The organism is Pelagibius sp. 7325, assembly GCF_037652055.1.
In the GTDB taxonomy this organism is placed as follows: domain Bacteria; phylum Pseudomonadota; class Alphaproteobacteria; order Kiloniellales; family Kiloniellaceae; genus Pelagibius.
Genome location: NZ_JBBKAH010000012.1, coordinates 1 through 55,036, shown reverse-complemented (window position 1 = coordinate 55,036; position 55,036 = coordinate 1). Strand labels below are relative to the sequence as shown.

Sequence of the window (55,036 nt, the reverse complement as noted above, 5' to 3'; positions counted from 1 at the left end):
AGGAAACCATCCGGCGCAACGTGAAGAAGCTCGCCGGGCGTGGCCTGGTGCGCAAGGTGCACGGCGGCGTCTACCTACCCGATGCAGTGCAGGAAGCGCCCTTTGCCCAGCGCATGGACGAGAACCCGGACGCCAAACGTCTGATCGCCGCGCAGCTGGCGCGCATGATCAAGAACGGCGACTCGCTGATCCTCGACATCGGCTCGACCACCGCCTACGTCGCCCGTGCGCTGCGCGGTCATCACGATCTTTTCGTGGTGACCAATTCCGTCGCCGCCGCCCAGATGCTGGCGACCCGCAACAACAACCGCGTCTTCATGGCCGGCGGCGAGCTGCGCGCTCACGACGCCGGTGCCTTCGGGCGCGAGGCGATCGCCTTCGTGCGCCAGTTCTCGGTGCAGTACGCCATCCTCTCGGCCGCCGCCATCGACGCCGAGGCCGGCTTCATGCTGTTCGACCTGCAGGAGGCGGAATTCTCGCGCGAGATCATCCAGCACGCCGAGCGCTCCATCGTGGCTGCCGACGCCACAAAATTCGGCCGCCGCGCGCCGGTGCGCGTCGAAAAGCCCGGCGTCATCGATACCCTGGTGACCGACGCGGCGCCGCCGCCCGACATCGCTGGCTTCCTCGGCGAGGCGGGGGTCAAGATCGTGGTGGCGGAGAAACAACCCCGCTGAGTTCCTCTTCAAAAGACCGTTCCGACAGATGCCTTCCCCGATGAGTGCCCTTTCCGCCGCCGACCTTCTGCAGGCCGCCCGCGACGTCTCCGCCGCGGCGCTCGACAAGCCACTGCGCTACTTCCGGAGCGGCTTTGCCGTGGAGCAGAAAGCCGACGAGAGTCCGGTGACCATCGCCGACCGCGAGACCGAGGCCGCCCTGCGCGCCGCCATCGCCGCGCGCTTTCCGGACCACGGCATCCTGGGCGAGGAGTACGGCAGCCAAGGCCTGGAGCGCGACATCGTCTGGGTCATCGACCCCATCGACGGTACCAAGTCCTTCATCTCCGGCTCGCCGCTCTTCGGCATGCTCATTGCCGTGCTAAGAGCGGGCGAGCCGGTCGCCGGGATCATCCGCATGCCGGCGCTGGGCGAATGCTACGGTGGCGCGGCGGGCGGGGGCAGCGACCGCGACGGCACGCCGATCGCCTGCCGCAAAGGCGTGCCGTTGAAAAAGGCTTTCCTCTGCATCAACGAGGCCAATGGGCTCATGGCCGACCATCCCGCTGTGTTCCAGCGGCTGATGCAGACCGGGGCCTACCAGCGTCTGACCTACGACTGCTATCCCTATGCCCAGCTCGCCTCCGGCCAGATCGACGCGGTGGTCGACTACAACCTGCAGCCCTACGACTACCTGCCGGTGGTGCCGGTGGTCGAGGGTGCCGGCGGCGTCATCACCGACTGGCAGGGTGAGGCGCTGACGCTGAGGTCCGACGGCCGTGTGGCCGCCAGCGCCAGCGCGGAGCTCCACAAGGAACTGTTGGAGACCCTTGCGGGTTGACAGTTGGGTGCCTTCGGGCGCCGGTGAAAACTCCGTGTTCCCTCGCGCCCTCTGCGGCATACTGGTGCCATGCCTTTCGATCAGGATAAGCTCATAGACAGGATTTCAGCGCGACCGCCGACCGAGGGCTGGCTCTACTTCCGCCGCTTCCTGAAGCATCCGGCGCGGCTCGCCTCGCTCACGCCTTCGTCCCAGGCCCTGAGCCGGGCGGTCGCCCAGCAGGTGCGCCGTGGCAAGGACGAGTATGTCGTCGAACTCGGCTGCGGCACCGGCGCCATCACCCGCGCGCTGCTTGCGGCCGGCGTGCCGCCCGAGCGGCTCATCGCTGTCGACGTCGATGCCGAACTGCTGGCGGTGCTGCGCGAGGAATTCGCGGATATCACCGTGCTGGAATGCGACGCGGCCAAACTCACCAAGCATCTGCCGCCGGCCATCGTCGGCAAGGTCGGCACGGTGATCTGCGGCATTCCCATCTCATTGCTGCCGCGCCCGCAGCAGCGCGCGCTGATCGACGAGATGTTCGCGCTGATGCCGCCGGGCCGGCGCTTCCTCGCCTACACCCACCGTCAGACATCACCATTGCCGCGGCGGGAATTGGGACTGGCGGGCGAGCGCCTCGCACGCACCCTGCGCAACCTGCCGCCGGCCTCGGTCTGGGGATATGCGCCGAGGAACAAAGCCTAGGCGGAAGTATCTGCTGCAAGGGGCGCACAAGCGCTGCCACTTTCTCCACCGTCATCCTCGCACTTGTGGCGAGGATCCATGGCAGAAGCAGGGCACCCCGCAGTGCCATGGACCCTCGGGTCAAGCCCGAGGGTGACAGTAGAGAGATTGGCGATGCTTGAGCATGCCCCACAGAAGGCAGTGCTCCGCTACCCCGCCTTCACCGCCGCCACGTGCCCCGCGAAAGCCGGGTCTTGCATCAGGGCCTTGCAGCGTTCGAAGCGGTTCACCGCATAGGCCCAGAAGTCGTCGGCCGGATTGCCGTTGGCATGCTGGATGAGGCCCCAGAGCGTCCACAGCAGGTCGCACAGGGCCTTGTAGATGACCATGCGGCCCGTCTCGGCGGCCGTCGGCGCGCCGCCACAGTAGGCCTCCATCATCTCGCGGTCCTGCGCTGCGTCGAAAGCGGCCTCCACCGAGAGGTCGCCGAGGTCCCACAGAGGATCGTTCATGCCGGAATACTCCCAGTCGACGATCCACATCGTCTCGCCGTCGTCGAGGAAGTTCTCGCACAGCGGATCGCAGTGGCAAGGCGCCAGCGCGGCGGGATGGGCGTCCAGCGCCGCGCGCACCGGCTGCGCCGCCTCGACCACGGCGTGATAGCCTTCCGGCAGTTCGGCCTTGGCCTTGTCGAGAAGGTTGAGATAGTCGTCGATCATGGCAAAGAGCTCGAAGCGGAAGCGGAATTCCTTGCCGCAGCCGTGCATCTGCTTCAATGCCCGCGCGGCGCGCGCCGGCGAACCCTTCCGCGTTGCGAATTGCTCCGGCGACATGGTGACGATGCCGGCGATGAAGCGGGTCATCATGACGCCGCTCGCCGCGTCGCCGTAGATCACCTCGGCGGAAACGCCGGCCTCGGCCGCCACGCGGGCATTGTGCAGCTCGACCTCCCGGTCGATGTAGTCCTCGGTGCCTTTGCCCGGAATGCGCAGGATGAACTGACGCCCGCCGCCGAAGTCCACTTTGTAGACCAGGTTGGTGAGCCCGCCCTGGCGCTCCAGCGCGAACTCGCCCTCGCGCGTCGCTTCGAAACCGGGAATGGTCCACAGCACCTCCAGCACCCGCCGCTTGTCGCCGGTCTCCCCCGTCATGACACCCCCATCGGTCATGCCTGCCCCCTTCTCGTTGATTAATGGCTCAGGCTTTCAGCCGCTCATTATCAGGATCATACAGCGGTCCGGCGACCCGCGCCGCCCGATAGTGCTCGCCGAAGGCCTCGACGTCGAAATTGCTTTCCGCCGCCAGCTCCTTCGGCAGGTAGCCGTAGAGCACTGTCTTGCCGACGGTGGTGCCGAAGCCGCCGCTGGAGACCAGGCCCACCACCTTGCCGTCCTTCAGGATGGTCTCGCCGCCGAAGACCGGCATGGCCTCCGCCACCGTGAAGGTGCAAAGGCTGCGCGCCACGCCCTCAGCCTTCTGCTTTTCCAGCACGGCGCGGCCGACGAAGTCGCCCTTGGACCTCAGATGCACGCGGAAGCCGAGCCCGGCCTCGTAGGGGCTGTAGTCCGGCGTCACGTCCGCGCTCCAGTAGACGTAGCCCTTCTCCAGCCTGAGGCTCTCGATGGCGCGGTAGCCGACATCGCGGATGCCGTGGGGCTCGCCCGCCGCGCGCAGGGTCTCGTAGACATGCGCGCCAAATTCCGTCGGCACGTGCAGTTCCCAGCCCAGCTCGCCGACATAGCCGATGCGGATCGCCAGCACCGGCGCGGCGCCGATGGTGATCTGCCGCGCCGTGGCGAAGGGAAAGGCTTCATTGGAGACGTCATCCTCGGCCACGGCCTCTAGCACCTCGCGGGCCTTGGGGCCGCAGAGGTTGATGACCGCCCTCCCCGAGGTCACCTCGATGAGAAAGGCGTCCTCCGAGAGTTGGCTCTCGATCCAGTGCGCGTCGTGCACGCCGAAGCCGGAGCCGGTGACGATGTAGAAGTGGTTCTCACCCAGGCGCGTCACGGTCAGGTCCGCCTCGACGCCGCCGCGCTCGTTGCACAGCTGGGTGTAGATGACCGACCCTACGGGCTTGTCCATGTTGGAAACGGCGAGGCGTTGGATCGCCGTCAGCGCGCCGGGCCCGCGCAGCTCGAACTTGGAGAAGCTCGACTGGTCGATGAGGGCGACGCCCTCGCGCACCGCCCGATGCTCCTCGGCAACGTAGGGCTTCCAGTTCTGCTTGGTGAAACCGGGTTTGTCGACGGGCTCGACGCCCGCCGGCGCGAACCAGTTGGGCCGCTCCCAGCCGTTCTTGGAGCCGTAGACGGCACCCCGAGCCTTCAGGATCTCGTAGAGCGGGCTGCGGCGGATGCCGCGCGCCACCGCGCTCTCCTGGCCGGGATAGCGCATCTTGTAGTGATGGGCGTAGTGCTCGACCGCGCGCGGATACATGAAGGCACGCGTGCCGCTGAGGAAGCTGAAGCGCCGGATGTCCAGCGGCCAGAGATCGAGGCTCGGGCGACCCTCCAGGATCCATTCGGCCATGATGGCCCCCGCCCCGCCGCCGGCGGCGATGCCGTAGAGGAAGCCGGTGGCGACGAAGAGGTTGTCGAGCTCCGGCGCCTTGCCCATGACGAAGTCGCCGTCGGCCGAGTAGGGGATCGGGCCGTTGATCAGCTGGCGCACGCCGACGCTGTTGACCACCGGGGTCACCTGCCCCGCGTAGGTGGCCAGCGGCTCGAAGCGGTCGAAGTTCTCCGGCAGCAGCTGACGGGCGAACGCGCCGGGAATGCCCCTGTCCCCGAAGGGGACCGTGTCGTCCTCGTAGCCGCCGATCACCAGGCGCCCGGCGTCCTGCTTGTAATAGACGAGACGGTCGGGGTCGCGCAGCGTCGGCAGGTCCTTGGGCATGTCGGGGATCGGCTCGGTCACCAGGTACTGATGCTCCACCGCGCAGGCCGGCACATTGACGCCCAGTTTCTTGCCGAGCTCGCGGCTCCACATGCCGGCGGCCAGCACCACGGTCTCGCCGGCATAGACGCCGTTATCGGTCTGCACCGCGGTGATGCGACCGTCGACCACGGTGGCATCCAGCACCTGGGTGCCCTGGACGATCTTCACCCCCTGGCGCCGCGCGCCGGCGGCGATGGCCTGGCAGAGGCTGGCCGGATCGACCTGCCCGTCGGTCGGGATGAAAGCGGCGCCCAGCACGCCGGTGGGATCGATCAGCGGGAACAGTTCGTAGGCCTCGCGCGCGGAGATCACCTGCATCTCCAGGCCGAAGCTGCGCGCCATGGTGGCCAGGCGCTTTACCTCCAGCATGCGGTCGGGCGAACAGGCCAGGCGCAGGCTGCCGACCTGCTTCCAGTCGATCGCCTGGCCGGTCTCGGCCTCCAGCCGGTCGTACAGCTCGACCGAGCGCTGCAGCATGCGGGTGGTATTGCGGGAGGAACGGAGTTGGCCGACGAGGCCCGCCGCGTGCCAGGTGGCGCCTTCGGTCAGCGACGCCTTTTCCAGCAGAACAATGTCTTTCTCACCGGCCTTGGCGAGATGGTAGGCGATGGAGCAGCCGATGATGCCGCCGCCGATGATGAGAAACCTGCACTGGGTACTGCTCGACACGTCCCGGGCCCCTGAAAGAAACGACCCGAAAACTCTGCCGAAGAAACCACATTAGTCAACAATAAGTATGTGGATTTGTGGAATTAGCCCCCAACCTTCATAAGCGTCCTTACAGCCTCGCGAGGAAATTGAGGTAACGGCCGAAACGGCCGGTCAGGCGCAGCGGCGCGTCGGTGACCGCCAGGCAGATGCAATCCTCTCCTTCGTCGGCGATCGGCTTATGATCGATCGAAGCATCGGCGATGGCCAGGTCGCCGCGCCGATAGTGCCCCGTATCGTCGGAGAAGCCGCCCGTCAGCAGCAGGGTGTACTCCGCGCCCTCGTGGGTGTGCTGCGGCAGCGCCGCCCCCGCCTTCACCCGCAGCAGGCGGGTGCGGATACCCGGGAACCCCGTGAGCAGCGCAACCTCGCCGACACCGCCGCGGTTCTTCCACGGCAGGGTGTCGAGATCGCTTTCCAGATAGTCGCCCAGCGGCAGCGGCACGCGCGGGTCCGTCCGGCCGCCGCAGGGCAGCGGCGCGACGGCTTCCAGGCTTTCCGGCACCTCCAGGCGCGCCAGCGCGCGGTCCAGCGCCTCCTCGGCCAGCGGCTCGCCCTCCAGAGCGTCGAACAGGGCGCCGCCCAGCGCCTCGAGGCGCGCGACCTCGCCCTGGCACGCGCGGCACAGCGAGACGTGGCTCGCCACCAGGAGGGCGACCGGCTCCGGCAACGCGCCGGAGGCATAGTCCATGAGCAGTTCGGACCCGGGATGATAGGCGGGCATCACTCGTCTTCCTTCAGCATCTGTCGCAGTTTGTGCATCGCCAGGCGGATCCGCGATTTCACCGTGCCCAGCGGCAGGTCCAGTTCCTCGGCAATGACGCCATGCGACTTGTCCTCGAAATAAGCCAGCCGCAACAACTGCGACTGGGTCTCCGGCAGGCGGGCGACCGCCCGGCGCAGGTCGCCCTCCCGCCGCCGCTCGGCCAGACTCTCGTCGGCCGACGGCTCGGCCTCAGCCTGGAGGCTCGGATCCTCAGCGTCGAAGGCCGGGCGCGCCTCGCGGCGCATCATATCTATGCGCCGATTGCGCGCGATCGTGAAGATCCACGTGCTGGCCGACGCTTTGCGGCGGTCGAACTGGGCGGCGCGGCGCCATACCGTCAGCATCACGTCCTGCGCCAGGTCCTCGGCCACCTGAGTTTCGGCACCCCTGCGCCGCGCGAAGGCCTTGACCCGCGGTGCGAAGGCCGCGAACAGCCGCTTGAAGGCCTCGCGGTCCTGACGTCTGGCGATCGCCTCGACGAGATCGTCCGGAACACAGTCCGGCAACGGATCCTCCGGTACCCGGGGCGGCCACCTGCGTCCTTGCGCATTGCTGGCACCCAATCCAGCCAGGGCGATGCCGGGTCCGGTCTCAAGGCCTGCGCTTTGCTCGAAGCTCATCGCGGCTCCCACTGGTTGCTGGTCCTGTCTACGCACCCCGGTGCGGCCTGGATCACTCTTTGCACCCCCTGGCGGAGTTCTGCGCCTCGATACCCCGGAGATCCGCCCGAATCAGGCTTTTTTCGGTGATCCAGGCGGTCCGCCCCCCCGTATCAAGGTCGTGATATCCCCAGGCCGCGGGGCGCCTGGGGCGGGGGACCCGCCAGCCCCCGGCGCCTTGCCAGCACCTTGCCAGCAACTTGAGGGAACCATCGAACGCATGAGAATCGCTGTTGTAGGTGCCGGCATCGCCGGTCTCGGTGCGGCCTGGGCGCTGTCCGGCCGGCATCGGGTCACCGTTTTCGAGGAAGCCGATTACCTGGGCGGCCACGCCAACACCCGGACGATCGCGGTGGACGGACAAAGCCTGCCGGTCGACACCGGCTTCATCGTCTACAACGAAGCGAACTACCCCCAACTCACCAAGCTGTTCGAGCATATCGGCGTCGCCAGCGAAGCCAGCGACATGTCGTTTTCCGTCTCTCTCGACAATGGCGCCATCGAATACGAAGGCTCGGCGCGCGGCCTGCTAGTGCAGCCGAGCAACCTGCTGCGCCCGTCGCATCTGATGATGCTGCGCGACCTGCTGCGCTTCTACCGCAGCGCCCCGGCGCTGCTCGACGATCCGGCGGCCGGCGACCCCAGCCTCGGCGACTACCTCGCCGTCGGCGGCTACTCGCGCGCCTTCGCCGAGCAGCATATCCTGCCCATGGGCGCGGCGATCTGGTCCTCGACGCTGGAGCGCATGCGCGACTTTCCGGCGCGCAGCTTCGTGCGCTTCTTCGTCAACCACCGCCTCTTCGACCTCGGCCGGCGCCCGTCGTGGCGCAGCGTCAGCGGCGGCAGCCGCGCGTACGTGCGCCGGCTGAGCGCCAGCTTCGCCAACCGGGTCCGCGTGAAGTCGCCGGTCACCAGCCTGCGCCGCACCCCCAGCGGCGTGGTGCTGCGCAGCCCCTACGGCGGCGAGGAGGCTTTCGATCACGTCATCCTGGCGACCCACGCCGACCAGGCCCTGCGCATCCTCGGCGACGACGCCAGCCTCGGCGAGCGGGAGGTCCTCGGCGCCTTCCGTTACCAGGAGAACCTGGCCGTGCTGCACAGCGACACCGCGCTGATGCCGCGCCGCCGCAAGGCCTGGGCGAGCTGGAACTACCTGACGGCGGGCAATTCGCGCGGCGGCGGCGCCAGCGTTTGCGTCAGCTATTGGATGAACCGGCTGCAGAACCTGCCGACGCAGACGCCGGTCATCGTTACCCTCAACCCGCTGCGCGCGCCGGCGCCTGAAAAAACCTACGCCGAGTTCGTTTACGACCATCCGCAGTTCGATGCCGCGGCGCTCGCCGCGCAGCAGCGGCTGCCGCACATCCAGGGTGAACGCCGCACCTGGTTCTGCGGCAGCTACTGCGGCAACGGCTTCCACGAAGACGGCCTGCAGGCGGGTCTCGCGGTCGCCGGCGCCCTCGGCGCGACCTGGCCCTGGGCCGATACGGTGGTGCCCGCCAGTCCGGCCGCGCACATCGTGCAGCCCTTCGAACCGCCTCTCGCCGCGGAGTAGCTCTTGGTTACCCCGGCAGCCCCTTCCCCGTCAGCGACACCGTCCGCACTCTACTTCGGCAAGGTGATGCACCGCCGGCTGCGCCCCTTCGTGCATGCCTTCACCTACCGGGTTTTCTCGCTCTACCTCGACCTCGACAGCCTGGCGGAGGACAGCCGCCGGCTGCGCCTCTTCTCGCACAACCGCTGGAACCTCTTCAGCCTCCACGACCGCGATCACGGCGCGCGCGACGGCAGCGCGCTGAAGCCCTGGATCGAGCGCCATCTCGCCGCTGCCGGAATCGACACCGCCGGCGGACCGGTGCGCCTGCTGTGCTTCCCGCGCGTGCTCGGCTACGTCTTCAATCCGCTGTCGATCTGGTTTTGCTACCACGCCGACGGCGGGCTGCGCGCGGTGCTCTACGAGGTGCGCAACACCTTCGGCGGAAAGCACGGCTACCTGGTGCCGCTGGCTGCCGACCACCCCAGCGGAACGCCGATCGTCCAGGGCGCCGACAAGAACTTCTACGTCTCGCCGTTCATCGTCATGGAACAGCACTACGTCTTCCGCCTGGCCGAGCCCGGCGAGCGGCTCGCCGTCACCATCCGCCAGGGCGGCCCGCAGGGCGCACAGCTGGTCGCGCGGCACAGCGGCCGGCGCCGCGCGCTCAGCGACCGCACGCTGCTGCTGGCCTTTCTGGCCTATCCGCTGATGACGCTGAAGGTCATTGCGGCGATCCACTGGCAGGCGCTGCGGCTATGGCTGAAGGGTGCGCGCCTCCAGCCGCGTCCCCCGGCCCCGAGCGAAGAAGTCACGCTGGTGCCCCAAGCGGCGATTCGACACGCGGCCGAGTGATCGGCCCTTCCCTTCCCACCTTGCAGGACCAAAGAGGCAGGACCGACATCCGATGCAGGCAAGAACGACAATCGCGCAGCATACTGACCGCAGCCGCGGCGGCCTCGCCGAGAGCTTCGCCCTGGCCCTGGCGGCGCGTCTCAGTCACGGCCAGCTCACCCTGCATCTGCCCGACGGGCACACCCGAGTCTTCACCGGTGAAGCCGGCGGCCCGGCGGCGGAGATCGCTCTGCGCAGCCCGCGCGTCTTCCGCCGGCTGCTGAGCGGTGGTGAGCTCGGTCTGGCCGAGGCCTACATGGACGGCGACTGGGAGTCGCCGGACCTCACGGCGCTGATCACTCTCGGCGCCTTGAACGAGGAAGTTCTGGAGCACACCCTGGCCGGCAATCTCTGGGGCCGTCTGGCGAGCCAGGCGATTCACGCCCTGCGGCCGAATTCGCGGCGTGGCTCGCGGCGCAACATCGCCGCCCACTATGATCTCGGCAACGACTTCTATGCCGCCTGGCTCGACCCCAGCATGACCTATTCGGCCGGCCTCTTCACCGGCCCCGGCGACGACGCGCTGGCAGCGGCGCAGACCCGCAAGTACCGGCGCATGGCCGAACTGGCCGGGATCACCGCGGACCACCACGTCCTCGAGATCGGCTGCGGCTGGGGCGGCTTCTGCACCTGGGCCGCCGCCGCCATCGGCTGCCGCGTCACCGCGATCACCATCTCCAAGGCGCAGCACGCCTATACCCGGCAGCGCGTTCGCGCCGCCGGCCTTGCGGACAAAGTCGACGTCCGCCTGCAGGACTACAGGGACCTCACCGGCAGCTTCGATTCCATCGTCTCCATCGAAATGCTGGAGGCCGTCGGCGAGGCCTATTGGCCCCTCTACTTCCGCCAGCTGCGCGAGCGGCTGCGCCCCGGCGGACGGGCCGCGCTGCAGGTCATCACCATCGCCGACGAACGCTTTGACAGCTACCGCGGCGGCGTCGATTTCATCCAGCGCTACATCTTCCCGGGCGGCATGCTGCCTTCGCCCGCCGTGCTGCGTGGCCTGACGGCAGAGGCCGGCCTGGGTGTCGCGCGGGTCGGCCGCCACGGCGCCGACTACGCACAGACCCTGGCGCTCTGGCGCGCGCGCTTCGAGCACGCCTGGCCGGGCATCGCCGCCACGGCAGGCGGCCGCTTCGACGAGCGTTTCCATCGGATGTGGCGCTACTACCTGGCCTACTGCGAAGCCGGCTTCGGCATCGGCCGCGTCGACCTGCTGCACCTGAGCCTCGCGCGCGAGGCGGCGCCCGGCGCATGACGGCGGCGGCGGACGGGCGGACTCTCAGCCGCACGATCCTGCTCGCCTACGGGCTGCCCGGTCTGCCGCTGGCCGCCGTTCTGCTGCCGCTCTTCGTCTACCTGCCGACCTTCTATGCCGAAACCCTGGGGCTCGGCTTCGCCGTGGTCGGCAGTCTGCTGCTGATCGCGCGACTCACCGACGTGGTGACCGACCCGCTGGTCGGGGCGCTCTCCGACCGTTTCGGCTGGCCGCTGGGCCGCAGGCGAAGCTGGATGATCCTCGGCGTGCCCCTGCTGCTGCTCGCCGCGCACCGCCTCTTTCTGCCGCCGCCGGACGCCGGCGGCGGCTACCTGCTGCTGTGGACCGTGCTGATCTACCTCGGCGCCACCCTGGTCCAGCTGCCCTACAGCGCCTGGGGTGCCGAAATCTCCGGCGACTACAACCAGCGCAGCCGGATCTCGGCCGCCCGCGAGGGCTTCGTCGTCGTAGGCACCCTGCTTGCCGCCGGCCTGCCGGCGCTGCTCGGCAGCGGCCCCCAAGAGGCCATGGCGGTGATCGGCTGGGTCTTGATCTGCGTATTACCTATAGCGGTCGGTCTTGCCGTTGCCGTTGTCCCTGAGGGGCCCCAGCACCGGCAGCGTCCGCTCGCTTGGCGCCAAGGCTGGCCGGTGCTGTACCGCAACCGGCCCTTCCGGCGGCTGCTGGGGGCCTACTTTCTGAACAGCATCGCCAACGGCCTGCCGGCAACGCTGTTCCTGCTGTATGTGAACCATGTCCTGGAGAGCGAGTCTTGGTCCGGTTTTCTGCTGCTCGTCTACTTCGCCTGCGGTGTCGCCGCCATCCCTCTGTGGCTGAAGGCCAGCGCGCAGTGGGGCAAGCACAGGGCCTGGATCGCGGCGATGCTGCTGGCGACGGCGGTCTTCGCTCTGGTTCCCCTGCTGGGGCCCGGCGACCACTGGTGGTTCCTGGCCATCTGTGTCGTGACCGGCATCGCCCTTGGCGCCGACCTGACGCTGCCCGCCTCCATGCAGGCAGACGTGGTGGACCTCGACACGCTGAAAAGCGGCCGCACGCGGACCGGCATCTTCTTCGCTCTGTGGGGCATCGCGACCAAACTGGCCCTGGCGCTGGCGGTCGGCATCGCCTTCCCGCTGCTCGAGATCGCCGGCTTCCGGGCCGAGGCACCGACACAGACGCCCGCCGCCCTGCTCGCCCTCGCCCTGCTCTACAGCCTGGTTCCGGCCGCGTTCAAACTCGGCGCCATCGCGCTCTTTGCGGGTTATCCGATTACCGCGTCGCGCCAGCAGCGCATCCGCCGGCTGATCGCCGCGCGCAACGCCAAGGCTGAAGGAGGGGCGCTGCCATGATGCGCTGTGCCGCACTGCTGATTTCGATGATCATACTGACGGGGTGCATCGGCATGAAACCCGACGACTTTGCCGGCCGCGAGCCGCGCTTTCTGATCGAGGAATACTTCGCCGGCAAGACCCGGGCCTGGGGCATCTTTCAGGATCGCTTCGGCACCCTGCGCCGTCAGTTCGTCGTTGACATCGACGGCAGCTGGGACGGCGAGACGCTGACCCTGGTGGAAGATTTTGTCTACGACGACGGCGAGACCGAACAGCGCACCTGGACCATCCGCAAGACCGACGCGCACAGCTACGAGGGGCGTGCCGACGGTGTTATCGGCATGGCCGAAGGCGAGAGTTACGGCAACGTGCTGAACTGGCGCTACCGCTTTGCCCTCAAGGTCGGCGATAGTACCTGGAACGTGCATTTCGACGACTGGATGTTCCTGCAGGACGACGGGGTGATGATCAACCGCGCCGACGTCTCGAAGTTTGGCATCGCGCTGGGCGAGGTCACCATCGCGTTCAGCAAGGATCCGGCGACCACCGGCAAGGCGGCCTCCACGCCGGCGCTGCACGGCGCCCTGCCCTAATCGACCGAAAGGCGCCGCTTGACGAAACCGATCAGGCTGCGCAGCACGGGGATCTTCTCGTAGACCTTCCCGGCGTCCCAGAAGTCGCGGTGCGCGATCACCCGGCCGGCGGCATCGAAATCGACGGCGCTCATGCCCTCGAAGCGCAGGGGCCGGCCGCCCGGCCCCCTGGCGGAAAAGGACCAGCGCAGATAGAGACACTCGCCCGCCAGCGCCTTTCCGGTCACCACGAACTCGGGCTGACCGACATCGTCGAACATCTTGGCCATCACCCGGCGGTAGCCGGCAACACCGGTGACGTCGTTGAAGGGATCGCAGAAGTGCACCTCCGGCGCGCAGAGTTCCTCCAGCCGCTCCAGCGTCGCCGGTGTCATGGTCTCCAGGAAGACGATGTAGCGCTCCGCCGCTGCCGATACCGCGGTCATGTTCGCTCCTGCGGCAGCATGCGACTGGTCACCGCGAAGGCGAGCGGCGCCGGCAGACAGCGCAGCAGCTTCATGATCCACACCAGGCGGCGTGGAAAGGCGATCTCGAAGCGGTCGGAGCGCAACCCCTTGAAGAAGGCCTCGGCGGCGTCCTCCGGCTCCATGAGGAACGGCATCGGGAACGGGTTCCTGTCGGTCAGGGGCGTGCGCACGAAGCCCGGGTTGACGATCTGCACGGCGATTCCGCTGGGCGCCAGCTCGACGCGCAGCGCCTCGGCCAGGTTGATCAGGCCGGCCTTTGTCATGCCGTAAGCGGCGGCGGTCGGCAGGCCGCGGTAGCCGGCAACCGAGGCGACGATGGCGACGCGACCGCGCCGCCGCGCCAGCATCGGCGGCAACACGGCGGCCAGGCAGTTTACCGTGCCCATCAGGTTGACCTCGACCAGTTTGCGGAAATCCTCGACCTTCAGCGCCCTCGGATCGACCGGCTGGTGGGTGCCGGCGTTCAGCACCGCCTGCCCGATCGGGCCCAGCTCCGCCTCGATGCGGGCCACTGCGGCGCGTGTCGCCTCGGCGTCCTCGATGTCGAGCGGCACCGCGTGGAGACTTCCGGGGCCCGCACATTTTCCGGCCAAGGCGTCCAGCTTGTCGGCGCTGCGCGCGGAAAGTGCCACGGATTGACCGTCCCGCGCCAGGCGGCCGGCCAGCGCAGCGCCGAGGCCGGAACTCGCGCCGGTGATCCAGACGGTTCCGCTCAACCCGGAGCCCCTGCGGCATCCGTTGTGGGACGGCGGAGGTAGCTGACGGTGGCGCCGCGTGCCGTGAAGGCGATATTCACCCATTCGCCCGTGGCGGCGTACCACAAGTCAAGGTCGAGGTCGCCGGAAAGGCGGTAGCGCCGCGCCGTCTTGCCGCCGTCCAAGCGCTCTTCGCCCAGCAAGCGGGACTCCACCGCCAGCAGGCGGCCGTGCTGGCTGTCGAGCAGTCGGGTCTGTTCGACGGTGCGCGGGTTCCAATAGCTGGTCGGCAGGGTGTCCGCCGGCGCCTGGAAGTCGCCGCCGCTGCCGGTCACCCGCAGGACGCCGCCTTCGGCCCGCGCCGAGACGGTGTAGCGCTGACCGTCGTCGTCGGTCTCACTCTCGAGGGACAGCAGCCGCCCATCCTGCCAGACCTCACGGTTGCGGTGGCTGTAGGCGAACAACGGGATAAAAGCCAGATTGACGGCGATGTCGATGTCGATGTCGACCTCCAGGCGTTCACCAGCGCGGCGGAAGACCACGTGGTGGCCGCCGATCGAGGAGCCGTCGCGGCGAATGTCGAAGGCGAGGTCCCCTGCCGACGGCACGGCAGCACCCCAAGCCCGCAACGGCCGAACCGCCGACAGGGCGCCGCCGGCCAGCAGCGCCGTGATGAAAGCGCGCCGGTTCCATGTCAGGGAGGTAGGCAGTCCGGACCGCATGCGTCGTCTCCCATTCCGCACCAGGGGTGTGACTGACGGTGATACGGCGATAAAGCGGCTTTGGATCACTAAAGGCCGGGGAAACCGCCGGCGGTCAGGGACGCACCAGCGTCCAGCCCTCCTCGGACAGCGCCAGCAGGTGGGCAACGCCCGTCTGGACGATCTCGGCACCCTCGATCAGGGGCGGTGCCTCGCCCTCGTTGCGGGCCATGGTGTCGAGGGTATTGCCGCAGGCCTGGAAGGTGACGTTCACCATGCTCAGCATGAAATTCTCCAGGCGCTTGCGCACCGGCGAGGTGTCGGCGCGCAGCATGTGCAGGCCGTCGTTGTAGGCGACGACCTGGATCTCAACTTCCTCGCCGATGGCGCTGTAGTGGCGCGATACGTTGGCGGCGACGTCCAGGACGCCGTTCATCTTCGCCATGTCGCTTTCGCTGATGTAGAGCGCCAGGCGGTGATAGCCGTCGGAGACCTGCGCCTGGGCCTGCGGGAGCAGCGCGCCGGCCGCCAGCAGCACGGCCAGAACCATCGATCTCAAATGTCGCAGCATTTACCTCTCCTCGCCGGGTGACGCCCCCCTCCCGAGGGCGCGGGCGGATCCTACGACAGGACGGGCGCGGCGCGAAGCGCGATGCGGCTCACATCTGGGTGACGGCCGGAGGGCGGGCGCCCGGCTCAGTCGACCGCGCCCACGCCCTGGTCCTCGTTGTCCGCATCCGGCGTCACGTCCAGCACCGCCGCACGCTTGGTGATCTTCACCGGCCCCGGCTTGCAGTCCGTCATGCAGGGCTCGGTCTTGGCGGCGTAGTGCGCCTCTTCCTCGCGGTCGTCCATGAAGAAGTTCTCCTCGTTGGGCAGGCGCACCGAGGTGAAGTTCTCCTTGGACAGCTCGAAATCCTCGTCGGTCACGATGTCGTTGAGATACAGCAGATAGGCCGTGATCGCATAGACATCGTCGTCGCTCAGCGAGCGGGCGTCACCGAAGGGCATGGCGCGGCGCACGTAGTCGTAAACCGTCGACAGATAGGGCCAGTAGGAGCCGATGGTCTTCACCGGCCGGTCGGCCTTCAGGGTGTCCTGCCCCCCGGCCAGCACCGGCCAGCGGTCGCGGCCCTCGCCGAAGTCACCGTGGCAGACGGCGCACTGCTCGGCGAAGATCGTCTCTCCTTCGGCCACCGTGCCGCGGCCTTCCGGCAGGCCGGTTCCGTCCGGGCGCACGTCGATGTTCCAGGCGGCGATTTCCTCGGGCGTCGCCTCGCGGCCCAGGTGGAAGACACCGTGGTCCGGCAGCGGAGCGTTTTTTGCATCGGCCGGCGCGGCCACGACGGCGGCCTGCTGCGCAGGCGCGGCCTCCGCGGGCGCGGCCGCCGCCGGCTGCGCGCCGGCGGAAAACGTCTTCAGGTAGGCGATGACGTCGGCGCGCTCGTCCTCCTTCTTGAGGCCGGCGAAGCTCATCCGGTTGCCCTTGATGTAGTCCCTGGGCTTTTCCAGGTAATCGTGCAGCGTCTCTTCGCTCCACACCACACCGCCCTCACCGGCCTCGACCATGGCCTTGGAGTACTTGAACCCATCCACCGTGCCGGCGGGGCGCCCGATCAGCGCGTTCAACTCCGGGCCGACCTTGTGCTTTGCGCCCTCGCCCACCGCGTGGCAGGCCGCGCACTTCTTGAACACCTTCTCGCCCTCGCCGGCATCGCCCTCGGCCGCGGCCGAGGCGACGGGAATCATCAGGGCCAGGCTTGCCGCCGTGGCGAGCTTAAGAAACTTCGACATTCTCGACCGTCCCGTTCGCCTGCACATACCAGGTCTGAATCCCGTTGTTGTGATAAATCGAGTTCTCACCGCGGGCCAGGCGCAGCGCGTCCTTCGTCGGCTGGACATAGCCGTGCTCGTCGATGGCGCGCGACTGCAGCAGCATCTCCGAGCCGTCCCAATCGATATCGAGATAGAAGCGGTGCAGCGCCTTCGACAGGCTGGGCCCGTCGATCCGCGCGGTCTTCCAGTTGCGCCCGCCATCGGTGGAAACGTCGACCCGCTTGATGGTGCCGTTGCCCGACCACGCGAGGCCGGAGATCACCAGCGGCCCGCGCCCATGGGTGACCGGCGCCTGCGGGCTGGGGCTGGTGATGACGGACTTTACGTCCATCACCCAGGTAAAGCGCCGCGCCTTGCCGTTGGCCAGCAGGTCGGTGTACTTCGAGGTCTCCTCGCGGTGATGCCAGGGCTCATCGCCGACTTCGAGGCGACGCAGCCACTTGACCCACATGTTGCCTTCCCAGCCGGGCACCACGAGGCGCAGGGGATAGCCCTGCTCGGGGCGCAGCGCCTCGCCGTTCATCTTGAACGCGACCATGCAGTCGTCGAGTGCCTTTTCCATCGGGATCGAACGCGTCATCGCCGACGCGTCGGCGCCTTCGGCCAGCAGCCACTTGCTGTTGGACTTGACGCCGGCTTCCTCCAGCAGTGTCCGCAGGGGAACGCCGGTGTAGACCACGCAGTGGACCATGCCGTGGGTGAACTGGCAGCCGTTCAGCTGCGCGCCGCGCCACTCCATGCCGGAATTCGCCGCGCACTCCAGGAAGTAGACGCGGTTCTCACGCGGGAAGCGTTTGATATCCTCCATGGTGAAGATCAGCGGCTTGTCGACCAGGCCCTCGATCATCAGCCGGTGGTCGGCCGGGCTGATCTCCGCAGTGCCACCGTGGTGACGCTCGAAGCAGAGGCCGTTCGGCGTGATGATGCCGTCCAGCTCGTGCAGCGGCGTGAAGTTCACCGAGGAGACCGGATCGGCGGTCAGCCACGGCACGTCGCGGCGCACCACCTCGGCCTCGAACTGCGAGGGCGTGCCGTAGGGCTTCGCATCGACGCCGTCGCCGAGATAGCGGTTCCAGTCCTGCACCTGCGTGATCAGGGGATCGCCGCCGGCGGCGGCCGCCGGCCGTGCCGCCAGGCCGCTCAGTGCCGCCCCGGCGCCGGCCGCGAGGCCCGCGGTCAGCAGCCGGCGCCGCGCCGGATCGGCAACGGTGGCCGTCGACTGCGCTGTCTTGACGGGTGTCTTGTTCCTGCCGGTTACGCTCGACATTCATCTGCTCCGAAGTGTCTGATTCGATCGTAAGCGCGAAAGCGCGCCTTGAACGTCAGCCGGCCACCTTGACCGACTGGTTTTCCTCCACGTGAACGTTCGGGTGCTTCTGCAGGTGCGCCTCGACGACGTCCCAGATCGGCGGACCTTCGGTACCTTCGTTTACCGAGGCCCAGCCGGCGACCACGTAGTCGCGGGCGGGATCGACCGCCTCGCCGGTGGCCAGCAGCGTCATCTCGGAGATACGCGAGCCGATTTCGGCGGTGGGATCGATCCGGTAACCCATGCCGCCGACACGCACCATGTCGCCGCCCTGCTGGTAGTAGGGATCGGGATTGAACAAGTTGTCGGCGACGTCCTCCAGGATCTCCTTGATCAGCTGACCGTTCATAGTCGAGCGATAGGCCTCCGGGTAGGTCATCGAGCAGGCGTTGTGCACGTCCTCGACGGTGATCGCCTGGCCCGGCAGCAAAGAGGTGCCCCAGCGGAAGCCCGGCGACAGCGCGATCTCGGCGTCACGCTCGGCGATCAGCGCCTGGCAGATCAGGTCGTCGAAAGTGCCGTTGAAGTTGCCGCGGCGGTACAGCAGCGAGTCGGTGCGGCCGAGTTCGCGCTTCAGTTCGTCTTCGTAGGGCGCGCGCAGCCGGTCGATCAGGCCGGCGACCTCGGGGTCCGGCGTGATGACGTCGGAGAACACCGGGATCAGGCGGTACTTCCAGCCCCTGACCGCGCCGCCGGCGACGTCGAGGTCGAGGCGCGAGACGAACTTGCCGTTAGAGCCCGAGGCGATCAGCATCGTCTTGCCCACCAAGACGGGCTCCGGCAGGGCGTCGTGGGTGTGGCCTGTGAGGATCACGTCGATGCCTTCGACGCGGCCGGCCAGCTTGCGGTCGACGTCGAAGCCGTTGTGCGACAGCAGCACGACGATCTCGGCACCCTCGGCCCGCGCGGCGGCGACGTTCTTCACCACCTCCTCCTCGCGGATGCCGAAGCTCCAGTTCGGGATCATCCAGCGCGGGTTGGCGATCGGGGTGTAGGGGAAGGCCTGGCCGAGGATGGCGATCTTCACGCCGCCGCGCTCGAAGATCTCGTAGGCCTTGAAAGCGGGTTCCATCCACTCGTCGTCGAAGATGTTGCCGGCGAGCAGCGGAAACTGCAGGGAGTCGACGATCTCCTTCACCCGGTCGGTGCCGTAGGTGAACTCCCAATGCGCCGTCATGGCGTCGCAGCCCAGCGCGTGCATGATGTCGACCATGTCCTGGCCGGCGGTCTCGTTGGCGGTATAGCTGCCTTGCCAGGTGTCGCCGCCGTCGAGGAACAGGGTCTTGTCCTCGCCGCGCTCGGCGCGCACCCGCTTCACGATGGTGGCGACGCGGTCGAGGCCGCCCATCTTTCCGTAAGCCTTGGCCAGCGAGGCGAAGTCCACCGAGGTCAGCGCATAGGCATCAGGGCTGCCCGGCTTCAGATTGAACATCTTGAGGAAGTCGGCGCCGGTCACATGGGGCGGCAGGCCCTGGACCTCGCCGACCCCGAGGTTGATCGACGGTTCGCGGAAGTAGAGCGGCTTCACCTGGGCGTGGATGTCGGTCACGTGCAGCAGCGTGACGTTGCCGAAGTCCTCGGCGGCCAGAAGGTCCTCTTCGCTCAGCGCCTGCTGCGCGGCGACCTGGCTCCAGCGACCCTGCATTCCCGGCCCGAAGATCGTCGCCAGGGCCACCGAAGCGGTCAGGAAGTCACGTCTCGAGAACATAATAATCCTCTCCTCCTGTCCGCGCAGTCACGCCGGCGGACAGGACCTTCTGATGCCAAAAAGAGAATTTACGGAACCGGCGGCGGCCCTGCGCCGCCGGCCCGTTACCAACTACTGCCTGACGGCCGGTGTCTCGATCGACAGGCCGGTGCCGCGCCAGGTCACATAGACTTCAAGCGCCATCAGTTCGTCCGAGAAAGCCGCCGGGAACGAGGCCCGGGTATCGCGGATGCAACCGCGGAAACGGTTGTGCAGCGAGACCATGTTGGCCTGCTTCAGGCGATAGGTCGGAAAGCCGTTTACGTTGCCCTGGCTGAGGTGATCGGCGCGAATGTACTTGCCGTTGCTTTCCTCGTGGCAGCTGGCACAGGCCAGGTTCAGCTGTCCGTAGCGGGTGTAGTAGATCTCTTTACCCTGCTCCCACCAGCTCTGCAGATCGCCCTGGCTGAGGTCGACCTGCATCGGCTGCCCCAGGGACTGGTGCTTGACGTAGGTCGTCAGCGCCTTCTGGTCGGCCGCGTCGAACTTGTAGGGCTCGGCCTTCATGTTGTTCACGCGGCACTTGTCGATCTGCAGCTCGATGTTGATCGGCCGCTTCGCGTCGGCATCCCATTTAGGATAGGTCGCGCCGACGCCCGCCATGGTCTCCGCCGCGTCGCCATGGCAGGAAGCGCAGGACTTGCCGGCCTCGCCTTCCACGGTGTTCCAGATCTCCTGGCCGCGGTCGACGTACAGCATCGCGGGGTTCGCGAAGCTGTCGGCTTCCAGCGCTCGTGTCTCGGGCGTGCGGTACAGCCAGCCCGACAGCACCTCGTCGAAGGGATGCCCCTCCGGCGCCTTGGTGCGCGTGATCATCTTCTTTTCGCCGTCGATGACGAGCTCGTCATCCACCGGCTCGGCCCAGACCGCCGAGACAGCCATCCCGGTGGCGGTCACGGCGGCGGCAGCCACCATCATCAGTCTTTTGCTCAACACGTTCCCTCCCGTTTTGTGCCCTGCCCCGGTTCGCCGGGGCGGGCCGCCTGGCGGCTTCGCTTCCGCCTTATTTGACCTCGATGGCCTGCTCGTGGGTGTAGGTCTCGCCATTGTCGTCCGCCCAGGCGAACGTGAAGGTCCCGCTTTCCATCACCTTGGCGGTGAACTCGAAGTAGGGGTTGGCCGAGATCGCCGGTTCGATGTCGCAGGAGAACACGGGCTTGCCGTTGAACTCGCAGGTGAACTTGTTGATGATCTGCCGCGGGATGACGTTGCCGCTGCTGTCCTTGCGCTGGCCGGACTCCATGGTGTGGCTGATCAGCGTCTTGATGGTAATCACCTCGCCGGCGGCAGCCGACTTGGGCACTTTCACACGGGGCTTTGGCGCTGCCATTTTCGTATTCCTCGTTGATTCGGTCGTTGGTCTGTCAGGGGCGCGCGCTGGATCAGCCGCCGCAGCCGCCGATCGTGACCTTGACCTGCTTCTTGTCCATGAACACGGAGCCGTCGCTCATCTTCGCGACCGCCACCACGTTCTGAGTCCTGGCCAGGCGCATGCGCGTGGTCGCGGTGGCCTCGCCGCTCATTGGCGTGAAATTGAACGTCGCGACGGCCGGGTTCGGGTTGCCGTCGGCCAGCAGGGTGACCGATTCCACGTAGGAGGCATCGGTCATTTCGCTTTCGACGGAGACCGTGATCGGAACGGTGTTGCCGTTCTCGGCAATCTCCGGGGCGGTCAGAGTGATCTTCCCGCTGGCCGGGGCCTTGCCGCCGGTGAACTCCATCAGCATCTTCTCGGTGGCTGCCTCGTCGGCGCGCGCGGCCTTCAGGCCGGGGCCGAGCGCCACAAAGGCCATGGCTCCGGCAGAGAGCCCCAGCGCCTGGCGTCGTGTCACTTGCATCTCATGTTCTCCAGTTGAGCTTAAATGCGTCACTTAAGCGTGGCGAGATAGGCGACGATCGACTCGACCTGCTCGGCGGTCAGGATCGTCTTGCCCTGAAAATCCTCGGCGACATCCTTGCCGACATCCAGCGAGTAGAAGCCGGGCATCACCGTCTGTTCACCGAATACGGCCTTGGAGTTGACGACGATGGCGCGCAGCTCCTCGGGCGACCAGCGCTCGGCAACGCCGTCCAGCGGCGGGCCGACCTCGCCGTGGAACAGCTGATCGCTCAAATCGGAATTGGCGTGGCACGCCAGGCAATTGCCCAGCTTGCGGTCGGCGAAGACCTTGCGGCCCTCGGCCGCATTGGCAGCCGCGTCGGAAACCGGCTGCGCCAGCTTCCCGTCCGCGATCTTCACGTCGCCGGGCGGAACGTCCTTGGCCCCCGCTGTTGTGACCCCGGCGGCGGTGATCCCCGCACAGAGCGCGGCCGCGGCAAGCGTTAGTCGTGCTGCAATCATGGGCGTTTTCCTCTCCTCTCCCCCCTGCCTGATGGCAGCGGTTGTTTTATGGCACTTTAGCGGCTGGCCGCACTTCATTCAATGCATAAATTGCAATTCTTGAATGTATTAACGGACCAGCGACGAAACACCAGGCATTCCAGCCTCTTGCGAGACTTTCCTCCCTCGCTCTAGTCAGTGTTCGGCACGCCGGCGGCCTGGCGTTCGCGAATCCGCCGCGCGTGATAGCGTTGGAAATCCTCATCCGTGTCGTAGAGCTTCTCCCTCACCCAGGTGAACATATCGAGGAAGGTGCCTTTCTGAAAGGCGCCCGGCATGGCGGCCACCGCCGCCTGGCGGGCGTCCAGCGCGCCGTCCGCCTGCTGGGGCAGGAACAGGATGGTCGGCGTGAAGGCGATGCCCCACTTGCGCGCCGCCGTCTTCTCGGTCAGCACCTCGCCGTCCAGGTCGACCACTTCTTCGTCGCCGTAGAGGTTGTACTGCACCATCTTGTAGTTGGCCTTGATGTAGTCGCGCACCTCCGGGTCGCTGAGGATCTCCTCATGCACCTTCTTGCAGTAGATGCAGCCACGCTGCTCGATGATGATGGCGAGGCGCTTACCCTCCTCCTCGGCCGCGGCGATGTCTTCCTTCATGTCGCGGAAGGTGATGGAGAACCAGTCCTCCTTGTGCAGGCCGTCGTCGCCCAGGGTGGCGGACCAGGCCGAAGCGGCCGGCCCAGCCGCGACAGGAAGGCAAAAAGCGAGAACCAGAAGCAGACGTTTCAGCATGGGGTCGTCTCCTTATCCGATCGTTTGAAAGACTGGGAAGGTATCCAGCAGCCAGTAGGCGATCTCCGCCATCTGGCCGGTCATGAACAGGATGCCCGTCAGCACCAGGATGCCGCCCATTGCCATCTCCACCTTGTGCATGTGGCGCTTGAAACGCCGCGCCCAGTCGAGGAAGCGGGTCGCGAAGACGGCGGCCAGCAGGAAGGGCAGCCCGATGCCGAGAGAATATACCGCAAGCAGCAGGGCGCCGCGCCCGGCGGTCCCCTCGGCGCCGGCGACGAAGAGGATGGCCGCCAGCACCGGGCCGACGCAGGGCGTCCAGCCGAAGGCGAAGGCCAGGCCCATGACGTAGGCGCCGGCGAGGCCCGCCGGGCGGCGGTTCACCTGCACCCGGGCCTCGCGGTAGAACAGCGCGATGCGGAAGACGCCGAGGAAATGCAGACCCATGACGATGATCAGCGCACCGGCGATGATCGACAGGATATCGAAGTAGCGGGCGATCGACTGGCCGATGACGCTGGCGGTGGCGCCCAGCGCGACGAAGACCGTGGTGAAGCCCAGCACGAATCCGACGGCGGCGAGAATCAGCTGGCGCGTCGACTCGGCGCCGCGGTCCTCGTTCTGCAGTTCGTCGAAGCTGAGGCCAGCCAGATAGGCCATGTAGGGCGGCACGATGGGCAGCACGCAAGGAGAGACGAAGGACAGCAGCCCCGCCAGGAAGGCGCCGCCGATGGAGACGTCGAACATGTCAGCTGTGCTTTCGGGCGGACGGCCGGACGGCGGGCATTTTAGGACCTGAACTCCCCTTCTCACCGGTCTGATCGCCGGGTTTGCAATACATGCATTAATTCATATATATTACTACGATTCAATCGGGATTTATCACCCGGGATTCATGTCGAGGCCACCATGGGTTTGACGAAGCCATTGCAGTTCCTCTTTCTCAGCCTGGCGCTGGGCCTTGCGGCGGCGAGCCTTGCCGCGCCGCGAGCGATGGCGGCCGAGTTGATCATGCTGGAGCGCCCCGGCTGCGCCTGGTGCCTGCGCTGGAACCAGGAGGTCGCACCGGAATACGCCAAGACCGCCGAGGGCCGGCAGGCGCCGCTGCGCCGCGTCGACGTGACTCAGCCCTGGCCGGCCGACCTGGCGGACGTCGCCACGGATCGCTATACGCCGACCTTCATCGTCGTGGAGAACGGTAGAGAGATCGCGCGGCTGCGCGGCTATCCCGGCGAGGATTTCTTCTGGCCGCTGCTGGCCGAGATGTTGACCAAGCTGGCGCCCCAGGACGGCTAGACCGAACGGATAGTCCGATTTCAGTGCGTCGTGTATAGTCGGCGCCGGATCACGGCCAGAGAAATCACTGGCAGAGAACAAGACGAAGACAGGACGACGGATCCGCAGATGGTCGATCTCACTCCCTCGCGTCGGGCTCCAGAGGCAAAGGATATCGACATCCTCATGGAGCAGGCCCGCAAGGCCGGCGACCTGATGAAGGCGCTTTCGCACGAAAGCCGCCTGCTGATCCTCTGCATCCTGGTCAAGGGCGAGAAATCGGTTTCGGAACTCGAGGAGATCATGAACATGCCGCAGGCGGCGGTGTCCCAGCAGCTCGCGCGCCTGCGCTTCGACCGTCTGGTCGCCACGCGGCGCGACGGCCGCATGGTCTACTACTCGATCGCCAACGACGAAGTGAAGCAGCTCGTGGAGATGCTCTACGAATTCTTCTGCAAGCCGGCACTGGAGGCAAGCCGCAAACCATAAGCGGCCCATAAGCAGTCGGGCGCGACCCTCGCGACCCGTGATCGAAGGGAGGAGTCGATGGAAGACATCGGCTGGCTGATGCCCCTCGCCGGTGGATTGACCGGCATTGCCATCGGCGCAGCGGCGCGGGCCGACCGCTTCTGCACGCTGGCCGCACTGGAGCGCCACTGGTACGCCAACGACAGCAGCGGCCTGCGCAGCTGGGTGCTGGCCGCCACGGTGGCGATCATCGCCACCCAGGCGCTGTTGCTGACCGGCGCGATCGACCTGCAGCGCTCCTTCTACCTCAGCCCCAACTTCGGCTGGACCGGCGCCATCCTCGGCGGCATCGCTTTCGGCTTCGGCATGGCATTGGTCGGCACCTGCGGCTTCGGCGCGCTGGTGCGCCTGGGCGGTGGCAGCCTGCGCTCTCTCATCGTGCTCATCGTACTCGGCCTTTCGGCGCTGGCCGCCCAGCGCGGCGTCATCGCGCAGCTCCGCGTCGAGGTCGTCGACAACCTCGCCCTCGACCTCGGCTTCGCCGGCGACCAGTCGCTCGGCAGCCTGGTCTCCGCCGCGGTCGGCGCCGACGCGCGCCTGCCGGTCGCCGTGCTGGTGGCCGGCCTGCTGCTGCTGTGGGTCTTCGCCTCTGCGTCCTACCGCCGCAAGGTCGGCCATATCGCCACCGCCTGTGTCATCGGCCTCGGCATCACCGTCGGCTGGATCGTCACCTTCTGGGGTGCGCGCCATGCCTTCGAGCCGGTGCAGCTGGAAGCCGGCTCCTTTGTCGTGCCCGTCGGCGACACGCTGATGCAGGCGATCACCTATACCGGCGTGCTGCCCGACTACGGCGTCGGCCTGGTCATCGGCGTCGCCGTCGGCGCCGCACTGGTCGCCTGGCGCAAGAAGGACGTGCGCTGGGAGGCCTGCGACGACGCGCGCGAGCTGGGCCGCCACATTGTCGGCGCTTTCCTGATGGGCACCGGCGGCGTCTTCGCCATGGGCTGCACCATCGGCCAGGGCGTCAGCGCCGCCTCGGTGCTGGCGGTCTCGGCGCCGGTGGTCGCGGTCTCCATCGCCTTCGGCGCGCGGCTCGGCCTCGCCTACCTGCTGGAGGGCTCGGTGTGGAGCGTGTTGCGCCTGCACCATCACAAGTCGGCCGAGTAACACGTTCATGGGGCCTCGCGGCAGCGCCGCGGGAAGGGATCAGCGGAACCAAGGACGGCGGCGCGACGCTGCCGCAGCAATGAAAATACGAGAGGGAGAACGCGCGTGAAGAACATCCGACAGCTGGCCCTGGCCCCTGCCCTGAGCCTGGGCCTTCTCGCCACCGGTGGTGGCACCGCCAGCGCCCAGGAAGAGGCGCTGGTAACTTTCCAGGTCATGAAGCCGGAGATCGCCGTCAAGCTGGCGCAGGCCGCCATGGAGGATTGCCGCGGCAAGGGCGCGCAGGTCGCCGTCGCCGTGGTCGACCGCTTCGGGGTTCTGCAGATGATGCTGCGCGACCGCTTCGCTGGGCCGCACACGCCGGAAACCGCGCGCCGCAAGGCCTGGACCGCCGTCAGCTTCCGCACCGATACCCTGACCCTCAGCGGCACCACCGCGCCGGGCAGCGAGGCCTACGGCGCCAACTTCATCACCGAGGCGCTGATGCTGGGCGGCGGCGTGCCGGTCGAGGCGCACGGCAGCCTGGTCGGTGCCGTCGGCATCTCCGGCGCGCCCGGCGGCGACATGGATGACGAATGCGCCCGCGCCGGCATCGAGGCCGTGGCGGCGGATCTGGCGTTCTAATTCGCGGAAAACGGGACTCACCCTTCGAGACGGGCCTGTCGGCCCTCCTCAGGGTGAGGCCCTTCTCACTCTGCATTCATCCTGAGGAGGCTGCGCAGCAGCCGTCTCGAAGGATGGGCACCAGGCTCAAGCCGCCGACGTTGCCGCCGGCCTCAACCCGCCGGTCTTCTCGATGAAGGCGGCGATCTCCGGCACCCCCTTGCCCGCCTTCACCTGCGCGAAGACGAAGGGGCGTTCGCCGCGCATCTTCTTCGCGTCACGGTCCATCACCTCCAGGCTTGCCCCCACCAGGGGCGCGAGGTCGGTCTTGTTGATGACCAGCAGATCGGAGCGGGTGATGCCGGGGCCGCCCTTGCGCGGGATCTTGTCGCCGGCGGAAACGTCGATCACGTAGATGGTGATGTCGGCCAGCTCCGGGCTGAAGGTTGCGGCGAGGTTGTCGCCGCCGCTTTCGATCAGCACGAGGTCCAGCTTCGGAAAACGCTCACGCATCTCGGCGACGGCGGCAAGGTTGATGGACGCATCCTCGCGGATCGCCGTATGCGGGCAGCCGCCGGTCTCCACGCCCATGATGCGCTCCGGCGGCAGGGCGCCCGAGCGGGTCAGGAACTCGGCATCCTCGCGGGTGTAGATGTCATTGGTGATCGCGGCGATATCGTAGCGCGGCGCCAGCGTCTTGCAGAGCGCGTCCATGAGGGCCGTCTTGCCGGAGCCGACGGGCCCGCCGATGCCCACGCGCAGGGGGCCTGAGGTGGACGGTCCAGAAGTAGTCATGAGCGGAACAGCCTCGTGTACTGGGTTTCGTGTTTCATGGCGGCGAGATCGGCCAGCAGCGCCGAGCCGCCGAGATCTTCCAACGGCGTGACGAGTGCCGCCGCGGCTGTCTCGACCACCGCCGGCTCCAGTGCCGCCACCACCTGCTGGCCGGCACGCTGGCCAAGCGGAATGAGCCTGACGCCCGCCGAGACCAGATTGCCGGCGAAGCCGTGCAGATAGGCGTTGAGGCTGGGCGCCAGCGCGAGGCCGTGGCCGGCGGCGGCCACCGCCACCACCACCGGATAGGCCAGCAGCCCGTCCCAGGCTGTCAGCAGACGGTCCAGCGCGTCGCAGGGCCAGGCATCCATTGTCGCCTCGGCAAAGGCGCGGCCCTGCGCCGTGGTTTCCAGGTGCCGCTCCGACGACGCGGCGAAGGCAGCCGCCAGTTCAGCGATTGCCGCCAACGCCGCCGGACGGAGGGCCGCCTCGCCTGCCGCATCGTGGGCATGACGGAACAAGATCGCGTCATTGCGGCCGGAACCGTAGCGCAGCAGATCGGCCAGCCAAACCCGCAGCGCGGCGGCATCGGTCACCGTGCCGTCCTCCACCGCGTACTCCAGGCCGTGCGAATAGCTGAAGGCACCGACCGGATAGCCCGGCGACAGCCAGGTCATCAGGCGATAGAGCCCGGCTTCCCCCAAGCTCTTGTCCACGAGCCCCTCAGTCATGGTGGTGGTGCCCATGGTGGCCATGGCCGTGTTCGTGCTCATGACCTTGCGTCCTGCCGTGGCCGTAGGCGCCGCCTTCGGGGTTAAAGGGCGCTTCGATGAGCTCGCTACGCGCGCCCATCTTCTGCAGCATGTCGAGGATCACGTGGTCCTCGCGGATCCTCAGGGCATCCTCCAGGATCTCGGTCGGCAGGTGCCTGTTGCCGAGGTGCCAGGCGATGCGCACCAGCGGCAGGCCCGCGCCCGCGCGCACCTCGATGAGCCGCTCCGGCGCAGCCTTCACCGCGACGACGCCGCCGTCCTCCAGCGCCAGCGCGTCGCCATCGGCCAGCGCCACCGCCTCCGGCAGGTCGAGCAGGAAGTCGAGGCCCGCCTCGCCGTGCATGACGATGCGGCGGCGGTGGCGGGCGTCGAAGTCCAGCACCACGCAGTCACGCGGTGCTGCGGCTTCCCAACTGCCGGCCGGCTTTACTTCGGTCGCGCGCAGCATAGCTCCCCCTGTCGTCCCGGGGCTTGATGCCGGGGCCCCAGCCGGGTTGAAGCAAGGCCTTGCGTCCTGGACATCATGCCTGCTCCTCAGAACAGAAAATACCGCTGCGCCATCGGCAGCACGTCCGCCGGTTCGCAGGTCAAGAGCTGGCCGTCGGCGCGCACTTCGTAGGTCTCCGGGTCGACTTCGATCTTGGGCGTGTAGGCGTTCAGCACCATGTCCTTCTTGGTCACTTTGCGGATGCCGGAGACCGCCATCACCTGGCGGTTGAGGCCCAGCTGGCGGCCGACGTCGGCCTCCGCCGCGGCCTTGGAGACGAAGGTGACGGCGCTGGACGTCATCGCCTTGCCGAAGCCGCCGAACATCGGGCGGTAGTGCACCGGCTGCGGCGTCGGGATCGAGGCGTTGGGGTCACCCATGGCGGCCGCGGCAATGGTGCCGCACTTCAGCACGATGTCCGGCTTCACGCCGAAGAACATCGGCTTCCACAGCACCAGATCGGCCAGCTTGCCGACTTCGATGGAGCCCACGGCGTGGGCGATGCCGTGGGTGATCGCCGGGTTGATGGTGTACTTGGCGATGTAGCGGCGGACCCGGAAGTTGTCGTTGTCACCCGTCTCTTCGCGCAGCCGCCCGCGCTGCTTCTTCATCTTGTCGGCGGTCTGCCAGGTGCGGATCAGCACCTCGCCGACCCGGCCCATGGCCTGGCTGTCGGAGGCGATCATCGAGAAGGCGCCGAGGTCATGCAGGATGTCCTCGGCGGCGATGGTCTCGCGGCGGATGCGGCTCTCGGCGAAGGCGAGGTCCTCGGGGATGCGCGGGTCCAGGTGATGGCAGACCATCAGCATGTCGAGATGCTCGTCCACGGTGTTCACCGTGAAGGGCCGCGTCGGATTGGTCGAGGACGGCAGCACGTTCAATTCGCCGCAGACCTTGATGATATCCGGCGCGTGGCCGCCGCCGGCACCTTCGGTGTGGAAGGCGTGGATGGTGCGGCCCTTGAAAGCGGCGATGGTGTTCTCGACGAAGCCGGACTCGTTCAGCGTGTCGGTGTGGATGGCGACGCCGATGTCGGTCTCTTCGGCGACCGCCAGGCAGACATCGATGGCCGAGGGCGTGGTGCCCCAGTCCTCGTGCAGCTTCAGGGCGCAGGCTCCCGCGTGCACCATCTCCAGCAGCGCCTCCGGCTTGGAGGCGTTGCCCTTGCCGAAGAAGCCGAGGTTCATCGGGAAGCCCTCGGCGGCCTCCAGCATGCGGGCTATGTGCCAGGGACCCGGCGTCGCCGTGGTCGCGCTGGTGCCTTCCGCCGGGCCGGTGCCGCCACCCAGCATGGTGGTGACGCCCGAATAAAGCGCATCCTCCATCTGCTGCGGACAGATCCAGTGGATATGCGCGTCGATGCCGCCGGCTGTCAGGATGCGCCCCTCGCCTGCGATGATCTCCGTGCCGGGGCCGATTACGATGTCGACGTTCGGCTGCACGTCGGGATTGCCCGCCTTGCCGATGGCCGCGATCCTGCCGTCCTTCAGGGCGACGTCGGCCTTCACGATGCCCCAGTGGTCGACGATGAGGGCGTTGGTGATCACCGTGTCGACGGCGCCCTCGCCGCGCCCGGCCTGGGACTGGCCCATGCCGTCGCGGATCACCTTGCCGCCGCCGAACTTCACCTCCTCGCCGTAGGTGGTGTAGTCCTGCTCCACCTCGATGACGAGGTCGGTGTCGGCGAGGCGCACCCGGTCGCCGACGGTGGGGCCGTACATGGCCGCATAGGCGGCGCGGTCCAGTTTCATCGCCATCGCCTCACGCCCCCAGCTTGCCGTTGATCCTGGCGTTGAAGCCCCAGACCTCGCGCGCGCCGGCGTAGGGGATCAGCTTCACCTCGCGGCTCTGCCCCGGCTCGAAGCGCACCGCGGTGCCGGCGGGAATGTCAAGGCGGCAGCCGCGCGCCTTCTCGCGGTCGAAGCGCAGCGCCGCGTTGGTCTCGTAGAAATGATAGTGCGAGCCGACCTGCACCGGGCGGTCGCCGCTGTTCTCCACCACCAGGGCGAAAGCCTCGCGCCCCGCGTTCAGCTCGATGTCGCCGTCGGCGACCATGATCTCTCCGGGAATCATTGTCGCACTCCCTTAGCGGATGGGCTGATGGACGGTCACCAGCTTGGTGCCGTCGGGGAAGGTCGCCTCGACCTGGATCTCGTGGATCATCTCGGCAATGCCCTCCATCACCTGGTCGCGGGTGAGCACCGTGCCGCCGGCGCGCATGAGCTCGGCCACCGAACGGCCGTCGCGTGCGCCCTCCACGACGTAATCGGATATCAGCGCGATGGCCTCCGGGTAGTTCAGCTTGCAGCCACGCGCCAGGCGGTTGCGCGCCACCATCGCCGCCATGGCGACCAGTAGCTTGTCTTTCTCACGGGGCGTCAGGTTCACACCGTATCTCCCTTACTTTCCTGCATCTTTCTCATCAGACATGCCACAGCCGGGGCAGCGTCGGCGGCAGCCCGGCCAGTTCCGCCCGCGCCGCCGCCCAGAAGGCGCTGTAGCTGTCGCGCACCGCCCGCGCCTCGCCCAGGAAGCGCCCGATGACGAGGCCGTTCACGGCGGTCAGCGCCGCGCGCGCCTGCGGTCCCTCGGCGGGCAACAGGGCACGCAGCGCGGTCAGTTTCGCCGGCGCATCGTCGGCGGCATAGAGGAGGCTGGCGTAGGCGGTGACGCCGCCCAGGCAGGCGATGGAATTGAGCGGCGCGGCGAGGTCGCCCTCGGCATGCAGCGCGTCGGCCCAGATCAGCCGGCCGTCGCGGTGCACGCGCCAGCCGTCGTGGATGAGCCCATGGCTGAGGGTCTCTCCCGAGGCACGGCGCCCGAAGACCAGGAATTCCCCGGCCAGCACCCTGGCGCCGGGCACCAGAGTCACCAGCGTGTCGCGGCGCAGCCGCGCGCCGTCAAACAGGATGGTCTCCTGCGGCAGCCACTCCAGCCAGGCACCGGCAGCCGCCTTCAGGTTGACGGCGATGCGGCTGTCAGTGCCCAGCGAGCGGTAGACCTTCTCCGCCGCCTGCGGGTAGACGCGCAGCCGCGCGCCCTCGCCGGCCAGCACCGCGACGTCCAGCTTGTCGCCGCCGACGATGCCGCCGGAGGTGGTGATGAGGCTCGCTTCGAAGATGTCGCCGCGCCCCGGCCGCGGCAGGCGGAGACTCAGGGGATCGCGCTGGTACAGGTCCGCCAGCCGCGTGACGCCGCCGGAGGCGCGTACTTCCAGCACCGCCTCCCCGGCCACCGCCGTGCGGCGCAGCGCGACAACCTTGGCTCCAGCCTTCGGGATGCCGGCTTCAGACAGCGATGTAGCGACGGACATCCGCTTCAACCATCTCCTCGCCGCGGCCCGCGAGGACGATCTCGCCGCGGTCCATGACAGCATAGCTGTCTGCCAGGTCTCGCGCGAAGTCGAAATACTGCTCGACGAGAACAATGGCCATGTCGCCGCGGCCGGCGAGCAGGCGGATGACCCGCTCGATGTCCTTGATGATGGAGGGCTGGATGCCCTCGGTCGGCTCGTCCAGCACCAGCAGGCGCGGCCGCATGACCAGGGCGCGGGCGATGGCGAGCTGCTGCTGCTGGCCGCCGGACAGGTCGCCGCCGCGCCGCTTCAGCATGTCCTTCAGCACCGGGAACAACTCGAAGATCTCCGCCTCTACGTGGCGCTGCTCGCGCGGGATGGCGGCATAGCCGGTGCGCAGGTTCTCTTCCACCGTCAGCAGCGGGAAGATCTCGCGGCCCTGCGGCACGAAGGCGACGCCGCGGCGCGCGCGCTGGTGCGGCGCCAGGCCGTCCAGCGGATCGCCCTCCCAGACAATGGCGCCCGACCTGACCGGCTGCTGGCCGCAGATGGCGCGCAGCAGGCTGGTCTTGCCGACGCCGTTGCGGCCCATGACGCAGGTGACTTCGCCCTTGGCGGCAGCGAGGCTGACCCCGCGCAGCGCCTGGCTGGCGCCGTAGTAGAGATCGATGTTCTGGACCTGCAGCATGGATCAGCGCCCCTACCCTAACGGCCCAGATAGACTTCGATGACGTCGTGGTTGTTCTGCACGCTTTCCAGCGAACCCTCGGCCAGCACCGAGCCTTCGTGCAGCACCGTGACGTGGCAGTTCAGCGCCTTGATGAACTCCATGTCGTGCTCGACCACCACAACCGAGTGGTCGCGGGCGATCTCGCGCAGCATCTCGGCGGTCTTGGCGGTTTCGGCGTCGGTCATGCCGGCGGCCGGCTCGTCGACGAGGAGAAGTTCGGGATCCTGCATCAGCAGCATGCCGATCTCCAGCCACTGCTTCTGGCCATGCGACAGATCGCCCGCCAGGCGCCGCTGGTGGTCGCTCAGCGCGATGCGCTCCAGCACCCGGTCGATGTGGTCGCGCTGTTCGCCGCTCAGCCGGGCAAAGAGGCCGCTGAAGACGTCGCGCCGCCCCTTCTGCGCCAGCTCCAGGTTGGCAAAGACGCTCTGGCTCTCGAACACCGTCGGCTTCTGGAACTTGCGGCCGATGCCCAGGTTCGCGATCGCCGCCTCGTCCAACCTGGTGAGGTCGACCGTCCCGTTGAAGAACACCTGGCCGCTGTCGGGCCGCGTCTTGCCGGTGATGACGTCCATCATGGTGGTCTTGCCGGCACCGTTAGGGCCGATGATGGCGCGCAGCTCGCCCTCGGTGACGTAGAGGCTGAGGTTGTTCAGTGCCTTGAAGCCGTCGAAGCTGACCGACACGCCGTCCATGTAGAGGATGGTATCGGCCGCCGCGAGGTTCGGTGCCTGCGGGGGCTCCGGGGCCTTCACCGGTGGGACCGGCTGGGAAAACACCTCACTCACCGGGCACCTCCCGCGCGCGCGCCGCCGCAGGGGCCGCTGCTCTCTGCCTGGGCCCCACCGGCCAGGGCAGCCGCCCGCGTATCTGGTCCAGCGAGCCGACGATGCCCTTGGGCAGGAACACGGTGACGGCGATGAAGAGGCCGCCCAGGAAGAACAGCCAGATATCCGGGGCCGCGCCGGTCAGGTAGGTCTTGGCGTAGTTCACCAGCACAGCGCCCAGCAGGGCGCCGTGCAGGTAGCCGCGCCCGCCCACCGCCACCCAGATGACGATCTCGATCGAGTTGGCCGGCGAGAACTCGCCGGGATTGATGATGCCGACCTGCGGCACGTAGAGCGCGCCGGCGAGGCCCGCCAGCATGGCCGAGACGGTGAACACGAAGAGCTTGTAGTACTCCACCCGGTAGCCGAGGAAACGCGTGCGGCTCTCGGCATCGCGGATGGCGGTCAGCACGCGGCCGACCTTCGAGCAAATGATCCAGCGGCACAGCAGGTAGGCTCCCGCGACGGACAAGGCCGTGGCGGCGAAGAGGCTGGCGCGGGTGCGGTCGTTCTGCAGGTCGAAGCCCAGCAGATCCTTGAAGTCGGTGAGGCCGTTGTTGCCGCCGAAGCCCATGTCGTTGCGGAAGAAGGCCAGCAGCAGGGCGAAGGTCATCGCCTGGGTGATGATCGAGAGATAGACGCCGGTCACCCGCGAGCGGAACGCGAACCAGCCGAAGACCAGCGCCAGGGCGCCGGGCACCAGCACCACCATCAGCATCGCGAAAGGGAAAGAGTCGAAGCCGTACCAGTACCAGGGCAGTTCCTTCCAGTTCAGGAACACCATGAAGTCCGGCAGGTCCGGGTTGCCGTAGACGCCGCGGTCGCCGATCTGGCGCATGAGGTACATGCCCATGGCATAGCCGCCCAGCGCGAAAAAGGCGCCGTGGCCCAGCGAGAGGATGCCGCAGAAGCCCCAGATGAGATCGACGCTGAGCGCCAGGAGCGCAAAGCAGAGATACTTGCCGAGCAGGCTGACCAGGTAGGTCGGAATGTGAAACGCGGAGCCCGGCGGCAGCGCCAGGTTCGACAGCGGCACCAGCACGGCGATGGCCAGCAACACCGCCAGGGTGATTTTGGCGCCGAGCGGCGAGAGCAACCTGTTGTGGTCGTCGGAGGCCAGCATGTTCAGGATTCCACCGACCGACCGCGCAGGGCGAAGAGGCCGCGCGGGCGTTTCTGGATGAACAGAATGATGGCGACCAGGATGAAGATCTTGGCCAGCACCGCGCCGGCATAGGGCTCCAGGAACTTGTTCACCAGGCCCAGTGAGAGGGCGCCGACCAAGGTGCCCCAAAGGTTCCCCACCCCGCCGAAGACCACCACCATGAAGCTGTCGATGATGTAGCCCTGGCCGAGGTTCGGGCTGACGTTGTCGATCTGGCTGAGCGCCACCCCCGCCATGCCGGCGATGCCGGAGCCGAGGCCGAAGGTCATGGCATCGACCCAGCCGGTGCGGATGCCCATGGAAGACGCCATGGGGCGGTTCTGGGTCACCGCGCGCATCTGCAGACCGTAGTTGGAGCGGCGGATCAGCGCCATCAGCGCCACGAAGACCAGCAGGGCGAAGACGATGATCCAGATGCGGTTGTAGGTCAGGGTCAGGCCGCCGGCCACCTCCCAGGCGCCGCTCATCCAGGCCGGGTTGCCGACCTCGCGGTTGGTCGGCCCGAAGATCGTGCGCACCGCCTGCTGCAGGATGAGGCTGAGGCCCCAGGTCGCCAGCAGCGTCTCCAGCGGGCGGCCGTAGAGGAAGCGGATGATGCCGCGCTCGATGGCGATGCCGATGGCGCCGGTCACCAAGAAGGCCGCCGGCACGGCGACCAGCAGCGACCAGTCGAAGGCGCCGGGCATGGTGGTGCGGAAAACCTCCTGCACCACGAAGGTGGTGTAAGCGCCCAGCATGACCATCTCGCCGTGGGCCATGTTGATAACGCCCATGACGCCGAAGGTGATGGCGAGGCCGATGGCCGCCAGCAGCAGCACCGATCCCAGGCTGATCCCCTGGAAGATGTTGGCGACGAAGCCGTTGAAGGCGAGGCCGTCTTCGATGGCCTCCAGGGTCTCCTCGGCCGCCGCGCGCACTTCGGCGTCGGGCTCCACCGGCTTGCCGTCACCGTCGGTAATCAGCAGCGCCCCCGCCAGGGCGCGCACCTCGGGGTCGGTGAAGCCCGCCAGCTCTTCCAGGGCGGCGATGCGCAGGGCCTTGTCGTCAGCGGTGGCCAGCCGGGTCGCGGCCAGGGCGCGGCGCAGGCGGGCTTCTACGGCCGCCTCGCTTTCCTTTTCGACGGCGGCCGCAAGGGCCTCTGTCATCTCTGCCTGCGGGCGGCGGAACAGCGCGTCGGCAGCGCGAATGCGGGCGGCCGGGTCCTTGCTGCCCAGGGTCAGCGCGCCGAGGCTGCCTTTGACGAGCTGGCGCAGCTTGTTGTTGATCTTGATCTTGGAGACGTCGCGCTTGCCGACCTCGCCCAAGGCCTCGCCGGTCAGGGCGTCGAAGATGCGGTAGCCGCCGGCGCTGTCCTCGCCGATCACCATGCGGTCGTCCGCGTCGGTGAGGAACAGCCGGCCGTCGAGGAAGGCCTCCAGCACCGGCACCGCCCGCTCGTCGCCGCCGGCGACGATCTGCTCCACCGCCTTGCCCTTGTCGTCGTAGGAGTCCGCGCGCAGGCCCTGCAGATCCTCGGCCAAATCGGCAAAAGCCGCCGTGGGCAGCAGCAGCCCCAGCAGCAGAACCAGGAAGCGCAACCGGCGGACGCAGGCGGTAAAAGGCATCGGCGGAAATCCGGAACCAGCCAAGGACATCACCAAGTCGGAGAAACCAAGTGGGAGAAGACAGGTCGGCGAAAAATGCGGGGGCGGGCCGCAACGGCCCGCCCCCAGCGGGGAAGATTACTTCACGTACTTCGGCGCTTCGCAGTTGCCGCAGACCCACGGGTAGGTCCAGTCGGCGGTCAGCTTGGCGCTCTCCGGGATGAAGTCGCTCCAGGCGTCGCCGACGACTTCGCCCTCGGTCGACCACACGGTCTCGATCATGCCGTCGTCCTGGATCTCGCCGATCAGCACCGGCTTGGAGAGGTGATGGTTCACGTTCATCACCGCGGTGCCGCCGGTCAGATTCTTCACCGTCTGGCCGTACATCGCCTGGCGCACGGCGTCGACCTCGGTGGTGCCGGCCTGCTCGACCGCCTGGGTCCACATCTTGAAGCCGATGTAGGTGGCCTCCATGGGATCGTTGGTCACACGCTTCTCGTCGCCGATGAAGCCGTGCCAGGCGGTGATGAACTCGTCGTTCACGTCGGCTTCGACGCTCATGAAGTAGTTCCAGGCCGCGAGGTGGCCGACCAGCGGGCCGGTATCGAGGCCGGCCAGTTCCTCCTCACCCACGGAGAAGGCGACGACCGGGATTTCCTCGGCCTTGATGCCCTGGTTGCCCAGTTCCTTGTAGAAGGGAACGTTGGCATCGCCGTTGATGGTGGAGACCACCGCGGTCTTTTTGCCCTGCGAGGCGAAGGTCTTCACCTCGGACACGATGGTCTGCCAGTCGGAATGGCCGAAGGGCGTGTAGTTTTCCATGATGTCGGCATCGTCGATGCCCTTGGCGTTGAGGAAGGCGCGCAGGATCTTGTTGGTGGTGCGCGGATAGACGTAATCGGTGCCGAGCAGCACGAAACGCTCGGCCTTGCCGCCGTCCTCGCTCATCAGATACTCGACCGCCGGGATCGCCTGCTGGTTCGGCGCCGCGCCGGTGTAGAAGACGTTGCGCGAGCTCTCCTCGCCTTCGTACTGCACCGGATAGAACAGCAGCCCGTTCAGCTCCTCGAAGACCGGCAGTACCGACTTGCGGCTGACCGAGGTCCAGCAGCCGAAGACCACGTCGACCTTTTCCTTCTCGATCAGTTCGCGCGCCTTCTCGGCGAACAGCGGCCAGTCGGAAGCCGGATCGACAACCACAGCCTCGACCTGCTTGCCGAGCAGACCGCCCTTCTTGTTGAGATCGTCGACCATCATCAGGACGGTGTCCTTCAGAGTCGTCTCGGAAATGGCCATCGTGCCGGACAGAGAATGCAGCACGCCAACCTTGATGGTATCGGCCGCTTGGGCCATGGGGCCGGTGGCGAGGGCAGCCGCAAAAGCCGCCGCGCCCATCGCCCCCCTGATTACGGATTTCATTGTCTAACTCCGCTAGACGTTGATGTTGCACCGCAAAAGTTTGCGAATATTGGATACAATCTGTCAAGACCCAAACAAATAAAAATGTCACAAAATCACAGATATACTTATGGAATTACAGTAACGATCAAATACGTATTCGTCGCGCGAGCGACTCATTGCTTGCGCGTTACTCCCGAATGCAAATGCATCGGGCCTCCCCTACCGCGATCCGGTCGCGGCCACCGCTTCAAGCGCGTTGGCGGCTCCCAAGGCCGCCGCGTATGCCTTGCCTGCGGGTTTCTTTTCAGTCCGCTAGAGGCGCTTGCTAGTGCCCTCCCCCGGGCCGGCCTCCGTGTTCGCTCTCCCTCAAGATCAGAACCATCTCCCTCAGATCGACGTCGCGCCGGCTGCGCAGCGAGACGTAGACGAAGTTCATCGTGGCGCGCTCACGCACCAGGCTGGCCGGAAACGGCAGGTAGACCAGTTCGGCCGCGTTGAAGGCCGGCGAGGCGGTGCCGACCTGGTAGGCGTAGCGCATCTCCACGTCGACCAGCCGCAGCACCTCGCCCTCGGCCCCGTGCAGGTGGTCGGGAATGCGCGCCATGCGCAGGAAACTCGGTTTGTCCTCGGCGGCGTCGAAACCCTCCATCAGCGCGTCGGCCAGCAGGGCGTCGTCGTCGCGCACCTGCCCCGGCGCCGCCGCCTGCGGGTCCGCATGGGGATGCGAGTGCAGGTGCCGGTGATCCGGCGGATGGTTGTGGCCCGGGTCGGGTTTCGGGGCGCTCATGCGGTGCCTCCCGTGAAGTCGACCGGCTTGTCGATGATCCCCTTGTGGGCGCCCAGCTTGCCGTGCGCCACCAGGGTGCCCAGCACGTCGACCATGACGCGGGTGCCGAACAGCGAGGTGATGTCGGAGGTGTCGTAGGGCGGCGAGACCTCGACCACCTCCATGCCGCAGATGCCTTCGGCGGCGACCTTGCTGACCAGCCCCAGCGCCTCGCGCGGCAGGAAGCCGCCCGGCTCCGGCCAGCCGGTGCCCGGCACGAAGCCGCAGTCGACGCTGTCGATGTCGAAGCTCAGGTAGACCGCGTCGACGCCATCCCAGGCGGTCTCCAGCGCGATCTCCGCCACCTTGTCGATGCCCAGGCGCTCGACGTCCGACATCGAGATGATGGTGGTATCGCGCTTGCGCGCCTCAACCACCGCCTCGCGCGGCACCTGCCAGCCGCCGATGCCGATCTGCACCAGGTTCTTCGCCGGCACGTTGTCCAGGTTGGTGGCGTGGAACCACGGCGTCGTGTGCATGCGCTCATCCAGGTCCTTCTCCTGGATGTCGGCATGGCGGTCGAAGTGGATGATGCCGATCTTCTTGGAGGTGCACTGGGCGATGCCGCGCACCGTGGCGAAACCGATGGAGTGGTCGCCGCCCATGATCATCGGCAGGGCGCCGGACGAGAACACGTGCCCGACGGCGCGCGAGATCTGGTCGAAGGTTTTCTCGATGTTGGCCGGTATGGTGAAGACGTCGCCCACATCACACAGCGTCATCTGCTCGCGCAGATCGACGCCCATCTCGTAGTTGTAGGGCGTGTAGAGCGCCGAGATGCGGCGGATGCCTTGCGGTCCGAAGCGGGTACCCGGGCGGTAGGTAGTGCCGCCGTCGAAAGGCACGCCGAGCACGGCTGCGTCGTAGTCGCCGACCTTGGCGACGTCCTCCACGTAGGGCGCCTTCAGGAAGGTGTTGATGCCGGCATAGTGCGGCAGCTCGCCGCGCGCGAACGTGGAGATGCCGCGGTCCTCGATGCTGTCGGCGGCGGCAAGCCCGACGCGCACCGCCCACTGGCGTTCCTTGCGCCAGCCGTCCTCCGGCAGGTCCTTCTCCTTCTGCGCCGCGCGCCAGCCCTGCAGCTGCATCTTGTCGAAGTCCGGATGGTGCCGGCGCCGACGCTCCAGCGGGGCGGCTTCGCCTCCGGCGGCACGGCTGACGCGGCGGCTGATGTCACTGCACAACATTGAAGGGTCCTTCGTTCCGGTAAGGCGTTTGGGTGGGTTCTTTTTTGGAAAGCTCGGCTTTCCTTGCCAGTTCGTTCGGCAGCTGGCCGCGGCGGTCGGTCGGCAGGTCGTAGGTGATGGTGGCGCCGTAGGCCTCGGGCGCCTGGGGGTCCCAGCGCAACTTGTCGAACACCAGCAGGCGGGTACCCAGCTTGAAGCCCTCCTGCAGGTCGTGGGTGACCATGAAGATGGTCATCTTCTCTTCCTCCCAGAGGGTGAGGATGATCTCGTGCATGCGCTGGCGGGTGCCGGGATCGAGCGCGCCGAAGGGCTCGTCGAGCAGCAGCACCTTGGGCTTGGGGATGAGCGCCTGGGCGATGGCGAGGCGCTGCTGCATGCCGCCGGAGAGCGTCTTCGGATAGGCGTTGCGGACATGCGTCAGTCCCACGCGCTCCAGAAGGTGCTCGGCCTCGGCCATGGCGGCGCGCCGGCGCGCGCCGAAGAAGCGGCCACAGGCGCGCCCGGAGAGGCACGACCCCGCCAGCTCCATCGGCAGGATGACGTTCTCCATGACGGTCAGATGCGGAAACACCGAGTAGCGCTGGAACACCACGCCGCGGTCCGCTTGCGGCTCCGCCGCCAGCGGCGCGCCGTCCAGGCGGATCTCGCCGCCGCTCGGCCGCTCTTCGCTCAGCAGCAGACGTAGGAAGGTCGACTTGCCGCAGCCGCTGGCGCCGACGATGGCGCAGAACTCCTGCGCCTTGACCTCGAGGTTCACCCGCTCCAGCACGACGAAGTCGCCGTAGCGCAGCGAGACGTTGCGCAGGGAGAGGAGGCTCACAGCGACACCTCCCCCGCCTGCCACGCAAAGGCCTTTCGCGACAGGCGCCGCAGCAGCCAGTCGAGGACGAAGGCCAGCAGGGTGATCCAGGCGACGTAGGGCAGGATCACGTCCATGGCGAGATAGCGGCGCACCAGGAAGATGCGGTAGCCGAGCCCTTCGGTGGCCGCGATGGCCTCGCTGGAGATGAGGAACAGCCAGGCCGGCCCCAACGAGAGTCGCAGCGCGCTGACCAGGCGCGGCAGGGTCTGCGGCAGTACCACCCGGGTCACGATCTGCCAGGTCGAGGCGCCCAAGGTCTGCGCCTTCACCAGCTGCTCGCGCGGCAGGCCGGCGACCGACATCGAGAGATCGCGCACCATGAAAGGCGTTACCCCGATGACGATCAGCGTCACCTTGGCCAGTTCGCCGAGGCCGAAGACGATGAAGAGGATCGGCAGCACCGCCAGCGGCGGCACCACGGAGAGCACCGCGACCACCGGTGCGAAGGCCGAGCGCGCCAGCGGCAGCAGGCCGATGGCCACCCCGGCAACCAGGCCGATGCCCGTCGCCACCGAGAGGCCGAGGCCGAGACGCAGCAGACTGGCCAGCGTGTCGTCCCATAGGATGTAGGTCCCCTTGCGCGGGTCGGGCTCAAAGGCGAGGCGATTGATGGCGTCGGCGAAGCTCTCGAGCGAAGGCAGCAGCTTGTCGTTCGGGTTCACCGCCAGGCGGGCGTCGGAAGCCATCAGGTAGGCGGCGGCCAGAAGGATGAAGGGCAAGGCCCCGAGCAGAAGCTGCCCCGACCGTCCCGACCGCCGATTGATCAACCTCCCCATATGGCCGTCCGACGCCCCCCTCGCCGTTGCACCGCTTGCCTCAGAGCGCGCCGTCCGCCGCCATCTGCATGAAGTCCAGATCGAAGCGCAGCTTGGTGTTCGCCGTGTCGCCCAGCGTGCCGCCGCCGGGGAAGGCCATGCCGACGTAGTCGGGGCTCGGCGCGCCCTCGCCCAGGATGCCGTGCTCGAACAGGAAGTTGCGCACCACGTCCATGGTCTCGGTGAGCTTCTCGCTCTTGGCGAAGGCGACCGCCTCGGCCGGTTCGTAGAACATCTTGGTGGTGGCGAGCTGGGCGTCGTAGCCGGCGAGGTCGGTGCCCGACATCTCGCCCATGTAGGTCCGTGCCGCCTTACCCTCGGCGTCGTCCTTCATCATGATCGACATGGTCTCGTACCAGGCGCCGACCAGCGCCTTGCCGAAGTCGGGGTTGTCGGCCAGGGTTTCCGTGTTCACCACCAGCATGTCGATGATCTCGCCGGGAATGTCGGCGGAGGTGTAGAGCACCTTGGCGCCCGGCTCGGCGGCGATCTCGCTCAACAGCGGGTTCCAGGTCACCACCGCCTCGACCTCGGCGGTCTTGAAGGCGGCGACCATGTCGGCGTCGGAGGTGTTCACCACGGTGAGGTCGCGTTCGGCGATGCCGGCGGAATCCAGCGCGCGGGCCAGCAGGTAGTGGGAGACCGAGAGCTCCACCAGGTTGACGTTCCGGCCCTTCAGGTCGGCGAGGCTTGTGAGCCCTGCGTCGCCTTTCACGACGACGCCGTCGTTGCCGTTGGAGAAGTCGCCGAGGATGAGCGCGGTGGAATCGAGTCCGCCGCCAGCCGGAATGGACAGCGCGTCCATGTTGGTCATGACGCAGCCGTCGAAGGCCCCGGCGGTGAACTGGTTGATGGACTCGATGTAGTCGTTGATCTGCACGACCTCGATGGAGAGGCCGTACTTCTCCGCCCACTTGTCGACGATGCCTTTCTCGGCGGCATAGGCCCACGGCATCCAACCGACGTAGATCGACCAGGCGACGCGGAAGCTCTCCTTCTTCTCCGCCAGCGCCGGCTGAGCCGCCAGCGCCGATACGGCCACCAGGCCGGCGGCCAGGCCCGTCGTGAAAACCCTTCTCGAAACGTATCGCAGCATCCCAAACCTCCTGTTCGATCTCGTTCTTATCGACTGGAGGCCTTGGGCCCGACCCAGAAACACCTGAAAGAGGGACTTCTGAAGCTGGCCTCAGACCTCTTGCAGTGATCTCCCGGGATTTTGGCCCGCCGTGTATCCGAAGCGAATTTGCGCCCCGGAGTGCATCTCTCGGACCAGGCACCGTCTTCTCGACGGCCGGAACCCTAGACGCCCTGCACTCAGCTAAGAGCAAGGGCCGTGCCACGGCGCGGCGCGCGGTCGCTCACACGGAAAAGGGGGAAATTGCTGGGATTGACCGATTCAACGAACACGAACGTTCGTAGAGAAATGATAAGGCGCTATTGTCCATAAAATATGCAGCGCGCAAACGATGCCCAAGATGAAGGCAAACGGAATGACGAAGGGACCGGCGAGGGTCAGGCCCGGCCTGATTGACCTCGTGCTTCGAGACGCTCGCTGGTGCTCGCTCCTCAGCATGAGGTCAATCAGTTCATCCGTCGCCTCATCCTGAGGAGCGCCGCGCAGTGGCGCGTCTCGAAGGATGGGCCTCGGACCGGGCCCTCTTCAGCGGTTCAGCAGCCGCCGAGGTCGTCGAGTTCGCGGCGCTGCTCGTGCATTTTCAGGAAGACCGCGTAGTCGCGGTCGAAGCGCGGACGCGCCGCCGGGTTGGGCCGGCGCTCGCGCCCGCCCTGCTGCATGCCGCCGGCGGCCGCCACCAGGCTGGGATAGAAGCCGGCGGCGGTGGCCGCCACCATGCCGCTGCCCAGCAGCACGGCGTCCTCGGCGGCAGGCTCGATGACCTTGCAGCCGGCGGCGTCGGCGTAGAGCTCCATCAGAAGGGGATTCTTCAGGTGGCCGCCGGTGACGTGCAGCGTGTCGATGCCGTAGCCGCGCGCGTTCAGCGCCTCCAGGATGTGGCGCACCCCCAGCGCGATGCCGACCGCCATGCGCCAGTACAGGCGGCACAGGCTGTCGAAAGAGGAGTCCAGCGTCAGGCCGCTGATGACGCCCACCGCATGGGGATCGGCGAGCGGCGAGCGGTTGCCGTGGAAGTCCGGCAGCACGTGCAGCCGCCCGGCGAGGTCGAGGCCCTCCTTGCGGCGCAGTTCCATGACCCGCTCGGCGATGGCGCGGTGCATGGCGCCGTCCGGCGCGCCGCCGGCGCCGTGCCAGCGGATGATGTGATCCAGCAGCGCGCCGGTCGCCGACTGGCCGCCCTCGTTCAGCCAGCAGTCCGGCAGCACCGCGCCGTAGTAAGGGCCCCAGACGCCCTGGGTCGGCCGCGGCTCGGCGGAAAGCGCCATGACGCAGCTCGAGGTGCCGGCAATGAGCGCCAGGTGGCGGTCGATGGCGGCGCGGTCGGCGGCATGGGCGCCCAGCACGCCCAGGGCGCCGGCGTGGGCGTCGATGAGCCCCGCCCCCACCCGGCAGGCGGTCGTGAGACCCAGCGCCTCGGCGGCCTCTGCGGTCAGCGGGCCGAGGTCGGCGCCGACCGGGCTCGCCGTGTCGGGCAGCCGGCCGCGCTGCGTCATGTCCGCAATGCCGACCCGCTCGAAGAAGTCCTGCTGCCAGCCGGGCCCCTCATGGCCCAGGTAGGTCCACTTGCAGGTCAGCGTGCACTGCGAGCGCGCGAGGCTGCCGCTGGCCTTCCACGACAGGAAGTCGGCGAGATCGAAGAAGTAACCGGCGGCCTCCCAGCACTGCGGCAGGTGGCGCTTCAGCCACATCAGCTTTGGGGTTTCCATCTCCGGCGACATGACGCCGCCGATGTAGTCGAGCACCCGGTGTCCCGTAGCGGTGCACTCCTCCGCCTCGGCCAGTGCCCGGTGGTCGAGCCAGACGATGGTGTCCCAGCGCCCCTCGCCGGAGGTGGAAACGCTGAGCGGACGCCCCTCGCGGTCGCGCACCACCAGCGAGCAGGTGGCGTCGAAGGAGATGCCCGCGATATCGCTGGGCGCCGCCCCGGCCGCCGTCAGCGCGCCGCGCACCGCCGCCGAAACCGCCGCCCAGATCTGTTCGGAGTCATGCTCGCGGTGGTTGGTCTGCGGCTGGTTCATGTCGATCGGCGTCTCGGCGCGCCCCAGCAGCGTGCCGCGCCGGTCGAGCACCCCGGCCCGCGCACTGCCGGTGCCGACATCCACGCCCACGACCAACTCGCCCATCAGGATACCTTCCGGCCTTTCTCCAGGTCCCGCAGCAGGGCGGGCAGCGCGCGCATGTCGTCGAAGATTCCGTGCGGGCTGAGCGCCGCCAGCCGGTCCCGATGGGACGGCGTCTGCGCATGACTGCCGCCGGTGAAGGCGAGCACCCGCATGCCGGCCGCGAGCGCCGCGCTGATCCCGGCCGGACTGTCCTCGATCACCATACAGGCTTCGGGCGCCGCATGCATCTGCTGCGCGGCAAAGAGGAAGAGATCCGGCGCCGGCTTGCCGTTCGCGACCATGGTGGCGCTGAACACGCGGTCATGGAAGAAGCTGGTGAGGCCGGTGACGTCCAGCGACAGGCGGATGCGCTCCAGCTGGCTGGATGAGGCCACGCAGACCGGCTTGTCGAGGCGTGCCAGGGCCTGGCGGATACCCAGGATTGGCTGCAGTTCGTCGCAGATCGCGGCGTTGAGATCACGGCGCATGCGGGCCAGCGCGGCGTCGCTCACCGCCAGGCCGTGCTCGCGGCTGAGGATGTCGCAGACCGAGGCGAGGCTGCGGCCCAGGAAGGCCTCGCAGGCGGCCTCCGCGTCCATCGTGACCCCGTGCTCGGCCAGCAGCGCCAGCAGCACGCGAATCGACAGCGGCTCGCTGTCCACCAGCACGCCGTCACAGTCGAAAATGACCAGCTCGATAGACGATCCCGTCATGCCTGCGGCCCTCCTGGCCCGCGTCGTCACGCTGCCTTCACCACGCTGCCGTCATCACCCTGCCTTCACCAGCAGGTGTAGCCGCCGTCCGCCTGCACGATGGCGCCGGTGACCAGGCTCGCCGCGTCGGAGGCCAGGAAGTGGACCACCGAGGCGATCTCCTCGGGCTGGCCGACACGCCCCATCGGCGTCATCTCCAGCCACACCTTGTACATCGCAGGGTTCTCCTTGATGCCGAAGGACGTCAGCGGCGTCTCGATGTAGGTCGGCGCCACCGCGTTCACGCGCACGCCGCGCGGCGCCCACTCCGCCGCCAGAGAGCGGGTCAGGTGGTGCACCGCCGCCTTGGAGGCGTTGTAGAACGACTGCGGCTGCGGCTTGTTGACGATGAATCCGGACATCGAGCCGATATTCACGATCGAGCCGCTGCCCTGCTCCAGCATCTGCCGTCCGAAGGCGCGGCAGCACCAGAACAGGCCGTCGACGTTCACGTCCATGTGGAAGCGCCAGTGCTCGTCGCTGGTATCCTCGGCGCGCACGTCGCTCTTGGCGACGCCGGCGTTGTTCACCAGCACGTCGACCCGGCCGTACTTGTCCAGCACCTTGGCCGCGACGGTGTCGACATCGGCGGACTTGGTGACGTCCAGGGCGACACCTTCGGCATCGATGCCCTGGCGCGCCAGCTGCTCGGCGATCTCCTTGGCGCGCGCCGGCACCAGCTCGGCGATCACCACCTTGGCGCCCGCCTCGCCCAGCGCCTGGGCGCAGGCGGCGCCGATGCCCTGCCCGCCGCCGGTTACCACGGCGACACGGCCATCCAGTTTCAGTCTTTCGAGATACATGTGACCAGGCCTTTCAGCTCAACCAGTTGCCGCCGTCGACGTTGTAGGTCTGGCCGACGACGTAATCGCTCTCTGGGCCCGCCAGGAAGACCGCCATACCGGTCAGATCCTCGGCGCGCCCCATTCGGCCATAAGGCACGGCTTCCCCGACCAAGCGCTTCTTCTCCCCCAGAGGGCGCTTTTCGTATTTGGCGAAGAGGGCATCGACCCCCTCCCAGTGCTCGCCCTCGACCACGCCGGGGGCGATGGCGTTCACGTTGATGCGGTGTTCGATCAGATTCAGCGCCGCCGACTGGGTCAGGCTGATGACCGCCGCCTTGGAGGCGCAGTAGACGGCGACCAGCGGCTCGCCGCGGCGCCCGGCCTGGCTGGCCATGTTGATGATCTTGCCGCCCCTGCCCTGGCGGATCATGGCGCGCGCCGCCGCCTGCAGGGTGAAGAGCACGCCGGCGACGTTCACCGAGAAGACGCGCTCGTAGCTGGCGCGGGTGATCTCAGCGATCGGCGCCAGGTCGAACAGCGCGGCGTTGTTCACCAGGATGTCGAGGCCGCCGGCACGCGCCACCACGGCCTCCACGGCGGCATCGATGGACTCCTGCCGGGTGACGTCCAGATGCACCGCGAAGGCCCGGGGGCCGATGGCGGCGGCCGCCGCCTCGGCGCGCGGCAGGTCGATGTCGCCCAGCGCCACCGTCGCGCCTTCGGCGGCATAGGCCTGCGCGAAGGAAAGGCCGATGCCGCGGGCCGCCCCGGTCACGAGCGCCGTCCTGCCGTCCAGGCGCTTCATTGGATTGCCTTGCCCTCCCGGTCGAAGCGGTGGATGCGGTCGGCCGGCGGCGTCAGCCACACGCGGTCGCCGTGGCGCACGCCGAACTCGCCGCTGACGCGTGCCGTCACCGGGCCGATGCCTTCGGCCTGGATGTGCAGGAAGGTGTCGGAGCCGAGGTGCTCGGCGACGCCGACCACGCCGGCCCACTCGCCGCTCTCCTTCGACAGCGCGATGTGCTCGGGACGCACGCCGATGGTCGCGGCGCCGTACCTGCCGGCCGCCGCCCCCTCGATGAGGTTCATCTTCGGCGAGCCGATGAAGCCCGCGACGAAGACGTTGGCCGGATTGCGGTAGAGCTCCAGCGGTGAGCCGACCTGCTCGACGTAGCCGTCGTGCAGCACGACGATCTTGTCGGCCATGGTCATGGCTTCGACCTGGTCGTGGGTCACGTAAATCATCGTGGTTTCCAGCGACTGGTGCAGTTCGCTGATCTCCAGGCGCATGTTCACCCGCAAGGCGGCGTCGAGGTTCGACAGCGGCTCGTCGAAGAGGAAGGCCGACGGCTCGCGCACGATGGCGCGGCCGATGGCGACGCGCTGTCGCTGGCCGCCGGAGAGCTGGCCCGGCCGGCGGTCGAGGTAGTTGGTGAGGTTAAGGGTGGCGGCGGCTGCCTCGACTTTCTGCTTGATGGCGGCTTCGTCGATGCCGGCCATCTTCAGCGGGAAGGCGATGTTCTTGTAGACGCTCATGTGGGGATAGAGCGCGTAGGACTGGAACACCATGGCAAGTCCGCGCTTGGCTGGCGGCATGCCGGTGGCATCCTTGCCGTCGATCAGGATACTTCCGGAAGTCACGTCCTCGAGGCCCGCGATGAGACGCAGCAGGGTCGACTTGCCGCAGCCGGACGGTCCGACGAAGACGACGAACTCGCCGTCGGCGATTTCCAGGTCGACGCCCGGGATCACCGTGACGTTGCTGAAGGTCTTGGTCACCTTCTGCAGGGTGATGGCACCCATTGCATTTCCCCCTTTTGTTGACCGCGCCGCCTTACCTCACCGCGCCGCCCTATTTGACGGCACCAAAGGTGAGACCACGGACCAGCTGCTTCTGGCTGAACCAGCCCATGACGAGGATCGGTGCGATGGCGAGCGTCGAGGCCGCCGACAGTTTTGCCCAGAAGAGTCCCTCGGGGCTGGAATAGGATGCGATGAAGGCGGTCAAGGGCGCCGCCTGCGAGGACGTGAGGTTCAGCGTCCAGAAGGCTTCGTTCCAGGCCAGGATGATGTTGAGCAACATCGTCGAGGCTATGCCCGGCACCGCCATCGGCGTCAGCACGTAGACGATCTCCTTGCCCAGGGACGCGCCGTCCATGCGCGCGGCCTCCAGGATCTCGCCGGGGATCTCCTTGAAGTAGGTGTAGAGCATCCAGACGATGATCGGCAGGTTCATCAGCATGAGGATGGCCACCAGCGCGACCAGGGAGTCCAGCAGGCCCATCCACTGGCACATGAGATAGATCGGCATCAGCACGCCGACGGCCGGCAGCATCTTCGTCGACAGCATCCACATCAGCACATCCTTGGTGTGCTTGGTCGGCGAGAAGGCCATCGCCCAGGCCGCCGGGATCGCCACCAGCAGCCCCAGCAGCGTCGAACCGACGGAGATGATCACCGAGTTCATGGCATGGCGCAGGTAGTTGGAACGCTCCTGCACCTCGACGTAGTTCTCCAGCGTCCACTCGAAGAAGAGGAAGCTCGGCGGCGTGGCGATCGCCTCGCCCTCGGTCTTGAAGCTGGTGATGATGGTCCACAGCACCGGAAAGAACAGCGTCAGGCCGATCAGCCAGGCGATGACGGTGAAGGCGACCTTGCGTTGGGTGGTGACGGCGCGCGCCATGGCTCAGGTCTCCAGGTTCTTGCCGATCATGCGGATCAGGAAGACCGCGACGATGTTCGCCAGGATGATCGCCACCACGCCGCCGGCCGAGGCGCTGCCGACGTCGTACTGCAGCAGGGCCTGGATGTAGATGAGGAACGGCAGGTTGGTGCTAGCGGTGCCGGGGCCGCCGCCGGTGGTGACGTAGATCTCGGCGAAGACCGAGAGCAGGAAGATCGTCTCGATGAGGGTCACCACGGTCAGCGCCCGCGCCAGGTGCGGCAGGGTGATGTGGAAGAAGATCGAGACCGGCCCGGCGCCATCCATCTCCGCCGCTTCCTTCTGCTCCTGGTCGAGCGACTGCAGCGCCGTGAGCGTGATCAGCGTGGCGAAGGGCAGCCAGCCCCAGGCGACGATGATGATGATGGAGAACAGCGGCATGGTTGACAGCCAGTCGACCGGCTGAAAGCCGAAGCTGCGTGCGATCCAGGCAAAGAGGCCGTTGACCGGATGCATCATCATGTTCTTCCACACCAGGGCCGAGACCGTGGGCATGACGAAGAACGGCGCGATGACCAGCAGGCGCACGATGCCCTGCCCCCAGAACGGCTGGTCCAGCAGGATCGCCAGGAAGGTACCGCCGATGACGGTGATCAGCAGCACGCCGCCGACCAGCAGCAGGGTATTGGCGATCGCCTCGAAGAAAGCGGGATCGGTGAGGAAGAACTCGTAATTGCCGAAGCCGGTGAACTCCTCCATTCCCGGCATCAGCAGATTGTAGCGCAGGAAGGAGAAGTAGACCGTCATGCCCAGCGGCACCAGCATCCAGGCCAGCAGCAGGATGACCGAGGGGCCCATCATGAAGCGGGCGGTGGTCTGGGTGTGCAGGGTTGCCATGGATCCACTCCCCCTGGCCGCGGCCGGGTGACCACGGCTGCTGTGCGCAGCGAAGAACCAGCTGCGGTGCGCAGCGAAGAAAAAGAGCGGGCCGCCCGACGCTCGGGTGGATCGGACGGCCCGCCGGGAGGATACGCCTACTTGATGTAGCCGCTGCGCTTCATCTCGCGCTCGGTCAGGGTCTGCGCGTTCTGCAGCGCCTGCTCGGGCGAGATCTGGCCGGCCAGCGCGGCAGAGAACTGCTGGCCGACCGCGGTGCCGATGCCCTGGAACTCGGGGATCGCCACGAACTGCACGCCGACGTAGGGAACCGGGTCGACCGTCGGGTCATTCGGGTCCGCCGCCTTGATGGATTCGAGCGTCATCTCGGCAAAGGGCGCGGCTTCCTGGTAGTCGGCATTGGCGTAGAGCGAGCTGCGGGTGCCCGGCGGTACGTTGGCCCAGCCCTCTTTCTCGGCCACCAGCTTGGCGTAGTCCTTGCCGGTCGCCCAGGCGATGAACTTCTGCGCCGCCTCGCTCTTCTCCGAGCCCGCCGGTACCGCCAGCGACCAAGCCCACAGCCAGTTGCCGCGCTTGCCCAGGCCGTTGTCCGGCGCCAGGGCGAAGCCGACCTTGTCGGCCACCTGCGACTCCTCGGGGTTGGTCACGAAGGAGGCGGCGACCGTGGCGTCGATCCACATGCCGCACTTGCCGGTCTGGAACAGCGCCAGGTTCTCGTTGAAGCCGTTCGAGGAGGCACCCGGAGGGCCGGCGTCCTTCATCAGGTCGATGTAGAAGGTCAGCGTTTCCTTCCAGGGGTCGGTATCGAACTGAGGCTCCCAGTCCTGGTCGAACCAGCGCGCACCGAAGGAGTTGGCGGTGGCCGTCAGGAAGGCCATGTTCTCGCCCCAGCCGGCCTTGCCGCGCAGGCAGATGCCGTAGATCTCGTTCGACTTGTCGGTGATCTTGCGCGCCGCCTCGGCGATGAAGTCCCAACTCGGCGCGTCGGGCATCTCCAGCCCCGCCTTCTCGAACAGGTCGGTGCGGTACATCACCATCGAGCTCTCACCGTAGAACGGCGCGGCGTAGAGCTTGTCTTCGTAGGTCAGGCCGCCACGGATCGCCGGCAGCAGGTCGTCGACGTCGTAGCCGGCGCCGAGATCGTCGAGCGGCACCAGCCAGCCCTGCTTGGCCCAGATCGGCACCTCGTAGGTGCCGATGGTCATGATGTCGTACTGGCCGCCCTTGGTGGCGATGTCCGTGGTCACCTTCTGGCGCAGGACGTTCTCCTCCATCGTCACCCATTCGACGTCGATGTCGGGATTCTTCGCCTTGAAGTCGTCGGTCAGCTTCTGCATGCGGATCATGTCACCGTTGTTCACGGTGGCGATGGTCAGGGTCGTGGCCGCCATGGCCTGGCCGGCGAGCAGCGTCGCGGCACAGGTACCCATGAGGAATGGCATGAATTTCATTGTTTCCTCCCCGAGGCGTTGTTTGAGCAATTGCCTGCGTTCAGAGCAATTACTCATAGGCAGACGTGATGCGTCAAGATGGAATCGTTGCTGCAGCGCACAAGGAAACGGCGGATCGTCGCGCTTCCGCGCCGCAACGGATGAGGGAATTTTGTGACCTACTTGCCGAGCAGCTGCCCGGCGGTCCACTCGTCGGTGATGAGGCCGTTCACCAGGGGCCGGCCGACCGCGACGCGGATTCCCGCCAGCTTGGCCGCCCCCTTCGCTACGGCGATGACGAGGGAACGCTCCGGCGACGGCAGCGGCGCCGAGGCGACCCGGGCGTTGGTCAGTCCGGGAATGAGGCAGCCCTCGGCATCGAAGGCCCAGCCCAGGATCTCCGCCACCGCGCCGGCCTGCTTCAGAGCCGCCAACTCTTCCTTGGTGATGAAGCCGTCTTCCTGCAGTGGGGCCCGCGGTGACAATTCGCCGATGCCGAGGAAGGTCACGTCGGCCTGGGCCGCCAGTTCCAGGGTGGTGCGCACGATGATCTGCTGGTGCAGCAGGTCGCGTTCCTGGGGCGATGCGGCGATGACCGGCATCGGCAGCGGATAGTGCCGGGCGTTCACCCCCTCGGCGAGGGTGAAGATGACGCTGTAGAACGCGGCCGCGCCATCGGGCGTGAAGTTGCCGGTCAGCGAAACGATCTTTTTGTCCGGCGCCTCGATGCGCGGCAGCAATTCGCCGGCGGCCTTCAGCGTGCGCCCGGTGCCGATCGCCATCACCTTCATCTCCGACGACTTCAGCCGGCGCTCCATCTCCGCCGCCGCGGCGTCGGCGACGCCCAGGGTCGTCGACTCAGAGTCCGGGTCCGTCGGCACCACCTCGCAGAGCGCCAGCCCGAAGCGCGCGCGCAGGCGCTGGGCCAGTTCCATGCAGTTGGCCAGCGGGTGGTCGAGGCGCACCTTCACCAGCCCCTCGGAGACCGCCAGCGAGACGAGACGCTGCGCCGACTGGCGCGAGATGCCGAGCTTGGCGGCGATCTCGTCCTGGGTATTGCCGGCCACGTAGTACAGCCAGCCGGCGCGCGCCGCGTCGTCCAGGCGGCCGTCGCCGTCGTCTCTCCGTTTCTTCATGGGCGGTTTTTTTTCATGGACGCTTGCTCACCAGCAGGGGTGTCGGGCCTGTGCCACCGAAGTCAGCGGCAGTCTAACCATCCGGCGCCGCCGGTGAACGAAAATCTGCCCTCAGCGCTTCTTGCCGCCTCTTCCGTTGGGCGTGGGCCCACTGGAGGCGCCGCGCTTGCGCCCGGTCCCCTTGCCCGCCGCCGCCCGCTGGCGCCGCGGTGCGGGCTTGGCGGTCTTCTGCGCGTCTTTTGCGCCCGCGGCCTCCATTTGCCGGGGGCCGTAGCGCTTGAACTTCTCGACCACCACGGCGATCTCGTCATCCGGCAGCACGCGCGGCTTACCGAAGGTCGCGGCCAGGTGGTACTGCCTGGCCAGGGTCTCCACCTCGCCGGCCAGCCACAGCGCGCGCTGCAGCGAGGGACCGGTGGCGATGACGCCGTGGTTGGCCAGCAGGCAGGCGCTGCGCCCCTCGAGCGCCGCAAGGGCGTGCCTGGAGAGTGCCTCGGTGCCGTAGGTCGCATAGGGGGCGACGCGGATCGTCGGTCCGCCGGCGGCGGCGATCATGTAGTGCACCGCCGGGATCTCGACCCCGCAGATCGCCAGCGCCGTCGCGTAGGGGCTGTGGGTATGAACCACCGCGCCGACCTCCGGCCGCGCCAGCATGATGTCGAGATGAAACCGCCATTCCGAGGACGGCGCCAGCTTGCCCTCATGACTGCCGTAGTCGCCGCTCAGGCTCATCGCCACGATGTCCTCCGGCGCCAAGGCCTCGTAGGGCACCCCGGAGGGAGTGATCAGCAGGGTGTCGCCGTGGCGCGCGCTCACGTTGCCGGCGGTCCCCTGGTTGATGCCCAGGGCGTTCATCGTCCGGCAGGCGTCGATGATGGCCTTGCGCAGCTTTTCTTCGTCTTTCTTCATGCCGCCTTCCCGTGCAGCCGATGCTTTCGCGCGCGCACTATGCGGCGGCGGCCCTTCGTTGTCGACCGCCGCCGTTGCCGGAAAAGTGATGAGAACCTAGCCTTTGGTCGCATTCAGGCGACCGGCCCCGGGCCGCTATCCTGACAATCCCACCGACGGCTCGCGAGGAAGGGACGGATGGTTCACGCCGCGCGGCTTCTCTGCATCGTGCTGCTGACGTTCGCGGGCCCTGCCGCCCTAGACGCCGCCCTCGACGCCGCCCTCGACGCCGCCCTTGCTGCGGAGGTCACCCGCGATGCGGTGGAACGGGAACTGGCTGCCGCCCGCGCGGAAGACCGCAATGCCGACTTCGCCGGACAGGTCCTGGCCGGCCTCGACCTCAGCGGCCTCGATCTCTCCGGCGCGGACTTCTCGCAATCGGATCTCTCCGGCGCCGATCTTTCCGACTGCGACCTGCGCCGCGCCAAGCTGGCCCGTGCGCGGCTCGTCGATGCCGATCTCTCCGGCGCCCGGCTGAACCTCGCCTGGATCATGGGCGCGGACTTTTCCGGCGCCAACCTTTCCGGCGCCGTCCTGGAGACTCTCGTGGTATCGCAGAGCATGGAGATCCGACCGGACGAGGCGGTGCGCCTCACCGGCGCCAATCTTTCCGGCGCCCGGGTGACGGCGCGCTTCCACTTCGCCGACCTGCGCGGCACCGACCTCTCGAACCTCCACGCCTCGGCGGACATGCGCAACCAGTCCATGGGCCTCATCCGCACCGAATTCGCCAGCGCCGACCTCACCGGCGCCAACCTCGCCAATGCCGAACTCGGCCGCGTCGATTTCAAGTTCGCCAAGCTGCGCGATGCCAAGCTCACCGGCGCCGACCTTACCCATGCGGATTTGGCCGGCGCCGATCTTACCGGTGCCGACCTGACCGGCGCGATCCTCACGGGTGCGGTCTTCGACGGCGCAGTGCTCACCGACGTGCGCGGTCTGCCGCCGCGGTGATCTCTCTCACCCGCCCTCCCAAGGCCCTACCCCAAACTTGCCGGCATCCAGGATAGGCCGCGGCCCTGCACTACCTATAGCCGAGCTTCTTGGGCGCGCTTCTGCTTATTGGCTCATTCCTCTCTACATTAGGGCGCACGCATATAAAATTAACAACCTTGGCATGTAGACTGTAAAAATTTCTTCCACCTGCATCCCGTTAATGGATTTCGCCGAACGCCCTGAAAAATTTCACAACTTTCCACTGTCTAATACTTTCGATAGGCGAGAATGATTCGACAACCTAGCGGTGCACCGTCTTGAAGCTTTACAAGTATGGTTAACGGGCAGCGCCGAATTCAACCACAACATTGATATCTCAACTAGAACATCGTTGGCACGCTAATTGCTGTGCCTAGTCAGCCGGGCTTATCTCAAGGCACGGCCACTCTCATTCTCAAAGATGGGGGTTGAGCGATGTTGCTCAATGATCGACGCCAGCCGTCAGATCGTTCGCTTCTGCCGCCGGCGTCGAGCGAACAAGGAGAGAGGCTATGATGAGAGGACTGTTGATCAGCACCTCTGCGTTGGCCCTGGTCCTTACGTTTGCCATGGAAGCATCTGCAAATCCGAAGAATAAGTTCGGTGACGGCAACACGGCCACTGCAGATGCCATGGCGGACGCAAATGCCAACGGCGGCAATGCAGGAGACGGAGGCAACGCGAACGCCAACGGGGCGGATGCGGCTGGCGGGACCGCCGGCGCGGCGGGTGCCGGGGGCGTCGGAGGCGCCGGAGGCACGGCGACGGCCTATGCCGAGTCGTTCAACTCGGACATTGAAGTGATCTCCGTCCAGGAACTGTCCCAGACCGTGAATGGCGATGCGATCACCGTCTTCGGTGGGCTTGGCGGCGCCGGCGGTGCCGGAGCCGCGGGGGGCAACGGCGATCTCGGTGTCGGAGTCTCGGTGGCCCTGGCCGGCGGCGGCGGTGACGGCAACGACGGTGGCGACGGCGGCGACGGCGGCCTCGGCGTCGGTGCTTCGGTCGCCTTGGCCGGCAGCGCGGCCGACGGCGGCGACGGCAACGGCGGCGGCGGCGGCGCCGACGGTGGCCTCGGCCTCGGTGCATCGCTTGGCCTGGCCGGCAGCGCCGATTCCGGCGCCAACACCGGCAATGGCGGCAACGCCAATGCCAATGGCGGCGACGGCGACGATGCCGGCAACGGCGGCGGCGGTACCGGAGGGTCCGGCAGCGCTGGCGGCAACAGTGCGACCGGCGGCACGGCGACGGCCGGTGCCGGGACCGG

Annotated in this window: 58 protein-coding genes and 1 riboswitch (1 of these 59 cut by a window edge); of the genes, 14 read left to right on the top strand and 44 right to left on the bottom strand. The window is 67.4% G+C overall.

Annotated elements, in window-relative coordinates:
* From WDC82_RS21840 to WDC82_RS21830, 3 genes are all read left to right on the top strand, one after another.
* Nucleotides 1-677, top strand: partial view of a DeoR/GlpR family DNA-binding transcription regulator gene (locus WDC82_RS21840; protein WP_340119532.1) — the 3' portion only. 97 nt of this gene lie to the left of the window's left edge; 677 of the gene's 774 nt are visible here — the last part of the coding sequence; its start codon lies off the left edge, out of view; its stop codon occupies nt 675-677.
* 40 nt (nt 678-717) lie between these two features.
* Complete coding sequence (locus WDC82_RS21835) at nt 718-1,497, top strand: inositol monophosphatase family protein (RefSeq protein WP_340119531.1); 780 nt, start codon at nt 718-720, stop codon at nt 1,495-1,497.
* 69 nt (nt 1,498-1,566) lie between these two features.
* A complete protein-coding gene (locus WDC82_RS21830; RefSeq protein ID WP_340119530.1) occupies nt 1,567-2,181 on the top strand; it encodes a methyltransferase domain-containing protein in 615 nt (204 codons plus the stop codon).
* Nucleotides 2,182-2,369: 188 nt separating this feature from the next.
* Here WDC82_RS21830 and WDC82_RS21825 read toward each other — a convergent pair whose 3' ends face one another.
* From WDC82_RS21825 to WDC82_RS21810, 4 genes are all read right to left on the bottom strand, one after another.
* Entirely contained in the window at nt 2,370-3,329 is a 960-nt protein-coding gene (locus WDC82_RS21825) for a choline/ethanolamine kinase family protein (protein WP_340119529.1), read from the bottom strand.
* Nucleotides 3,330-3,357: 28 nt separating this feature from the next.
* Nucleotides 3,358-5,769, bottom strand: a complete 2,412-nt coding sequence (locus WDC82_RS21820) for an FAD-dependent oxidoreductase (protein ID WP_340119528.1) — start codon at nt 5,767-5,769, stop codon at nt 3,358-3,360.
* A gap of 109 nt (nt 5,770-5,878) precedes the next feature.
* On the bottom strand, nt 5,879-6,532 hold the full coding sequence (locus tag WDC82_RS21815) for a ChrR family anti-sigma-E factor (RefSeq protein WP_340119527.1): 654 nt from the start codon (nt 6,530-6,532) through the stop codon (nt 5,879-5,881).
* Nucleotides 6,532-7,194 (bottom strand): sigma-70 family RNA polymerase sigma factor, encoded by a 663-nt coding sequence (locus tag WDC82_RS21810; protein ID WP_340119526.1) that lies wholly within the window; start codon nt 7,192-7,194, stop codon nt 6,532-6,534. Before WDC82_RS21810 ends, WDC82_RS21815 begins: the two co-directional genes overlap by 1 nt.
* Nucleotides 7,195-7,453: 259 nt before the next feature.
* Here WDC82_RS21810 and WDC82_RS21805 point away from each other — a divergent pair, with 259 nt between their 5' ends.
* The 5 genes from WDC82_RS21805 to WDC82_RS21785 are packed head-to-tail and all read left to right on the top strand — an operon-like array spanning nt 7,454 to nt 12,843.
* Nucleotides 7,454-8,788 (top strand): FAD-dependent oxidoreductase, encoded by a 1,335-nt coding sequence (locus WDC82_RS21805; RefSeq protein WP_340119525.1) that lies wholly within the window; start codon nt 7,454-7,456, stop codon nt 8,786-8,788.
* 3 nt (nt 8,789-8,791) lie between these two features.
* A complete protein-coding gene (locus WDC82_RS21800) occupies nt 8,792-9,622 on the top strand; it encodes a DUF1365 domain-containing protein (RefSeq protein WP_340119524.1) in 831 nt (276 codons plus the stop codon).
* Between the two features lie 52 nt (nt 9,623-9,674).
* Nucleotides 9,675-10,919, top strand: coding sequence for a cyclopropane-fatty-acyl-phospholipid synthase family protein (locus tag WDC82_RS21795; RefSeq protein ID WP_340119523.1), 1,245 nt, complete (start codon nt 9,675-9,677; stop codon nt 10,917-10,919).
* The gene (locus WDC82_RS21790) at nt 10,916-12,268 is read left to right on the top strand and encodes an MFS transporter (RefSeq protein ID WP_340119522.1); all 1,353 of its coding nucleotides are present in this window, start codon (nt 10,916-10,918) and stop codon (nt 12,266-12,268) included. The genes WDC82_RS21795 and WDC82_RS21790 overlap by 4 nt, the downstream gene beginning before the upstream one ends.
* A complete protein-coding gene (locus tag WDC82_RS21785; RefSeq protein WP_340119521.1) occupies nt 12,265-12,843 on the top strand; it encodes a DUF3833 domain-containing protein in 579 nt (192 codons plus the stop codon). The genes WDC82_RS21790 and WDC82_RS21785 overlap by 4 nt, the downstream gene beginning before the upstream one ends.
* On the opposite strand, the gene WDC82_RS21780 is transcribed toward WDC82_RS21785, so the two are convergent.
* From WDC82_RS21780 to WDC82_RS21720, 13 genes are all read right to left on the bottom strand, one after another.
* Nucleotides 12,840-13,268: a nuclear transport factor 2 family protein gene (locus WDC82_RS21780; RefSeq protein WP_340119520.1), complete on the bottom strand. Its 429-nt coding sequence runs from the start codon at nt 13,266-13,268 to the stop codon at nt 12,840-12,842. The genes WDC82_RS21785 and WDC82_RS21780 overlap by 4 nt on opposite strands.
* A complete protein-coding gene (locus tag WDC82_RS21775) occupies nt 13,265-14,026 on the bottom strand; it encodes an SDR family NAD(P)-dependent oxidoreductase (protein ID WP_340119519.1) in 762 nt (253 codons plus the stop codon). The genes WDC82_RS21780 and WDC82_RS21775 overlap by 4 nt, the downstream gene beginning before the upstream one ends.
* Nucleotides 14,023-14,727 carry a DUF6134 family protein gene (locus WDC82_RS21770; protein WP_340119518.1) on the bottom strand — a complete coding sequence of 235 codons (705 nt, stop codon included), beginning with the start codon at nt 14,725-14,727 and terminating at the stop codon, nt 14,023-14,025. Before WDC82_RS21770 ends, WDC82_RS21775 begins: the two co-directional genes overlap by 4 nt.
* Before the next feature lie 94 nt (nt 14,728-14,821).
* Nucleotides 14,822-15,277 (bottom strand): hypothetical protein, encoded by a 456-nt coding sequence (locus WDC82_RS21765; RefSeq protein WP_340119517.1) that lies wholly within the window; start codon nt 15,275-15,277, stop codon nt 14,822-14,824.
* A gap of 125 nt (nt 15,278-15,402) precedes the next feature.
* Nucleotides 15,403-16,500: a c-type cytochrome gene (locus WDC82_RS21760; protein ID WP_340119516.1), complete on the bottom strand. Its 1,098-nt coding sequence runs from the start codon at nt 16,498-16,500 to the stop codon at nt 15,403-15,405.
* A complete protein-coding gene (gene soxC / locus WDC82_RS21755; protein WP_340119515.1) occupies nt 16,484-17,809 on the bottom strand; it encodes a sulfite dehydrogenase in 1,326 nt (441 codons plus the stop codon). Before soxC ends, WDC82_RS21760 begins: the two co-directional genes overlap by 17 nt.
* Nucleotides 17,810-17,864: 55 nt before the next feature.
* On the bottom strand, nt 17,865-19,559 hold the full coding sequence (soxB, locus tag WDC82_RS21750; protein ID WP_340119514.1) for a thiosulfohydrolase SoxB: 1,695 nt from the start codon (nt 19,557-19,559) through the stop codon (nt 17,865-17,867).
* 111 nt (nt 19,560-19,670) lie between these two features.
* Nucleotides 19,671-20,531, bottom strand: coding sequence for a sulfur oxidation c-type cytochrome SoxA (soxA, locus tag WDC82_RS21745; protein ID WP_340119513.1), 861 nt, complete (start codon nt 20,529-20,531; stop codon nt 19,671-19,673).
* 70 nt (nt 20,532-20,601) lie between these two features.
* Nucleotides 20,602-20,928: a thiosulfate oxidation carrier complex protein SoxZ gene (gene soxZ, locus WDC82_RS21740; RefSeq protein WP_340119512.1), complete on the bottom strand. Its 327-nt coding sequence runs from the start codon at nt 20,926-20,928 to the stop codon at nt 20,602-20,604.
* Nucleotides 20,929-20,980: 52 nt separating this feature from the next.
* Nucleotides 20,981-21,436, bottom strand: coding sequence for a thiosulfate oxidation carrier protein SoxY (gene soxY, locus WDC82_RS21735; protein WP_340119511.1), 456 nt, complete (start codon nt 21,434-21,436; stop codon nt 20,981-20,983).
* Nucleotides 21,437-21,465: 29 nt separating this feature from the next.
* Nucleotides 21,466-21,939 carry a sulfur oxidation c-type cytochrome SoxX gene (gene soxX / locus WDC82_RS21730; RefSeq protein ID WP_340119510.1) on the bottom strand — a complete coding sequence of 158 codons (474 nt, stop codon included), beginning with the start codon at nt 21,937-21,939 and terminating at the stop codon, nt 21,466-21,468.
* A 170-nt stretch (nt 21,940-22,109) separates the two neighbouring features.
* The gene (locus WDC82_RS21725) at nt 22,110-22,709 is read right to left on the bottom strand and encodes a thioredoxin family protein (RefSeq protein ID WP_340119509.1); all 600 of its coding nucleotides are present in this window, start codon (nt 22,707-22,709) and stop codon (nt 22,110-22,112) included.
* 12 nt (nt 22,710-22,721) lie between these two features.
* Nucleotides 22,722-23,456 carry a cytochrome c biogenesis protein CcdA gene (locus WDC82_RS21720; protein WP_340119508.1) on the bottom strand — a complete coding sequence of 245 codons (735 nt, stop codon included), beginning with the start codon at nt 23,454-23,456 and terminating at the stop codon, nt 22,722-22,724.
* 162 nt (nt 23,457-23,618) lie between these two features.
* Between WDC82_RS21720 and WDC82_RS21715 the strand changes: the two genes are divergently transcribed.
* The 4 genes from WDC82_RS21715 (at nt 23,619) to WDC82_RS21700 (ending at nt 26,243) form a co-directional block, all read left to right on the top strand.
* Entirely contained in the window at nt 23,619-24,005 is a 387-nt protein-coding gene (locus tag WDC82_RS21715) for a transcriptional regulator (protein WP_340119507.1), read from the top strand.
* A 108-nt stretch (nt 24,006-24,113) separates the two neighbouring features.
* Nucleotides 24,114-24,473, top strand: coding sequence for a metalloregulator ArsR/SmtB family transcription factor (locus tag WDC82_RS21710; RefSeq protein WP_340119506.1), 360 nt, complete (start codon nt 24,114-24,116; stop codon nt 24,471-24,473).
* A 57-nt stretch (nt 24,474-24,530) separates the two neighbouring features.
* Entirely contained in the window at nt 24,531-25,619 is a 1,089-nt protein-coding gene (locus WDC82_RS21705; protein ID WP_340119505.1) for a YeeE/YedE family protein, read from the top strand.
* Between the two features lie 105 nt (nt 25,620-25,724).
* Entirely contained in the window at nt 25,725-26,243 is a 519-nt protein-coding gene (locus WDC82_RS21700) for a heme-binding protein (protein ID WP_340119504.1), read from the top strand.
* 126 nt (nt 26,244-26,369) lie between these two features.
* Here WDC82_RS21700 and ureG read toward each other — a convergent pair whose 3' ends face one another.
* From ureG to WDC82_RS21565, 27 genes are all read right to left on the bottom strand, one after another.
* Nucleotides 26,370-27,017, bottom strand: coding sequence for an urease accessory protein UreG (gene ureG / locus WDC82_RS21695; protein ID WP_340119503.1), 648 nt, complete (start codon nt 27,015-27,017; stop codon nt 26,370-26,372).
* A complete protein-coding gene (locus tag WDC82_RS21690) occupies nt 27,014-27,769 on the bottom strand; it encodes an urease accessory UreF family protein (protein ID WP_340119502.1) in 756 nt (251 codons plus the stop codon). Before WDC82_RS21690 ends, ureG begins: the two co-directional genes overlap by 4 nt.
* The gene (locus WDC82_RS21685) at nt 27,720-28,217 is read right to left on the bottom strand and encodes an urease accessory protein UreE (RefSeq protein ID WP_340119501.1); all 498 of its coding nucleotides are present in this window, start codon (nt 28,215-28,217) and stop codon (nt 27,720-27,722) included. The genes WDC82_RS21690 and WDC82_RS21685 overlap by 50 nt, the downstream gene beginning before the upstream one ends.
* A gap of 86 nt (nt 28,218-28,303) precedes the next feature.
* A complete protein-coding gene (gene ureC, locus WDC82_RS21680) occupies nt 28,304-30,013 on the bottom strand; it encodes an urease subunit alpha (protein ID WP_340119500.1) in 1,710 nt (569 codons plus the stop codon).
* Nucleotides 30,014-30,017: 4 nt separating this feature from the next.
* Nucleotides 30,018-30,329 (bottom strand): urease subunit beta, encoded by a 312-nt coding sequence (locus WDC82_RS21675; RefSeq protein WP_340119499.1) that lies wholly within the window; start codon nt 30,327-30,329, stop codon nt 30,018-30,020.
* 12 nt (nt 30,330-30,341) lie between these two features.
* A complete protein-coding gene (locus WDC82_RS21670; RefSeq protein WP_340119498.1) occupies nt 30,342-30,644 on the bottom strand; it encodes an urease subunit gamma in 303 nt (100 codons plus the stop codon).
* A gap of 34 nt (nt 30,645-30,678) precedes the next feature.
* Nucleotides 30,679-31,569: an urease accessory protein UreD gene (locus WDC82_RS21665; protein ID WP_340119497.1), complete on the bottom strand. Its 891-nt coding sequence runs from the start codon at nt 31,567-31,569 to the stop codon at nt 30,679-30,681.
* Complete coding sequence (gene urtE, locus WDC82_RS21660) at nt 31,544-32,239, bottom strand: urea ABC transporter ATP-binding subunit UrtE (protein WP_340119496.1); 696 nt, start codon at nt 32,237-32,239, stop codon at nt 31,544-31,546. Before urtE ends, WDC82_RS21665 begins: the two co-directional genes overlap by 26 nt.
* Before the next feature lie 17 nt (nt 32,240-32,256).
* Nucleotides 32,257-32,976, bottom strand: a complete 720-nt coding sequence (urtD, locus tag WDC82_RS21655) for an urea ABC transporter ATP-binding protein UrtD (RefSeq protein WP_340119704.1) — start codon at nt 32,974-32,976, stop codon at nt 32,257-32,259.
* A gap of 85 nt (nt 32,977-33,061) precedes the next feature.
* Complete coding sequence (gene urtC, locus WDC82_RS21650) at nt 33,062-34,231, bottom strand: urea ABC transporter permease subunit UrtC (protein ID WP_340119495.1); 1,170 nt, start codon at nt 34,229-34,231, stop codon at nt 33,062-33,064.
* A gap of 2 nt (nt 34,232-34,233) precedes the next feature.
* Entirely contained in the window at nt 34,234-35,877 is a 1,644-nt protein-coding gene (gene urtB / locus WDC82_RS21645) for an urea ABC transporter permease subunit UrtB (protein WP_340119494.1), read from the bottom strand.
* 117 nt (nt 35,878-35,994) lie between these two features.
* Nucleotides 35,995-37,275: an urea ABC transporter substrate-binding protein gene (gene urtA / locus WDC82_RS21640; protein ID WP_340119493.1), complete on the bottom strand. Its 1,281-nt coding sequence runs from the start codon at nt 37,273-37,275 to the stop codon at nt 35,995-35,997.
* Between the two features lie 307 nt (nt 37,276-37,582).
* Nucleotides 37,583-38,044 carry a hypothetical protein gene (locus WDC82_RS21635; protein ID WP_340119492.1) on the bottom strand — a complete coding sequence of 154 codons (462 nt, stop codon included), beginning with the start codon at nt 38,042-38,044 and terminating at the stop codon, nt 37,583-37,585.
* Complete coding sequence (locus WDC82_RS21630) at nt 38,041-39,270, bottom strand: agmatinase family protein (protein ID WP_340119491.1); 1,230 nt, start codon at nt 39,268-39,270, stop codon at nt 38,041-38,043. The genes WDC82_RS21635 and WDC82_RS21630 overlap by 4 nt, the downstream gene beginning before the upstream one ends.
* Entirely contained in the window at nt 39,257-40,090 is an 834-nt protein-coding gene (locus tag WDC82_RS21625; RefSeq protein WP_340119490.1) for an ABC transporter ATP-binding protein, read from the bottom strand. Before WDC82_RS21625 ends, WDC82_RS21630 begins: the two co-directional genes overlap by 14 nt.
* The gene (locus WDC82_RS21620; RefSeq protein ID WP_340119489.1) at nt 40,087-40,851 is read right to left on the bottom strand and encodes an ABC transporter permease subunit; all 765 of its coding nucleotides are present in this window, start codon (nt 40,849-40,851) and stop codon (nt 40,087-40,089) included. The genes WDC82_RS21625 and WDC82_RS21620 overlap by 4 nt, the downstream gene beginning before the upstream one ends.
* Before the next feature lie 97 nt (nt 40,852-40,948).
* A complete protein-coding gene (locus WDC82_RS21615; protein WP_340119488.1) occupies nt 40,949-42,043 on the bottom strand; it encodes a putative urea ABC transporter substrate-binding protein in 1,095 nt (364 codons plus the stop codon).
* Nucleotides 42,044-42,150: 107 nt separating this feature from the next.
* Nucleotides 42,151-42,261, bottom strand: a riboswitch (guanidine-I (ykkC/yxkD leader).
* Between the two features lie 354 nt (nt 42,262-42,615).
* Complete coding sequence (locus WDC82_RS21610; protein WP_340119487.1) at nt 42,616-44,205, bottom strand: FGGY-family carbohydrate kinase; 1,590 nt, start codon at nt 44,203-44,205, stop codon at nt 42,616-42,618.
* The gene (locus tag WDC82_RS21605) at nt 44,205-44,897 is read right to left on the bottom strand and encodes an HAD family hydrolase (RefSeq protein WP_340119486.1); all 693 of its coding nucleotides are present in this window, start codon (nt 44,895-44,897) and stop codon (nt 44,205-44,207) included. The genes WDC82_RS21610 and WDC82_RS21605 overlap by 1 nt, the downstream gene beginning before the upstream one ends.
* A 65-nt stretch (nt 44,898-44,962) precedes the next feature.
* Entirely contained in the window at nt 44,963-45,739 is a 777-nt protein-coding gene (locus WDC82_RS21600; protein WP_340119485.1) for a glucose 1-dehydrogenase, read from the bottom strand.
* Nucleotides 45,740-45,752: 13 nt separating this feature from the next.
* A complete protein-coding gene (locus WDC82_RS21595; protein WP_340119484.1) occupies nt 45,753-46,526 on the bottom strand; it encodes an L-iditol 2-dehydrogenase in 774 nt (257 codons plus the stop codon).
* Complete coding sequence (locus tag WDC82_RS21590) at nt 46,523-47,524, bottom strand: ABC transporter ATP-binding protein (protein WP_340119483.1); 1,002 nt, start codon at nt 47,522-47,524, stop codon at nt 46,523-46,525. Before WDC82_RS21590 ends, WDC82_RS21595 begins: the two co-directional genes overlap by 4 nt.
* Before the next feature lie 49 nt (nt 47,525-47,573).
* Nucleotides 47,574-48,404, bottom strand: a complete 831-nt coding sequence (locus WDC82_RS21585) for a carbohydrate ABC transporter permease (RefSeq protein ID WP_340119482.1) — start codon at nt 48,402-48,404, stop codon at nt 47,574-47,576.
* 3 nt (nt 48,405-48,407) lie between these two features.
* Entirely contained in the window at nt 48,408-49,280 is an 873-nt protein-coding gene (locus WDC82_RS21580; RefSeq protein ID WP_340119481.1) for a sugar ABC transporter permease, read from the bottom strand.
* Nucleotides 49,281-49,417: 137 nt separating this feature from the next.
* A complete protein-coding gene (locus WDC82_RS21575; protein ID WP_370661572.1) occupies nt 49,418-50,731 on the bottom strand; it encodes a sugar ABC transporter substrate-binding protein in 1,314 nt (437 codons plus the stop codon).
* A 158-nt stretch (nt 50,732-50,889) separates the two neighbouring features.
* Nucleotides 50,890-51,846 (bottom strand): sugar-binding transcriptional regulator, encoded by a 957-nt coding sequence (locus WDC82_RS21570; RefSeq protein WP_340119480.1) that lies wholly within the window; start codon nt 51,844-51,846, stop codon nt 50,890-50,892.
* A 111-nt stretch (nt 51,847-51,957) separates the two neighbouring features.
* A complete protein-coding gene (locus WDC82_RS21565) occupies nt 51,958-52,755 on the bottom strand; it encodes a class II aldolase/adducin family protein (RefSeq protein WP_340119479.1) in 798 nt (265 codons plus the stop codon).
* Nucleotides 52,756-52,932: 177 nt separating this feature from the next.
* On the opposite strand from WDC82_RS21565, the gene WDC82_RS21560 reads away from it, so the two are divergent.
* Nucleotides 52,933-53,748 carry a pentapeptide repeat-containing protein gene (locus tag WDC82_RS21560; protein ID WP_340119478.1) on the top strand — a complete coding sequence of 272 codons (816 nt, stop codon included), beginning with the start codon at nt 52,933-52,935 and terminating at the stop codon, nt 53,746-53,748.
* Between the two features lie 653 nt (nt 53,749-54,401).
* On the top strand, nt 54,402-55,036 hold a 635-nt coding region (locus tag WDC82_RS21555; RefSeq protein WP_340119477.1), incomplete at its 3' end, for a hypothetical protein.

Excerpts from the sequence above, each read along its gene's own strand:
- WDC82_RS21835 (WP_340119531.1), top strand. The coding sequence starts at position 718 with ATGAGTGCCCTTTCCGCCGCCGACCTTCTGCAGGCCGCCCGCGACGTC.
- WDC82_RS21830 (WP_340119530.1), top strand. The coding sequence starts at position 1,567 with ATGCCTTTCGATCAGGATAAGCTCATAGACAGGATTTCAGCGCGACCG.
- WDC82_RS21825 (WP_340119529.1), bottom strand. The coding sequence starts at position 3,329 with ATGACCGATGGGGGTGTCATGACGGGGGAGACCGGCGACAAGCGGCGG.
- WDC82_RS21815 (WP_340119527.1), bottom strand. The coding sequence starts at position 6,532 with ATGCCCGCCTATCATCCCGGGTCCGAACTGCTCATGGACTATGCCTCC.
- WDC82_RS21810 (WP_340119526.1), bottom strand. The coding sequence starts at position 7,194 with ATGAGCTTCGAGCAAAGCGCAGGCCTTGAGACCGGACCCGGCATCGCC.
- WDC82_RS21805 (WP_340119525.1), top strand. The coding sequence starts at position 7,454 with ATGAGAATCGCTGTTGTAGGTGCCGGCATCGCCGGTCTCGGTGCGGCC.
- WDC82_RS21795 (WP_340119523.1), top strand. The coding sequence starts at position 9,675 with ATGCAGGCAAGAACGACAATCGCGCAGCATACTGACCGCAGCCGCGGC.
- WDC82_RS21790 (WP_340119522.1), top strand. The coding sequence starts at position 10,916 with ATGACGGCGGCGGCGGACGGGCGGACTCTCAGCCGCACGATCCTGCTC.
- WDC82_RS21785 (WP_340119521.1), top strand. The coding sequence starts at position 12,265 with ATGATGCGCTGTGCCGCACTGCTGATTTCGATGATCATACTGACGGGG.
- WDC82_RS21780 (WP_340119520.1), bottom strand. The coding sequence starts at position 13,268 with ATGACCGCGGTATCGGCAGCGGCGGAGCGCTACATCGTCTTCCTGGAG.
- WDC82_RS21770 (WP_340119518.1), bottom strand. The coding sequence starts at position 14,727 with ATGCGGTCCGGACTGCCTACCTCCCTGACATGGAACCGGCGCGCTTTC.
- WDC82_RS21765 (WP_340119517.1), bottom strand. The coding sequence starts at position 15,277 with ATGCTGCGACATTTGAGATCGATGGTTCTGGCCGTGCTGCTGGCGGCC.
- WDC82_RS21760 (WP_340119516.1), bottom strand. The coding sequence starts at position 16,500 with ATGTCGAAGTTTCTTAAGCTCGCCACGGCGGCAAGCCTGGCCCTGATG.
- soxC (WP_340119515.1), bottom strand. The coding sequence starts at position 17,809 with ATGTCGAGCGTAACCGGCAGGAACAAGACACCCGTCAAGACAGCGCAG.
- soxB (WP_340119514.1), bottom strand. The coding sequence starts at position 19,559 with ATGTTCTCGAGACGTGACTTCCTGACCGCTTCGGTGGCCCTGGCGACG.
- soxZ (WP_340119512.1), bottom strand. The coding sequence starts at position 20,928 with ATGGCAGCGCCAAAGCCCCGTGTGAAAGTGCCCAAGTCGGCTGCCGCC.
- soxY (WP_340119511.1), bottom strand. The coding sequence starts at position 21,436 with ATGCAAGTGACACGACGCCAGGCGCTGGGGCTCTCTGCCGGAGCCATG.
- soxX (WP_340119510.1), bottom strand. The coding sequence starts at position 21,939 with ATGATTGCAGCACGACTAACGCTTGCCGCGGCCGCGCTCTGTGCGGGG.
- WDC82_RS21725 (WP_340119509.1), bottom strand. The coding sequence starts at position 22,709 with ATGCTGAAACGTCTGCTTCTGGTTCTCGCTTTTTGCCTTCCTGTCGCG.
- WDC82_RS21720 (WP_340119508.1), bottom strand. The coding sequence starts at position 23,456 with ATGTTCGACGTCTCCATCGGCGGCGCCTTCCTGGCGGGGCTGCTGTCC.
- WDC82_RS21715 (WP_340119507.1), top strand. The coding sequence starts at position 23,619 with ATGGGTTTGACGAAGCCATTGCAGTTCCTCTTTCTCAGCCTGGCGCTG.
- WDC82_RS21710 (WP_340119506.1), top strand. The coding sequence starts at position 24,114 with ATGGTCGATCTCACTCCCTCGCGTCGGGCTCCAGAGGCAAAGGATATC.
- WDC82_RS21705 (WP_340119505.1), top strand. The coding sequence starts at position 24,531 with ATGGAAGACATCGGCTGGCTGATGCCCCTCGCCGGTGGATTGACCGGC.
- ureG (WP_340119503.1), bottom strand. The coding sequence starts at position 27,017 with ATGACTACTTCTGGACCGTCCACCTCAGGCCCCCTGCGCGTGGGCATC.
- WDC82_RS21690 (WP_340119502.1), bottom strand. The coding sequence starts at position 27,769 with ATGAGCACGAACACGGCCATGGCCACCATGGGCACCACCACCATGACT.
- WDC82_RS21685 (WP_340119501.1), bottom strand. The coding sequence starts at position 28,217 with ATGCTGCGCGCGACCGAAGTAAAGCCGGCCGGCAGTTGGGAAGCCGCA.
- ureC (WP_340119500.1), bottom strand. The coding sequence starts at position 30,013 with ATGGCGATGAAACTGGACCGCGCCGCCTATGCGGCCATGTACGGCCCC.
- WDC82_RS21675 (WP_340119499.1), bottom strand. The coding sequence starts at position 30,329 with ATGATTCCCGGAGAGATCATGGTCGCCGACGGCGACATCGAGCTGAAC.
- WDC82_RS21665 (WP_340119497.1), bottom strand. The coding sequence starts at position 31,569 with ATGTCCGTCGCTACATCGCTGTCTGAAGCCGGCATCCCGAAGGCTGGA.
- urtE (WP_340119496.1), bottom strand. The coding sequence starts at position 32,239 with ATGCTGCAGGTCCAGAACATCGATCTCTACTACGGCGCCAGCCAGGCG.
- urtD (WP_340119704.1), bottom strand. The coding sequence starts at position 32,976 with ATGGACGGCGTGTCGGTCAGCTTCGACGGCTTCAAGGCACTGAACAAC.
- urtC (WP_340119495.1), bottom strand. The coding sequence starts at position 34,231 with ATGCTGGCCTCCGACGACCACAACAGGTTGCTCTCGCCGCTCGGCGCC.
- urtB (WP_340119494.1), bottom strand. The coding sequence starts at position 35,877 with ATGCCTTTTACCGCCTGCGTCCGCCGGTTGCGCTTCCTGGTTCTGCTG.
- urtA (WP_340119493.1), bottom strand. The coding sequence starts at position 37,275 with ATGAAATCCGTAATCAGGGGGGCGATGGGCGCGGCGGCTTTTGCGGCT.
- WDC82_RS21635 (WP_340119492.1), bottom strand. The coding sequence starts at position 38,044 with ATGAGCGCCCCGAAACCCGACCCGGGCCACAACCATCCGCCGGATCAC.
- WDC82_RS21630 (WP_340119491.1), bottom strand. The coding sequence starts at position 39,270 with ATGTTGTGCAGTGACATCAGCCGCCGCGTCAGCCGTGCCGCCGGAGGC.
- WDC82_RS21615 (WP_340119488.1), bottom strand. The coding sequence starts at position 42,043 with ATGCTGCGATACGTTTCGAGAAGGGTTTTCACGACGGGCCTGGCCGCC.
- WDC82_RS21610 (WP_340119487.1), bottom strand. The coding sequence starts at position 44,205 with ATGGGCGAGTTGGTCGTGGGCGTGGATGTCGGCACCGGCAGTGCGCGG.
- WDC82_RS21605 (WP_340119486.1), bottom strand. The coding sequence starts at position 44,897 with ATGACGGGATCGTCTATCGAGCTGGTCATTTTCGACTGTGACGGCGTG.
- WDC82_RS21600 (WP_340119485.1), bottom strand. The coding sequence starts at position 45,739 with ATGTATCTCGAAAGACTGAAACTGGATGGCCGTGTCGCCGTGGTAACC.
- WDC82_RS21595 (WP_340119484.1), bottom strand. The coding sequence starts at position 46,526 with ATGAAGCGCCTGGACGGCAGGACGGCGCTCGTGACCGGGGCGGCCCGC.
- WDC82_RS21590 (WP_340119483.1), bottom strand. The coding sequence starts at position 47,524 with ATGGGTGCCATCACCCTGCAGAAGGTGACCAAGACCTTCAGCAACGTC.
- WDC82_RS21585 (WP_340119482.1), bottom strand. The coding sequence starts at position 48,404 with ATGGCGCGCGCCGTCACCACCCAACGCAAGGTCGCCTTCACCGTCATC.
- WDC82_RS21580 (WP_340119481.1), bottom strand. The coding sequence starts at position 49,280 with ATGGCAACCCTGCACACCCAGACCACCGCCCGCTTCATGATGGGCCCC.
- WDC82_RS21575 (WP_370661572.1), bottom strand. The coding sequence starts at position 50,731 with ATGAAATTCATGCCATTCCTCATGGGTACCTGTGCCGCGACGCTGCTC.
- WDC82_RS21570 (WP_340119480.1), bottom strand. The coding sequence starts at position 51,846 with ATGAAGAAACGGAGAGACGACGGCGACGGCCGCCTGGACGACGCGGCG.
- WDC82_RS21565 (WP_340119479.1), bottom strand. The coding sequence starts at position 52,755 with ATGAAGAAAGACGAAGAAAAGCTGCGCAAGGCCATCATCGACGCCTGC.
- WDC82_RS21560 (WP_340119478.1), top strand. The coding sequence starts at position 52,933 with ATGGTTCACGCCGCGCGGCTTCTCTGCATCGTGCTGCTGACGTTCGCG.